General features: G+C 62.5%; 69 protein-coding genes (1 of these 69 cut by a window edge). 13 read left to right on the top strand and 56 right to left on the bottom strand.

Annotation, left to right across the window (positions count from 1 at the left end; all coding sequences use genetic code 11):
- Nucleotides 1–316 carry the 3' portion of a helix-turn-helix transcriptional regulator gene (locus G503_RS0104370; protein ID WP_028026619.1) on the top strand. 107 nt of this gene lie to the left of the window's left edge, so the window shows 316 of its 423 coding nt (coding positions 108–423); its start codon lies beyond the left edge, outside the window; the stop codon is at nt 314–316.
- Nucleotides 317–449: 133 nt separating this feature from the next.
- Here G503_RS0104370 and G503_RS13675 read toward each other — a convergent pair whose 3' ends face one another.
- From G503_RS13675 to G503_RS0104355, 3 genes are read right to left on the bottom strand one after another with little or no spacing between them, the layout of a single operon-like run.
- Nucleotides 450–1256, bottom strand: coding sequence for an N-acetylmuramoyl-L-alanine amidase (locus tag G503_RS13675; protein ID WP_051190912.1), 807 nt, complete (start codon nt 1254–1256; stop codon nt 450–452).
- Nucleotides 1253–1543 carry a phage holin gene (locus tag G503_RS0104360; protein ID WP_028026618.1) on the bottom strand — a complete coding sequence of 97 codons (291 nt, stop codon included), beginning with the start codon at nt 1541–1543 and terminating at the stop codon, nt 1253–1255. Before G503_RS0104360 ends, G503_RS13675 begins: the two co-directional genes overlap by 4 nt.
- A 23-nt stretch (nt 1544–1566) precedes the next feature.
- Nucleotides 1567–2058 carry a hypothetical protein gene (locus G503_RS0104355; protein ID WP_028026617.1) on the bottom strand — a complete coding sequence of 164 codons (492 nt, stop codon included), beginning with the start codon at nt 2056–2058 and terminating at the stop codon, nt 1567–1569.
- A gap of 130 nt (nt 2059–2188) precedes the next feature.
- Between G503_RS0104355 and G503_RS0104350 the strand changes: the two genes are divergently transcribed.
- Nucleotides 2189–3079: a tyrosine-type recombinase/integrase gene (locus G503_RS0104350; RefSeq protein WP_028026616.1), complete on the top strand. Its 891-nt coding sequence runs from the start codon at nt 2189–2191 to the stop codon at nt 3077–3079.
- Here G503_RS0104350 and G503_RS16295 read toward each other — a convergent pair.
- The 45 genes from G503_RS16295 to G503_RS0104115 form a co-directional block, all read right to left on the bottom strand.
- Entirely contained in the window at nt 3069–3239 is a 171-nt protein-coding gene (locus G503_RS16295) for a hypothetical protein (protein WP_156891921.1), read from the bottom strand. The genes G503_RS0104350 and G503_RS16295 overlap by 11 nt on opposite strands.
- A gap of 1296 nt (nt 3240–4535) precedes the next feature.
- Nucleotides 4536–6299, bottom strand: a complete 1764-nt coding sequence (locus G503_RS0104325; RefSeq protein WP_028026613.1) for a hypothetical protein — start codon at nt 6297–6299, stop codon at nt 4536–4538.
- Nucleotides 6283–6531, bottom strand: a complete 249-nt coding sequence (locus G503_RS0104320) for a hypothetical protein (protein WP_028026612.1) — start codon at nt 6529–6531, stop codon at nt 6283–6285. The genes G503_RS0104325 and G503_RS0104320 overlap by 17 nt, the downstream gene beginning before the upstream one ends.
- 2 nt (nt 6532–6533) lie before the next feature.
- The gene (locus tag G503_RS0104315) at nt 6534–6836 is read right to left on the bottom strand and encodes a hypothetical protein (RefSeq protein WP_028026611.1); all 303 of its coding nucleotides are present in this window, start codon (nt 6834–6836) and stop codon (nt 6534–6536) included.
- A gap of 13 nt (nt 6837–6849) precedes the next feature.
- Nucleotides 6850–9237, bottom strand: coding sequence for a phage tail spike protein (locus G503_RS0104310; protein ID WP_028026610.1), 2388 nt, complete (start codon nt 9235–9237; stop codon nt 6850–6852).
- The gene (locus G503_RS0104305) at nt 9238–9831 is read right to left on the bottom strand and encodes a phage tail family protein (protein WP_235715489.1); all 594 of its coding nucleotides are present in this window, start codon (nt 9829–9831) and stop codon (nt 9238–9240) included.
- A 44-nt stretch (nt 9832–9875) separates the two neighbouring features.
- Nucleotides 9876–12899 (bottom strand): phage tail tape measure protein, encoded by a 3024-nt coding sequence (locus G503_RS0104300; protein WP_028026608.1) that lies wholly within the window; start codon nt 12897–12899, stop codon nt 9876–9878.
- Nucleotides 12900–12904: 5 nt separating this feature from the next.
- Nucleotides 12905–13039, bottom strand: a complete 135-nt coding sequence (locus G503_RS16850; RefSeq protein ID WP_257482881.1) for a hypothetical protein — start codon at nt 13037–13039, stop codon at nt 12905–12907.
- 80 nt (nt 13040–13119) lie between these two features.
- Complete coding sequence (locus tag G503_RS0104290; protein WP_156891919.1) at nt 13120–13500, bottom strand: hypothetical protein; 381 nt, start codon at nt 13498–13500, stop codon at nt 13120–13122.
- A complete protein-coding gene (locus G503_RS0104285; RefSeq protein ID WP_028026606.1) occupies nt 13493–13807 on the bottom strand; it encodes a hypothetical protein in 315 nt (104 codons plus the stop codon). Before G503_RS0104285 ends, G503_RS0104290 begins: the two co-directional genes overlap by 8 nt.
- Nucleotides 13808–14407, bottom strand: coding sequence for a hypothetical protein (locus G503_RS0104280; protein WP_028026605.1), 600 nt, complete (start codon nt 14405–14407; stop codon nt 13808–13810).
- A complete protein-coding gene (locus G503_RS0104275) occupies nt 14408–14800 on the bottom strand; it encodes a hypothetical protein (protein ID WP_156891918.1) in 393 nt (130 codons plus the stop codon).
- 8 nt (nt 14801–14808) lie between these two features.
- Nucleotides 14809–15159, bottom strand: a complete 351-nt coding sequence (locus G503_RS0104270) for a hypothetical protein (protein WP_028026603.1) — start codon at nt 15157–15159, stop codon at nt 14809–14811.
- Nucleotides 15143–15544 carry a hypothetical protein gene (locus tag G503_RS0104265; RefSeq protein WP_156891917.1) on the bottom strand — a complete coding sequence of 134 codons (402 nt, stop codon included), beginning with the start codon at nt 15542–15544 and terminating at the stop codon, nt 15143–15145. Before G503_RS0104265 ends, G503_RS0104270 begins: the two co-directional genes overlap by 17 nt.
- Nucleotides 15504–15857, bottom strand: a complete 354-nt coding sequence (locus G503_RS0104260; protein WP_028026601.1) for a hypothetical protein — start codon at nt 15855–15857, stop codon at nt 15504–15506. Before G503_RS0104260 ends, G503_RS0104265 begins: the two co-directional genes overlap by 41 nt.
- A gap of 3 nt (nt 15858–15860) precedes the next feature.
- Nucleotides 15861–17063 carry a phage major capsid protein gene (locus G503_RS0104255; protein WP_028026600.1) on the bottom strand — a complete coding sequence of 401 codons (1203 nt, stop codon included), beginning with the start codon at nt 17061–17063 and terminating at the stop codon, nt 15861–15863.
- A 12-nt stretch (nt 17064–17075) separates the two neighbouring features.
- Nucleotides 17076–17849 (bottom strand): head maturation protease, ClpP-related, encoded by a 774-nt coding sequence (locus tag G503_RS13670; RefSeq protein WP_051190911.1) that lies wholly within the window; start codon nt 17847–17849, stop codon nt 17076–17078.
- Between the two features lie 3 nt (nt 17850–17852).
- Nucleotides 17853–19004, bottom strand: a complete 1152-nt coding sequence (locus tag G503_RS0104245) for a phage portal protein (protein WP_028026599.1) — start codon at nt 19002–19004, stop codon at nt 17853–17855.
- A 13-nt stretch (nt 19005–19017) separates the two neighbouring features.
- Nucleotides 19018–20697, bottom strand: coding sequence for a terminase TerL endonuclease subunit (locus G503_RS13665; protein ID WP_051190910.1), 1680 nt, complete (start codon nt 20695–20697; stop codon nt 19018–19020).
- Entirely contained in the window at nt 20675–21133 is a 459-nt protein-coding gene (locus G503_RS0104235; protein WP_035021735.1) for a P27 family phage terminase small subunit, read from the bottom strand. Before G503_RS0104235 ends, G503_RS13665 begins: the two co-directional genes overlap by 23 nt.
- Nucleotides 21134–21278: 145 nt before the next feature.
- Nucleotides 21279–21647: a hypothetical protein gene (locus G503_RS13660; RefSeq protein ID WP_156891915.1), complete on the bottom strand. Its 369-nt coding sequence runs from the start codon at nt 21645–21647 to the stop codon at nt 21279–21281.
- Nucleotides 21648–21802: 155 nt separating this feature from the next.
- Nucleotides 21803–22243, bottom strand: coding sequence for a hypothetical protein (locus G503_RS0104225; RefSeq protein ID WP_028026597.1), 441 nt, complete (start codon nt 22241–22243; stop codon nt 21803–21805).
- A 26-nt stretch (nt 22244–22269) separates the two neighbouring features.
- Nucleotides 22270–22572 carry a DNA cytosine methyltransferase gene (locus G503_RS0104220; RefSeq protein ID WP_028026596.1) on the bottom strand — a complete coding sequence of 101 codons (303 nt, stop codon included), beginning with the start codon at nt 22570–22572 and terminating at the stop codon, nt 22270–22272.
- Complete coding sequence (locus G503_RS15520) at nt 22563–22892, bottom strand: hypothetical protein (protein ID WP_028026595.1); 330 nt, start codon at nt 22890–22892, stop codon at nt 22563–22565. Before G503_RS15520 ends, G503_RS0104220 begins: the two co-directional genes overlap by 10 nt.
- 68 nt (nt 22893–22960) lie before the next feature.
- Entirely contained in the window at nt 22961–23617 is a 657-nt protein-coding gene (locus G503_RS13655; protein WP_156891914.1) for a DNA cytosine methyltransferase, read from the bottom strand.
- Between the two features lie 82 nt (nt 23618–23699).
- Nucleotides 23700–24041, bottom strand: coding sequence for a hypothetical protein (locus G503_RS0104205; protein ID WP_028026594.1), 342 nt, complete (start codon nt 24039–24041; stop codon nt 23700–23702).
- Complete coding sequence (locus G503_RS0104200; RefSeq protein ID WP_028026593.1) at nt 24042–24374, bottom strand: Lar family restriction alleviation protein; 333 nt, start codon at nt 24372–24374, stop codon at nt 24042–24044.
- Nucleotides 24371–24700: a hypothetical protein gene (locus G503_RS0104195; protein WP_028026592.1), complete on the bottom strand. Its 330-nt coding sequence runs from the start codon at nt 24698–24700 to the stop codon at nt 24371–24373. The genes G503_RS0104200 and G503_RS0104195 overlap by 4 nt, the downstream gene beginning before the upstream one ends.
- Nucleotides 24697–25101, bottom strand: coding sequence for a hypothetical protein (locus G503_RS0104190; protein WP_028026591.1), 405 nt, complete (start codon nt 25099–25101; stop codon nt 24697–24699). Before G503_RS0104190 ends, G503_RS0104195 begins: the two co-directional genes overlap by 4 nt.
- Entirely contained in the window at nt 25101–25427 is a 327-nt protein-coding gene (locus G503_RS16475) for a DUF4406 domain-containing protein (RefSeq protein ID WP_051190906.1), read from the bottom strand. The genes G503_RS0104190 and G503_RS16475 overlap by 1 nt, the downstream gene beginning before the upstream one ends.
- A 2-nt stretch (nt 25428–25429) precedes the next feature.
- A complete protein-coding gene (locus tag G503_RS16470; protein WP_028026590.1) occupies nt 25430–25708 on the bottom strand; it encodes a hypothetical protein in 279 nt (92 codons plus the stop codon).
- Nucleotides 25705–26622 (bottom strand): hypothetical protein, encoded by a 918-nt coding sequence (locus G503_RS0104175; RefSeq protein WP_028026589.1) that lies wholly within the window; start codon nt 26620–26622, stop codon nt 25705–25707. The genes G503_RS16470 and G503_RS0104175 overlap by 4 nt, the downstream gene beginning before the upstream one ends.
- 48 nt (nt 26623–26670) lie before the next feature.
- Nucleotides 26671–26922 (bottom strand): hypothetical protein, encoded by a 252-nt coding sequence (locus G503_RS0104170; RefSeq protein WP_028026588.1) that lies wholly within the window; start codon nt 26920–26922, stop codon nt 26671–26673.
- A gap of 366 nt (nt 26923–27288) precedes the next feature.
- The gene (locus G503_RS0104165) at nt 27289–27711 is read right to left on the bottom strand and encodes a hypothetical protein (RefSeq protein ID WP_028026587.1); all 423 of its coding nucleotides are present in this window, start codon (nt 27709–27711) and stop codon (nt 27289–27291) included.
- A 27-nt stretch (nt 27712–27738) separates the two neighbouring features.
- The gene (locus tag G503_RS16290; RefSeq protein WP_156891913.1) at nt 27739–27963 is read right to left on the bottom strand and encodes a hypothetical protein; all 225 of its coding nucleotides are present in this window, start codon (nt 27961–27963) and stop codon (nt 27739–27741) included.
- A 28-nt stretch (nt 27964–27991) separates the two neighbouring features.
- Nucleotides 27992–30487 (bottom strand): DNA methyltransferase, encoded by a 2496-nt coding sequence (locus G503_RS0104160; protein WP_202805162.1) that lies wholly within the window; start codon nt 30485–30487, stop codon nt 27992–27994.
- A 78-nt stretch (nt 30488–30565) separates the two neighbouring features.
- Nucleotides 30566–30784 carry a hypothetical protein gene (locus G503_RS0104155; protein WP_028026585.1) on the bottom strand — a complete coding sequence of 73 codons (219 nt, stop codon included), beginning with the start codon at nt 30782–30784 and terminating at the stop codon, nt 30566–30568.
- Nucleotides 30781–31047: a hypothetical protein gene (locus tag G503_RS0104150; RefSeq protein ID WP_028026584.1), complete on the bottom strand. Its 267-nt coding sequence runs from the start codon at nt 31045–31047 to the stop codon at nt 30781–30783. Before G503_RS0104150 ends, G503_RS0104155 begins: the two co-directional genes overlap by 4 nt.
- Before the next feature lie 10 nt (nt 31048–31057).
- On the bottom strand, nt 31058–32161 hold the full coding sequence (locus G503_RS0104145; protein ID WP_257482879.1) for a DNA polymerase III subunit beta: 1104 nt from the start codon (nt 32159–32161) through the stop codon (nt 31058–31060).
- Nucleotides 32158–32427, bottom strand: coding sequence for a hypothetical protein (locus tag G503_RS16285; protein WP_156891912.1), 270 nt, complete (start codon nt 32425–32427; stop codon nt 32158–32160). The genes G503_RS0104145 and G503_RS16285 overlap by 4 nt, the downstream gene beginning before the upstream one ends.
- Before the next feature lie 107 nt (nt 32428–32534).
- Nucleotides 32535–33317 (bottom strand): hypothetical protein, encoded by a 783-nt coding sequence (locus G503_RS15515; protein ID WP_051190904.1) that lies wholly within the window; start codon nt 33315–33317, stop codon nt 32535–32537.
- Between the two features lies 1 nt (nt 33318).
- Nucleotides 33319–34179, bottom strand: coding sequence for a DUF1351 domain-containing protein (locus G503_RS0104130; RefSeq protein WP_028026581.1), 861 nt, complete (start codon nt 34177–34179; stop codon nt 33319–33321).
- The gene (locus tag G503_RS16280) at nt 34176–34682 is read right to left on the bottom strand and encodes a hypothetical protein (protein WP_028026580.1); all 507 of its coding nucleotides are present in this window, start codon (nt 34680–34682) and stop codon (nt 34176–34178) included. The genes G503_RS0104130 and G503_RS16280 overlap by 4 nt, the downstream gene beginning before the upstream one ends.
- Before the next feature lie 26 nt (nt 34683–34708).
- On the bottom strand, nt 34709–35047 hold the full coding sequence (locus G503_RS0104120) for a hypothetical protein (RefSeq protein WP_028026579.1): 339 nt from the start codon (nt 35045–35047) through the stop codon (nt 34709–34711).
- Nucleotides 35048–35423: 376 nt separating this feature from the next.
- Nucleotides 35424–35804 carry a hypothetical protein gene (locus tag G503_RS0104115; protein ID WP_028026578.1) on the bottom strand — a complete coding sequence of 127 codons (381 nt, stop codon included), beginning with the start codon at nt 35802–35804 and terminating at the stop codon, nt 35424–35426.
- A 110-nt stretch (nt 35805–35914) separates the two neighbouring features.
- On the opposite strand from G503_RS0104115, the gene G503_RS0104110 reads away from it, so the two are divergent.
- Nucleotides 35915–36334, top strand: a complete 420-nt coding sequence (locus tag G503_RS0104110) for a hypothetical protein (protein ID WP_028026577.1) — start codon at nt 35915–35917, stop codon at nt 36332–36334.
- Between the two features lie 189 nt (nt 36335–36523).
- Here the strand turns inward: G503_RS0104110 and G503_RS0104100 are convergent, their stop codons facing one another.
- Nucleotides 36524–36775: a hypothetical protein gene (locus tag G503_RS0104100; RefSeq protein WP_028026576.1), complete on the bottom strand. Its 252-nt coding sequence runs from the start codon at nt 36773–36775 to the stop codon at nt 36524–36526.
- 182 nt (nt 36776–36957) lie between these two features.
- The gene (locus G503_RS0104095) at nt 36958–37245 is read right to left on the bottom strand and encodes a DUF7678 domain-containing protein (protein ID WP_028026575.1); all 288 of its coding nucleotides are present in this window, start codon (nt 37243–37245) and stop codon (nt 36958–36960) included.
- Between the two features lie 148 nt (nt 37246–37393).
- On the opposite strand from G503_RS0104095, the gene G503_RS13640 reads away from it, so the two are divergent.
- From G503_RS13640 to G503_RS0104080, 3 genes are all read left to right on the top strand, one after another.
- Entirely contained in the window at nt 37394–37783 is a 390-nt protein-coding gene (locus tag G503_RS13640) for a helix-turn-helix domain-containing protein (protein WP_035021732.1), read from the top strand.
- 15 nt (nt 37784–37798) lie between these two features.
- Nucleotides 37799–38119: a hypothetical protein gene (locus G503_RS0104085; RefSeq protein WP_028026574.1), complete on the top strand. Its 321-nt coding sequence runs from the start codon at nt 37799–37801 to the stop codon at nt 38117–38119.
- A 73-nt stretch (nt 38120–38192) separates the two neighbouring features.
- Nucleotides 38193–39734: a recombinase family protein gene (locus G503_RS0104080; RefSeq protein WP_028026573.1), complete on the top strand. Its 1542-nt coding sequence runs from the start codon at nt 38193–38195 to the stop codon at nt 39732–39734.
- A gap of 12 nt (nt 39735–39746) precedes the next feature.
- Here the strand turns inward: G503_RS0104080 and G503_RS15940 are convergent, their stop codons facing one another.
- The gene (locus tag G503_RS15940; protein WP_051190903.1) at nt 39747–39983 is read right to left on the bottom strand and encodes a PDDEXK family nuclease; all 237 of its coding nucleotides are present in this window, start codon (nt 39981–39983) and stop codon (nt 39747–39749) included.
- 285 nt (nt 39984–40268) lie between these two features.
- Here G503_RS15940 and G503_RS0104070 point away from each other — a divergent pair, with 285 nt between their 5' ends.
- From G503_RS0104070 to G503_RS0104050, 5 genes are all read left to right on the top strand, one after another.
- Nucleotides 40269–40994 carry a B3/B4 domain-containing protein gene (locus tag G503_RS0104070; RefSeq protein ID WP_028026572.1) on the top strand — a complete coding sequence of 242 codons (726 nt, stop codon included), beginning with the start codon at nt 40269–40271 and terminating at the stop codon, nt 40992–40994.
- A gap of 3 nt (nt 40995–40997) precedes the next feature.
- Nucleotides 40998–41324 (top strand): DMT family transporter, encoded by a 327-nt coding sequence (locus G503_RS0104065; protein ID WP_028026571.1) that lies wholly within the window; start codon nt 40998–41000, stop codon nt 41322–41324.
- 41 nt (nt 41325–41365) lie between these two features.
- Nucleotides 41366–41890, top strand: coding sequence for a pyridoxamine 5'-phosphate oxidase family protein (locus tag G503_RS0104060; protein ID WP_028026570.1), 525 nt, complete (start codon nt 41366–41368; stop codon nt 41888–41890).
- A gap of 363 nt (nt 41891–42253) precedes the next feature.
- Nucleotides 42254–43057: a M15 family metallopeptidase gene (locus tag G503_RS13630; RefSeq protein ID WP_084636269.1), complete on the top strand. Its 804-nt coding sequence runs from the start codon at nt 42254–42256 to the stop codon at nt 43055–43057.
- 85 nt (nt 43058–43142) lie between these two features.
- Entirely contained in the window at nt 43143–43322 is a 180-nt protein-coding gene (locus G503_RS0104050) for a hypothetical protein (RefSeq protein WP_028026569.1), read from the top strand.
- 209 nt (nt 43323–43531) lie between these two features.
- Here G503_RS0104050 and G503_RS0104045 read toward each other — a convergent pair whose 3' ends face one another.
- The 3 genes from G503_RS0104045 to G503_RS15510 all read right to left on the bottom strand — a co-directional run bounded on the left by G503_RS0104045 (nt 43532) and on the right by G503_RS15510 (nt 47807).
- Nucleotides 43532–44710, bottom strand: coding sequence for a pyridoxal phosphate-dependent aminotransferase (locus G503_RS0104045; RefSeq protein WP_028026568.1), 1179 nt, complete (start codon nt 44708–44710; stop codon nt 43532–43534).
- A gap of 54 nt (nt 44711–44764) precedes the next feature.
- Complete coding sequence (locus tag G503_RS0104040; RefSeq protein ID WP_028026567.1) at nt 44765–46078, bottom strand: hypothetical protein; 1314 nt, start codon at nt 46076–46078, stop codon at nt 44765–44767.
- A 655-nt stretch (nt 46079–46733) separates the two neighbouring features.
- Nucleotides 46734–47807, bottom strand: a complete 1074-nt coding sequence (locus G503_RS15510; RefSeq protein WP_028026566.1) for an RNA polymerase sigma factor — start codon at nt 47805–47807, stop codon at nt 46734–46736.
- A gap of 593 nt (nt 47808–48400) precedes the next feature.
- Here G503_RS15510 and G503_RS0104030 point away from each other — a divergent pair.
- Together G503_RS0104030 and G503_RS0104025 are read left to right on the top strand one after the other, a co-directional pair.
- On the top strand, nt 48401–49597 hold the full coding sequence (locus tag G503_RS0104030) for a hypothetical protein (RefSeq protein WP_156891911.1): 1197 nt from the start codon (nt 48401–48403) through the stop codon (nt 49595–49597).
- Between the two features lie 27 nt (nt 49598–49624).
- Complete coding sequence (locus tag G503_RS0104025) at nt 49625–51577, top strand: hypothetical protein (protein WP_028026564.1); 1953 nt, start codon at nt 49625–49627, stop codon at nt 51575–51577.
- 666 nt (nt 51578–52243) lie between these two features.
- On the opposite strand, the gene G503_RS0104020 is transcribed toward G503_RS0104025, so the two are convergent.
- Both G503_RS0104020 and G503_RS0104015 read right to left on the bottom strand, forming a co-directional pair.
- On the bottom strand, nt 52244–53596 hold the full coding sequence (locus G503_RS0104020) for an MFS transporter (RefSeq protein ID WP_051190901.1): 1353 nt from the start codon (nt 53594–53596) through the stop codon (nt 52244–52246).
- A 198-nt stretch (nt 53597–53794) separates the two neighbouring features.
- Nucleotides 53795–54940, bottom strand: a 1146-nt coding sequence (locus G503_RS0104015; RefSeq protein ID WP_028026562.1) for a serine/threonine protein kinase, incomplete at its 5' end; no start/stop codon positions are given.

Here is a 54940-nt window from a genome sequence, read left to right as displayed (position 1 = left end):
GGAAAACCCCTCGTTCCCCAGCATCGAGCCGCCAGACGACGTGTGGGCGTTCGTCCTCGCCGCGCGCGGGGCTATGCACGAGGACGCTCGATCCATCGCGGAGCAGGTCATCGAGAGCCTGCGCGGCGTCAACGGCCCGCGCGACCTCGCACTGGACTACTATCGAACTCAAGAGGATCTGGACGCGGTGCAGCTCGGCAGCGGGGCCGACGAACCAGTGGGATACGTCAACGCCCGCATGAGGCTCGTGGGCCAGCTGCTCGATAAAGCCGAGATACCATATACATACCGCTATGCCGGTGGAAGGGAAGAATGAGCAGAGAGAGGCGCACACCAGAGAATAGCGAACCTGGTGACGGATGATAATCACCCTTCAGGACACACAAAAGGCCCCAGTTCTGCGATATTGCAGAACTGGGGGCCTAATCTATTCGGTGGATTACTTTCGGCTACGTCCCGAGCAAGTGCGACCACGTATCAGGGCCGCACGAGAAGTCCTTCTTGATGCCGAGCCGCGATTGGGCGTCGCCGATGGCTTCATGGGTTGCAGGGCCGGCGCTCTTGTCGACGGCGAGCGATCCGCCGAATCGCTCATTGTACGCAGACTGGAAGAGCGACACGTGGTCGCCTTTCGATCCCTTCTTGACCGTCTTGAAATTGTACACGGCTTCTCCTTTCTGCGGGGTTTGCGGAGGCGATGGCGGTGCTGGCTCGGCAGGCGCGCCGCCGATACCGAACGCGGCGAGGATTTCGGCGGCGACCGCCGGGACGTTGGCGTTGAACTTGTCTCGGTCTACCTTGTCGTCGATCATGCCGACCTCGGCGAGACGGTAGTTGATGCCGTGCGATGCGGCGCGGTTGAGATTTGCGAGATTCGATCTTTGCGTGATTTTGTCAGCGCGACCAGGAAAGTAGCTGGCCAGAAAGTCGGCCAGGGCTGTGTCCCAGGCATCAGGGCTGAAGCCTGCGCGGATCGCGACGTGCGCCCCCTTGGCCGGGCCGTCTCCGTCTGCCGCGTCCATGTGCAGCTCGATGACGGGGTTACGGCCGACGGAGGCCTTTAGCGCCGCATTGACAAGCCCCGACTTGTACCAGTTTTTGGACGTGTCGAGCACTGATACCTTCGAGCCGCCCTGGCGCGCCATCTCGGACGCCAGGGTACGCACGCGCTCTGCCTCGTTGTATCCGCCGCCAGATGCGCCCGGATCTCCCGCTCCGTGGCCGCAGATGACATAGAGCTTCTCGGCCGCGCTCATCGCTGCCCCTTAATGGCCGCGATGACGAGCTGCGCGATCTGGGCCGCCCGTGTCCAGTTGTTGTTGCGCCACCATGCGTACGCTGTGGCTGTCAAAGCGAGAGCGCACAGCCCCAACTGCGTGACAATCTCCACATCGAGCTTCATACCGAGCAGCGCGAGCGCCTGGCCAGCAAAGGCGGCGAGCAAGCGGACGAGGGCGACGAGGCGCGCCGCATTGTCAATCTGGGATGCGTCAACAGACTCAACGTCTCCCGTCTCCGTACCGGTGATTACGATTTTGTTCATCTTGTTCCTTTCCTTCGAGCGTGTCACTTGAGCAGGGCATCGGCGAGATCTTGCACGTTGTTGTCGATAGCGTGCACCGTGGCGTGCACGTCCTGGATCTGCTCGCCCATGGCGCGGCTTCGATCCTGAGAAACCTCAAGCCGCGTGTTGTGCGTGTCCATGAGACGACTCATGGCCTCGATGGCCGCCGTGGAGCGGTTCGACGCCTCGATGGTCTGGCGCTGCAGCGCCATCATCTCGGCATCAGTCTTCGCCCGTTGCTGGCGATCTTCGATCTTGTGCTGCTCGCGGTCTCGGTCGATCTCAAGGCGCTGCATCTCAACTTCGCGCTGGAGCTTCAGCTTCTCGCGGTTGTTGTTCGATTCGACTTCGAGCTGCTTGTCCTTCGCCGCGCGAATCTCTCGCGACACCAGCACCGCCGCGACGATGAGCGCCACGGCGATCACGACAACCGCAAGCAGCATTGGCTCTGCAGCCAGCCCGTCCGCAGTGTGAACCGCTGCCTCTTCCAACAAAATCACCTCCTTTCTGCGTTGCTATGGCCAGGGAAATGAACCTCCTTTCTCTTGCGGAAATCACAGACGCCCATACGCTTTCCCAGGGCGCATGGGCGTCTGTGATTTCTGAACCGAAAGGAGAGACAAGGTGAAGATCGAGGACTACTACGAGGGCGTCTACACCACCTACTACGCCGACCTCGCGCCGGCGACGGTCGAGGGCTACGAGGGGGCCTGGCGCAACTGGGTGGAGCCGCAGTGGCGCGGCTGGGAGATGGAGGACATCCGCGTGCGCCACATCAACGCCTGGCTCGCCGCCGGCGCGGGCGAGGCGGGCTACAAGCTCTTGCGGCAGATCATCCGCAGCGCCATCGCCGACGAGTGCTACCGGGAGGACGTGACCGACCCCACCACGCGCGGCATCCGGCACCCGCGAAGGGCCAAGGCGCGCGGGGAGAAGCCGGCGCTCACCGAGCGCGAGGCCAAGGCGCTGCTGCTGGGCGTCGTGGGCTGGGAGTACGAGGCGACCGTCGTCCTGGGCCTGTGGCTTGGTCTGCGCCGCTCAGAGCAGTGCGGCATGCAGTGGGGCGATATCGACCTGCGCAGCGGGCTGGTGCACGTGCGGCGCGGGCTGCAGCGCGTCAAGGGCGAGGTAGTCGAGACAGACATCAAGACCCACCGCTCGGCGCGCCCGCTCATGCTGCCGTCGACCCCCAGGCAGCGCCTCGCCGAGATCAAGCGGCTGTACTTCCCGAGGGCGCGCAAGGCCGATTGGGTGATGGGGCCGAACGCCGACCCGACGCGCTACGCGAGGATGCTCAGGTCGCACTGCGGGCGCAACGGCCTGCCGTATGTGGCACCGAAGTACTTTCGCCATACGTTCCGCACGTTGGCCTCGAAGGCGGGGGTGCCAGAATCACACATCCAGAAGATGTTAGGCCACGTGAGCCTAGATACAACGTATCTGTACATGAGCCTCGATGAGACGATACTGCGCCAAGATCAGCGGCAGTACGAGCGGCATCTGCTCAAGGCGTAGGGCCTCCTAAGATCGACCTCAGGGCGGCAGCCTCCTCCATGAGCCACATAGCCAGCATATCTGCCAGCTGCGGCTTGTCGCCCAGGTCAGCCACCGCCTCGCTCGCCGCGTAGAGTGCCTTTGCGGCACGCTCCACAGCCTCGGTCGCTCTCAAGTCCATCGCCGCTCCTCCAATCGGGTTTGCAGCATATGGTAGCGCCGCGGGGCTGTGGAGCCATGCCGTATCGGGTATTGGCAATCCCTATCACAGATCAGTTTCGCGGGCGGCGCTACGAAGATCGTTATCGACAACGGGACAAGCTCACCTGACATCCAGCACCCTATGATCAGGATGGCGTACGGCGAGAAGCAATACGGACTCATGCTCAACTTTGTCACGAAAACCATCTACTGTATCGACTTCTCTGACCGTTCGCGGGACTTTACCATCAGGGCGTAAAATCCCTATCACAGTTCAGCTCGGATAACTCTGGCGGATGGACTGTCGCCACATTTCACGGCGGCATTCGGATGGCGTGGGCACCGACAAGGGTGGTTGTCCGCGCGGCGTCCACGGCGTGGGGCGGCGCGTATCACACCGAGTGCTATCCGCTCAGCCTGCCGGAGGCGCTAAGCTCGGTGGGGTTTGCGGCCATCGTCCCGCGCAGCTCGAACCTCGCCGTCCATTGCGGATACAAGCAGGTTTCGGCCGATTCGATCACGCCGTACCTGTTGACCCACACTCCCTTGACGGTCGGGAGCGAGTTCGGCGTGTTCTGCCTTGTAATTGGGGTGTCGTCGTAATCCCTATCACAGAGTTGCGTAAAGGCGGTCAATTGTAGCGATGTGACGCTGCGTGGGTACACAAGCGAGAGCGATTACATCGAGATTTACCTGACGCTACCGAATGGCAAGCGTCAAGTGGTCGGACTTCGAAACGGGGTTGTCCCCACTGTCAAGCTGCTGTAGCTGTAATCCCTATCACAGCCTCCGGTGCGCTCGTGCAGCCTCGGCAAGCTAGCATCGTTTCTGCGCGTGGGCAATACTGTCTTTTTGCACTTCGATAGCAAGGAGCCGTTGCAATCTGGAAGCAACACGATCTGCGACACACCAGAGGGCTTCAGGCCCATTTGGTCGGTGTACGCGCCGACGGACACTGGTGGCACTTCCATAAACGCGAGGCTCTACGTCAGCAGATCCGTGGTGTCGGTATACAACTACAGCAGCGGAGTGAACAGCAACGTCGCTGGGTACATTTCGTATCCCACTAATGACCCGATGCCAGAGCAGTAATCCCTATCACAGCGCGCATCGAAGGTTAACCTGCTCGGCGTCCGCAGTGTGCAGTTCGGACGGGCGTCGAGCGGATACCCTCAGATAAACATGATAATGGATGACGGCACGAGCCTGTTCTGGCTCATGGACGCCGGTGGCATCCGCTGCTGGGACGCCACGCACAGCGAGATGGTTATCTCAGTCAAATGATGTAGCTTACGACAAACAGAAAACCCGTGGCGGTGCCGCCGTGCGGTGCCGCCCACAGCTTGCCATCGGCAGCTATCTCGCACTTAATCGGCGTGGTGCCCGACTGCGGAATGGCGGGGAAATAGAGGTCGATTTTCGGCCGTATTTCTACGGGAAAAACTGCAATCTCGTTCCATTCCTGCGCCAGCGGCTTGGCGGTCATGGAGACCACCACGGTGACGAGACCGCCCAGGCGGCGATACTTTATAGAGTTGCCACCCTCGTTTAAGATCGAAATCCAGTCTGTAGTCTGTGATAGGGATTCCCAGCCCTCCCTCATTTCAGTGTCGAGATGGTCTTTCCCCACGCTTCCGTCGGCAAGTTTCGCCGATGTCACGGCATCGGCAGCGATATGATCCGAGCTAATCGCATTATGCTTGATGTGCGCCCCGTCGATCCTCCCGTTTGCGTCGAATCCGAACGTGGCCCGAATCTTCGCATCGAGCCAGTTCCATACGAGCGAACCTGCGGCCTTGAACACCGCGCCGGCGGTCGCGCTTGCCCCGTCCTCGCGGAAGAGGACGAAGGTGGGATCCTCGACTGAATCCGCCGCAGCCATGCCGCCGAGAATCTGGTACTGGGCACCGGCCGCAGACGATGCGCCCGTGCCACCGTGCGCAACGGAAAGCTCGCCAGTCTCGATGTCTGCGGCATCGTGCGCGTGCACCTTGGCTGCGAACCACGCCTTGATATTCGCCCACAGGTACGACAGCCCAGCTAGCGTCAGGTACCGCTCGGCCTTGGATACGTCGGAGCCGGAAACCACCGCATCGATGTCGGCGACGGTGATGGCATCTGGCAGCTTGTCACGGCCGCCGATCAGCTCCCACAGGTATGATCCGTCAGACAGCTTGAGGTAGCGCCATTCGAGGTAGAGGTCTCCGACGGTCTGACGCGGATTTGGCACGTAGTAGATGACGGAGGTATCACCCTCGACGGTGGGCTGGGAGGTATCTGGGTCGTACTGCCCTTCGGAGAGCAGGATGAACTGCATACCCTGGAAGTCCTGGCGCATCTGGTCGAACTCGACCACGCGCGCGGCCTCGGCGACCTCGCGCCCCGTCTCGGCAGAGATGCGCTTAAGCTCGGCTGCGGCGCGCGCTTCCTCGGCAGAGATGCGCGACGATTCCGACGATTCCCTGAGCGATTCGGCAGCGGCCCGCTTTGCCTCGCCCGCTACCCTGGCAGATTCTGCAGAATCGCGCGCTGTCTCTGCGGTGCGGCGGGAAGCCTCGGCGGTCTCGCGGGCAGACTCCCCCGCCACGGCCGCCTCCTGGGCGGCCTCGGCTCGGGCCGCCGCGCTGTTGGCGGCGTCGGTGGCGGTGCCAGCCTGGCTGAGAAGCACCTGCACGGCATCGGGGGTCGGATCGCTCGGCTTCTCGCCGGCGAGCGCGCCGTTCTCTCGAACCCTGTAGGGCCGCGCCATCTTCTCGGTGACGATGCGCTTCTCCTCGCCCACATAGCCGACGATGGAGAGGTACAGGTCGCCGGGCTTGTCGAGCGCCTCCCAGGGAATCTGCACGGTGTCGCCGTCGACAGCCGCCCGGAACTCGACGGATCCGTTCTTGAAAATAGCAACCTTCGAGGTGCACTCGGCCCATTCGGTGTCGAATGTCAGCTTCACCGTGTCAACGCTGACGTTCTTCGCGACGGCACGGTCGTTATGCGGGATATGGATCTCGCGGCCGATCACGTCTACATCATGCCGCATCAGCATCACCGCCCGCCTGCGCCAGTTCCTCGGCAGCCCTGCGCGCCGCGATGGCCGCGCGCTCGTTCTCGCGCGCCTGGGCGGCGAAATTGGCGAGCGCGAACCCGTCGATGCGCACCATGACCGAGGCCATGACGAGATGGACCATGGCCGCGTCGATGCCCAGATCGGCGAACCTGCCGATTGCGTACTCGTAGATGTCGAAGGCGGCCGCCTCCAGATCGATTGCGTTTGCCAAAGCTACTCTCCTTCCATGGCCGCGATGGCCGCGCGGGCGGCATCGGGGTCTACAAGCGACAGCGAGACGATCTCCTTCATTGTTTTTACATCGGCGATGGGCATCGAGAAGACCTCAATGCCGCACAGCTCCTCGTCGGTCGGCCTGTCGATAAGCCACCCATCGCCAGGTGTGTACACGATCTCGCACCCGTCGCCCGTCGCGCGGGCGATGGCGCATCGCTCCTCGTACAATGCGATCTTCGACGGCTTGTCGATGATCTCGCGCCAGCCATCGAACATCGCAAAATAGTATGTATCCTCCATTCTCACCCTTTCTCTAGTCGCTCTGCGGAAACGAGACGCACAACCCGTTGATGAACCGAGCATTGCCGTATGACCATCCGATACTGCCTCCGTTGTCCCACATATCGACGATCACCTTTCGCGTGCCAGTGAGGCAGTGGATGGTAGTGGTCGATTCGCTGGACGATGCCGCGACGGACATGAGCGGCGTAGTGATTCTGATGCACTGCTTGCCTGTGATCTGCAATCCGGCAGACCTGACCCCAGTATCGACATCGACCATGTGGGCGGAGAAGTCAACCTTGCCGAGGTTCGCACCGTTCTCGTAACCGAGGATAGATCCGTTCTGCATTTTGAGGAGGTTCGACACCGAACCGCACTCGAAAGTGCCCGACAGCACGGCCGACTGGGCGCGAAGAACGCCCGTCTTGCTCATACTCGAATACGTTGAGTTCCACGAGAACCGGTTCGACTGGATGGTGATGGCCCCGCTCTCCACAGAAAGCTGCGACGACACGTCGCCCTTGCTGACCTTGAGCGTGATGCTGTCGGACAGCTGCTTGATCGAGGATCGCGACCCACAGTCGGTCATGCGCCAATAGGTGCCGTCGTAGACGAACGAGAGCACGTCCTGGGCCTTCCACGAGAGCTCGGTGCTCATGTAGGAGTTGCCAACCATGATGTACTTCGCGCCAGTGCCGTTCACGTTGAGCGTCGGGTTTGCGACGGTATTTGCGTAGGTGAACTTCACCGAGATGGTGGCCCCCTTGTAGAGCGTGAAGTCGGGGGCGGTCACGACCTTGGCGGCGGTGCCGCCGGCGGTGGTGCAGTTGGCGTAGTTCGCCTGGATGCTCTTCACGGTTGACTCGATGCCAGCGGCAGTCTGCCGCACCTCGCTGATGGCCGTGTTCACGATCTTTATCTCGCCGTCAACGTAGCCCTCGTAGGCGGTTGTGACCGTGGAGATGATCTGACCGGGCATGATGTCGAGTTCTGCCTGCATGATCTTCTGCTCCTCGTCGAGCTGGGTCACGCTGGCCCTGATCGACTCGGCAGTCTGCTCAAGGGTGGACACTGACGACCGTATCACGGATATGTCTCCGTCGATGCGCTCCGCCGTCTCCACGATCTGCTCCCCCACCGTTGACACGATGCGATCTTCGGCGACCTCAAGGGCTGCCATGGTGTACACCACGGTGTTCTTGAGGTTCACTATGGTGGACTTGCTCTGAGACTTGATGACTTCGACCTCGCCGGCGAGGCCGGCGAGTGTTGATATCTTGACAGTTTGGAGGGTTGTCGTCTCCCCCAAGCTGATGGTCGATTTATGGCGCTCGGTGAGATCGATTGTCTGCTTGACGATCTCCAAGGTCTCATCGAGGCCGAGGTAGGGGTTGTAGCACGGGTACCAGTCGAGCAGCGCGAACGAATCGTAATCGAGGCCGATCAGTGACAGATCGTAGGCTGTAAGCGTAGTGGAGACGGGAAGGCGCTTGTTGTCCTCGAACCAGTTCTCTGCCTTGGTCTTGAGATTCAGAGCATCGGTAACGTCGTCCCAGTACATGACGCCCTCGATGACGCCGTACTCGCGGATACCGTCGGGATCGTCGATGTAGGGCACACCGGCGTTCGCCGAGGCGATGGACAGCCGCTCCTCGGTCTCCACCTCGCGCTTGTTGCCATGCTCGTCGGTCTCGGTCGCCTTGAGCTTCGCGCCGCGCGGGTAGAGTCGGGTGATAAGCCCGTCGAGGTTCACCTTGCGAGTTCCACGCCCCATATTGCGGCCGATCCTGATCTGGGTGGAGCGAACCGAGCCGATCTTCTGGCGGTAGTCGAGATAGAGCCGCCCGTCATCGCCGCGCCGAACGCGCATCTCGCCGCCGAAGACGGCGATGATCTTGGATTTGATGCAATCCCAGGTGGTCTCGAAGTTCGTGCCCTTGGTTACGTTGTCGGTCGTTTTCCATGTAACGACATCGACAATGCCTCGGTATACGCGCTTCTCGGCGCTCACCTTGGCATTGTGGTTGCCGAGCAGGTAATCGATGTACTCTTGGAGGCCGGTGCGCTGGGTATCACCCTCCCACAGCCGCTCCTCGGTGTAGGGCTGCCTCGAATCGCAGAGGTACCCAGCCACGCCCTCGCACACGACAGCCTTGCCCACCTTGCCGGAGTCATCAACGGACGGCACTGGCGACACGACGCGCCCCTCGAACTCGACCGCCCCAGTCTCGGCGTTAACCACCTCGACGGTGGTGGAGAACGGAACCAGGATGTCGTAGCCAGGATTGTCGTGGTAGATCGTGAACGACAGCGAATCGAAGCAGTTCTTCTCGCGGGCGATCTTGGCCGATGCAATCTTCGAGAACTGGTCGGATATGATCGTGGGAGCGCCACGGTTGTAGACGGTTACGATGTCCACCTAAAGGATTCCCTCCCTCCATGAGACGAGGGCCGACCCGCCAGAGACCTCCACCTCGTTCGTTCCCGGTGAAAGGTAGAGGTTCGTCGCGGTCGGCCCGTTGAATGTCTGTCGCAGTGTTCCTATGGTGATGGTCACGGTGCCGTCGGGCACGACAGACAGCCGCGCCCTCATGCCTCCCTTGTTGACGAGGGGGTTCACACCAACGGAGATCGATGCCCTCGACTCGTCATCGGCCATCGCGAAGGGGTAGGCAGAAAACGCCACCTCGACGGTGGCAGCAAGGCCCGACTCGTCGCGCGATACGCTTATGGACGGTGCAGACACGATCCAGTGATAACCTGGCACATCATCATCGCGCAGCTCGTCACCGCACACCGGCGCGAGCCACGCCGTAACATCGGATACCATCGACTCAAGCTCGCGCGGGCTGCCGGCGATCATGTCGAAGCTGTACGACAGATCGCGATCTTCATAGTAAACCTCACCATTGATCGACGAGAAGTCGAGCGTTCCGTGCGAGAAAGGGATCGACACCCGGGCGGTCTTCTGTGCCGGAGCCGAAAGCGAGCGGCTGGCCAGACACAGCCCCATGTCCTCGCACAGGTGACGGCCCCTCACGGAGAATCCTTCGCACATCACAGCGCCAACCCCCTTTCGCTCAGTTCCTGACGGCCGCCCTGCACGCGGTCGTTCGGCTCCGCAGTCGCCTCGGCGATCTTGTTTCCATCGATTTCAAGAACCGTGACCCGATCCGCAAGCCTATCGATGGCAGAGCAGATGCGGTCAGCATCGCCGTGCTTCGACGCGATAACAGCATCGGACACGTAATTCTGCAGAACACGGATGGGAGCGATGGCCTCGGGGCCAGCTTCGCCAACGCCACGGTATTTACCATCGAGGCCCTGAAGCACGGTCGGACGGCTGAACACAGCGCCCTTCGCGTACCACTTAAGTTCGAAGTTGGGAACCGAGGGCGGGCTTATCGAAAAGCCGCCTGTGATCTCGATATGAGGCAGCTTCAGATCGGGTAGCTTCCAGTTGAAGTTGAACACGTTCTTGATCTTGTCAACAATGCCGCGCACAGCATCGAACGCGCCTTGGACAGGATCGATGATGGCGTGCCTGATGGCACCCCAGACGATCTCGGCCGCACCCTTAGCCCTCTGGAATTGCTCGTCGATGAAGGATACGCCAGCAGAGACAATAGACTGGATACCGCCCCAGATCTCGCTCGCCTTCGATGACACAGCGCCCCAGACGATGCTCCACACGTCCTGGATGAAGCGGATTCGCTCATCGATCCAGGCCGCGCACGAGTCGATGCCAGCGGAGACGACAGACGTAATAACTGACCACACCTCGGACGCCTTGGACGACACCGCGCCCCAGGCGATGTCCCACACCGCCCTGAGGAGGGATAGCTTCTCGTCGATCCACGCGAAGCAGGCATCGATCCCGGCACCGACGACAGACGTGATGAAGTCCCAAGCCATCGTGATGACGCCGCCGAAGTTCTCCCAGATGAAGTTCCACGGAACGAGGAGTATATCGACGGCAAGGCCGAGGATTTCCTGGACGAGCATGACGCCGACCTGAAAGATATTGCAGACTGTATCCCATGCGATCTGGGCCTTTTCGCTCACGAACCCCCACGCGGAGGCACCAGCCTCGCCGATCATGCCGAAGAATCCGCAGATAGGTGCCACGACGTTCGCCATGAACCACTCCGCAGCGGCAGATGCCCCCTGGCAGATGCCGTCCCACAGGCCGATCCAGAAATTTCGGAACCACTCGCAGTTGTTCCAGAGCAGCACGAATGCTGCGACAAGACCGGCGATGGCGGCAACGACGATGACAACGGGGTTCGCGCTCATGACTATGTTGAGCGACGCCATGGCACCGGTCACCGCCTGGATGGTGCCCGATATGGCCATGGCGGTGCCGAGAATCCCGAACGCCACGGCGACGCCGACGACAACCGGCGCGAGCCACTCGAAGTTGTCGTTCGCGAACGCGAAGAACCACGACAGTGCGGGCTGTATCTTCTCGACGAGCGGCATGAACATCTCGTCCTCGAAGCGGCGCTTGAGACCCTCTGCCTGATCTGACACGTTGTCGTAGCGGATCGAGTCGATCTCCTCCATGGTGCCTGCGGTGTCGGTGGCCGCACCGAGAAGACCCAACATGGCCTGCATACCGTCGCGGCCCATGTCCTCCCACATCGTGCCGAACAGAGCCACGCCGTCGGCGTTCTGCAGAAGCTGGCTTTCCTCAGCAAGCAGAGCCTCGATAGTCTCGATAGTCGCCTGACGGGCCGTCTCACCGCCTTCGGAGATCCTGGACTGCATCTCATCGGCGCACAGGCCGATGTTCGCGTAGGCCTCGGCGGTGGACTTGCTCATATCAACGGAGCGAATCGAGAACTCCTTGATGGCATCGCCCGCCTTGTCGGTACCGTTCAGAAATACCTGGGAGCCGGCGGCCATGGTGTTGAACATATCGTCAACGGATAGCCCGAGCTGCTGGTAGTAGACCGAGTACTCGGACACAGCGTCGAACCACTCGCCGTTGGCGTTCAGTCCCTCCTGGCAGCCGGCGGCGAGCATATCGTAGGCCCGCTTCCCGTCCAGCCCGAACTGGTTCATGAGTTGGTTGGCGGCCTTAATAGACTCGTTCACATCGACATCGAACGCGTCTCGGAGAATGATCGCCTGGACGGTAAGCTCCTCGAACGACTCGGTGCTCAGATCGTTCCCGAGGACGTTGACGATCTCGCGGCCGGCATCGGCGATATCCTCGAAGCTATCGCCGTAGTTGCCGGCGTAGATGCGGTGAAGAGCCTCTTCAAGCTCCCCGAACTGATCGGCGGCATAGCCGCCGAACGATGTCTTGATCTTGGCGGCCGCAACGTCCGACTCCGCAACGAGGCGCTTCACGGCCTCTGTCGCCGAGTCGATGGCCGCCTCGCCGAAATCGGCGAGCATGGTGCCAGCCGCCAGCTCTTCCAGGGAGTTCTTCCCGTCGAGGGCAGCCCCACCCATATCGTCGAACGCGCCGGCGCAACCTCTGGCGGCGTCCTCGGCCTCGGCCATCGATCTCTTGCTCTTATCCAAAGAGTCGTTCGCGTTGCGCAGGGCTGTCTCAAGCGACTTGGCCTCGTCGGATGTGCGGCCGTACTGGATGACGGCGTTTTTGTACTCATCGGCAAGGCGCGACACCTCGGCCTGCTGGGCCTCGATGGCCGCGCCCAGCTTGCCAAGCGCACTCTCCGCGCGGGCCTCGGCCTCGCGCTGGGATTCGAGGGCGGCGCTCACCGACTCGATCTGGCCGCGAACCCGCTCCTGGGCGGCCTGGGCGCTCGTGATCATGTTGGTGTAGCGCTGCACTTCCTGGGAGTTGTCGCCCCACACCTCGCGGGCCTTCTCCATCTTGCCGTTCAGGGCTTCGATCTTGCGCGACAGGGCCTCGTCGTGCTCGGCCAACAGCTCGTGCTTCTTGGCCAGGCCCTCGACGCTCTGGCCCGTATTCGCCATCTGGGCATCGGCCAGCTTCAACTCGCCGCGAAGACGGGTCATGGTGTCGCCTGCTTGCTTGATGGCGTCGCTGAACTCCTTGGTGTCAGCGCTAAACTTGATTTTGGCCTCGTCTTTCTTGGCCATGGGTGTCACCTCCTTTCGGTCATCAGGTCTCGCTCAGCCGCCATCCACTCATCGAAGGCGCGCTTGTTGTCGGTGACGGAGAGCACGAACGACAGGTCGGCGTGCCAGAAGAGCTCTTCCGACACACCAGATATGATCACGACGCTGGTGTACAGGTCTTCGATATCCTCAATGGATGTCTTGGGAAGGGAAGATGCCCTCCCCTTCCCCAGCTTGCGCCTTATTTGCCCTGTCCGCTTTTCGAGGGGGCCACGGAATCCCTCATCTTTTTTGGGGAGATGAGCCACTGGGCCTCTTCGGATACGACGATAGGGTCTTCAGGCATCGCGAGCATGAAGCCGATGTCGTCCATGGCCTCATCGAGGTTTCCGTGCTCCGAAAGGAAACCGCAGAGGTAGGCCACGTAGAGGACATCGACGAGCTGGAAATAGTCCTTACCGCCCTTGAACAGAACATCGTTGAACTTGTCGTAGTCGGACTTTCGCTCGGAGCGGATCTGGTAGAGCAGGGCGTTGTTCAGCGTGAGCGGCACGACCGTACCGTCTGCCAACTCGAACTTGCGGGTCGAGTTGAGGGCGGGCATCTTCATGTTCTTACTCATGAGCATCACCGACGATGCAGATCAGGGCGGGGTTATGGGTGTCCAAAATCTCGGCTGCGCGCTCGTCGGTGATGCTGATGCGGTCTCCGACATGGCGGCGCGCCCCCTCGGCCAGATCGTTGAACTCGTGCAGGACGATAACATCGACCATATGCGGGGAAGCGGCCGCCGTATGGTCGCCGGCGTCGGGCGCGGGGTCGGTCTGACTATCAGCATCAGGCACGGGGTCGGGAGAGGTCTTGACCTGATCGGCGGCGTCGGGCGCAACCTGCGCGGCCTTAGAGGGGGCCTTCTTGGGAGCTACCATTTACTCCACCTCCTTGGCGTGCACCATGTCGGGGGTGAAGCCCTGGAGCCACCCTGTTTTCACCGTATCGTCCTTGAGGTTCGCCGAAAGCGCCTCGTACACGCCGTTGTCGTAGTCGTCTGGCATGAAGGACAGCTCAAGATCGATCTCAGCCACCTCCTCGGCCCCGTTCTCGACCTTTCGCGACGGGCCGTTGGTGACGACGCAGCGCGGCCATGCCTTGTACTTCTCGATGCCATCCTCGTCCTTGACGTGGGCGGTCATCGCGAACTCGGGATGAATCGACTTACGGCCGTAGGCGACCACGCCCTCGATGAGATCTTTGTCGGCGTCCATGGCGAGCGCCTTGACGTAGAGCGCCCAAGGCATGTGGAGCGTGAGCTTGAGCGTGCCCGTGCCCGCGCCGATGGTGACCACCTTGGCATCGACGCCACGGCACTTCTTCACGACTTTTCGAACGTCGCTCGTCTCCTCAAGGGTGCCGATGCACTTGATGGTGCCGACTTCGGGCTGCTCGGACTCGGCGAGCGCAGGGAAGATCATGTTGAGGCGGTACACCTCGTATTCGGAGAACACCGTCTCCAGGATTGCTTTTGCCATTTAATGATCCAATTCTCTTGTAAGCGCAGCGATGCAGCGCTCCATGACGGATCGGGATGCGTCCCGCGCGCCCCTGAACATGAAGTGCTGCTCGCCTGCGTGTCTTTTCGTGTTGACCCCGTCGTTGGGGAAATAAAGATACGAGAATCTACGCGCTGTGCCGACAGTCACAGCCAGATTCTCGTTAGTCCTGTAAACGGGCCACTTGGAGGACTTCGCAGACGCAGGGTGGCCCTTGAACCGGCGTCCCGACGGGTGGATGAGCGGGTTGATGCGCTCGTAGATGAGCGGGCCGGCCTCGGCGTGCAGGACGCCATTGACGACATCCTCAGCGCCCTGGCCGAAGGCGCGGACGCGTTCCTCAAGTTCTTTTGCCGAGTCAGCGTCGAGCATAAAGCCACTCATCGCTTCTCTGCCTTTGCGAGTGTGATGATAGCCTGCTCCACAGGGTTTCCCGTACCTGGGTTGACCGCGTATTCGTAGCCGATGCTGCCAGAGATGCGCACCCCGGGGATGGAGCCGAGTGCTTCCACCACGCGCTCAAGCACCTCGTCGGGCAGGTAGTTCTCGCGCGTGACGGCCACGGTGTAGTGGCGCGTCTTTCCCGTCTTGTTCACGGTAGGGTCAATGCTGTCGCGAGAGTACACGGTGTAGTTCCACGGATCCGATCTCTTCATGTCGAAACCGGTGGCTACGCCGTAGAAAACCGACTTCTCGTCGGCATCCTCAAGCGCCTTACTGATCGCCTGCAAAATCGGTTCCAATGTCGCTCACCTCCCCAGGCGGGAATGGAGAGCCGCCTTCGAGGTAGACGAACATGAATGGGCCGTCATCGTCGATGTGGGCGATGCCGTAGAGCGCCCCGTCGATGACCGCGCGGCACGAGCTGTCGATCCCGGAGACGCGGTGGCACTTGACCTTTTGAGCGAGGGTGAACCCGCGCTGCTCAGCGAAGTCGAAATCCCTCTCGCGCTTCGACTCGCGCGAGAAGTGGAGCCGCGCGATGAAGTCCATATCATCGGCACTCTTGGGCGCAATGGCCGCACCGAACGGAGTCCTGCGGTCTGGACGGTCTCGGTAGAAGTCGGCCACGCCGTCAGAGAGGGTCTGCGCCTTCCGCTTTCTTTTCAGCGGCATATTGCATCACCTCCCATCTGCGCCGGCACTCCTCGATGAGATCGAAGTAGTTCTCGTGGAACTCCTCCAATGCGTCGTACCAGTCGTACCAGCAGTGGTTCTCAAGAAGGATGTTCTCTGGCCCGGGGTTAGCGAAGGGGAAGTCCGCGCTATCAGGGATGCCGAGGCGGCGTCTCAGGGCCGCCTCGGCGTTCGGAATGATCTCGTCGCGCACGCGGTGCGCGGTCTCCTCATCCTCCCAGGTGATCTTCAGCTTGCGCATAACCTGCTGGAACAGCGCGCACTCCACCGCCGGGATGTTGTCGGCAGCCATGGCCTACACGCTCGGCACGCCAGCGCCAGCAGCCACATTGCGAACCGTGATGTAGGCAGGCTCAAGCTCGGAGATGTCGATCACAATGAAGCTCATGTTGTCGTAGGGGCGGCCGGCTGCGTGCTGGATCGCCTTGAAGGTGCGGCAGTCATCGAGGAACTTGAACGAGTCGTCGTACTCGATGCCGTTTCGCGAGCCGCCGATGCCGAGCTTGTAGAGTTTCGGGATGCCGATGATAGCCTTACCCTCGGGCACCGTGGCGGCAGGGATGGGCTCGGTAGGGAACGGGAACACGTTGGAGACATAGCCGCCCATGGTGGACTGCACGGTGATGGCGGGCATGACCTTGTTGAGATAGTCAGTCATACTGCACACAAGGATAACGTCACTGAACACGCGCTGGCGGCCCGTAGGGGTCTTGGCAAGATTGGAGAGCAGCGGGCCGTACTCCTCGGGAGCGAAGGATGTGACCTTGATGGCCTCTTTCTCGGGATACCCGTTCGTCTGGTCGAATGCGCCGTCAGGATTGCGCATCATACCGATGGGCTTATTGACGCCAGAGCCGTTGACGATGGCCTCTTCGAGGCCGTAGATCATAGACTCGGCCATGAGGGCGCGGATGAACGCGTCAAGGAACTGCGGCCCCATGTCCAGCACGTCGAGCGGGATGATACAGAAGGCGGTGTAGCGGCTCTGTTCCATGGAAATGACCTTGATAGCGCCCTCGATCTCCTTGGTGATCTCGGCGGTGACCTTGTTCCACGTTCCCATCTGGACGGACGCGTCATTCATGATGAACTTTGTCGCGTAGCCGACGTACTGCGATCCGATCTTCGCGAGCAGCTTGCTCTCCTTCTGGATGTCGGAGAACACATCCTGGATGATGGTCGGCGGCATGAGGGTGTCCTGGTCGTCGGTGCCGATGATGTTGATGAACGCCTGCTCGGTCTTAGACTCGCGCAGGGCCTGGGCCACATTCTCGTACCACGTCGTCTCCTTTGCGGTCAGCACGCGGTAGCCGCGAGACTCCATGGCGGCGGCGTCGATATTGGGGCCGTGCTGCTCGAACTCGACGCGCAGCTCATCTGCGATAGACTCGGCGTAGGCGGCCCAGGCGAGCGCCAGCGCGCTCGGATCTGCCTCTTTAGCGAGCATGGCTTCGGACAGCTGCTCGCAGGCCTCCATGTTGGCGAACTTGATGGTCATTTAACTTCCCTTCTATTGGTTGATGGCATTAAAAAAGCGCCCCAGTCGTTGGAGCGCCTCGCTTGGCTCTTCGTTCTCATCGGCCCCATCTTCGGGGTCATCGGGTTCCTCATCGCCGCCCGCGTCATCGGGGTCATCAGCATCGCCGGGGTCGTCGCCATCTTCGTCGGCATCCTCGGCCGACTTGGCGGCGGCCAGTGCCACGAGGGCGCGGAGCGCGCACTGGGAGGGATTGGCGTCCCCTTCCAACGTGTCGATGGATGTGGCGAAACCCATGTCAACGGCGGCCTCGGGGGTAATCCACGTCTCGGCATCCATAAGCGCCGTCAGCTCTTCGGCACCGATTGATACCCGCGAGAGATAGGCCGCCTTGGAGGCGTCGGTGATGACGTCCAGATCGTCTGCCTGCTTGCGCAGTTCTGCGGCGTTGCCGGAGCCAGAAGCCCACGCGTTGTGAATCATGAGCAGAGATGCCTCGTACATCACGCGCTCGTCGCCAGCCATGAAGATGACCGACGCGATGGAGCACGCCATGCCATCGCAGACGGTCTTGACGCGCGCCTTGTGCGAGCGCAGGGCGTTGTAGATAGCGATGCCCTCCTTGACCTCACCCCCGTAGCTATTGATATGCACGGCGATCTCGTCAACGTCGCCGATCTCCTCTAGCTGCTTGGAGAGAGTGGCGGCGCTCATGTCTGACTCGTCGCACGGCCACGAGGTGATTTTGCCGTAGATGTCGAGCTGGGCGGATCGACCCTCCTTCTTCAGGGAGAAGTATCTTTTCATTTCTCACCCCCTTTCCTGGATGACTTGGCGCAGCACCTCGTCGATAGGCCCGAAGTTGCGGGTGATGAGGTGCTGCTGGGACTCTTCCGTTCCGATGGTCGGCTGGTTGAGGTATTCACGCAGCTCGTCCATGGAGTAGCCAGCCCCGAGCAGTTGCTGGACGGACGGGGCGCTATCGAAGATATCGATGTACTTGATACGCGACGTATCGACCACGATCTCGCAGCCTTGTAACCACGAGATGGGGTCGAACAACTTTGCGGTCAGCTCCTCGGATATCTGCTTGGCGAGCGGCTTGACCGTGAACGTGAGGAACACGCGCGTGATCTCGTCCAAGTTCGTCATGTTTCCGAAGAGCATCGACTGAGGGATTTTGTAGATGCTTGCCACAAGCTCGAAGGCGTCTTTGCGGATCTTGATGAGATCGTCGGAGGGGCACCCCTTCACGTCGATCTCCTTAAGTTCCTGACCGCGCGTCTCGAAGTAGACCGAGTTCGCGCCCCTGATGAACTTCTGCAGCATCTCGCGAGGGTCGTTTCGCTGCTCGTCGGCGGCCTTGTTGAACTGGCGGTCGCCAGTGCCGCCCTGATTGACGGTGAGCTTCCATTTCGTGCCAGCACCTGCCTGGTATCCGTCCACAGCAGCGCTCATCATCTTGGCGTAGGCCTCATACATCCCGTCAACTAGGCGCTTGACACGCTGGTTGCCGAAGGTGAGATAGATGGCCTCGCCCGAGTTATAGCGGCGTCTGATCTGGTATCCGTTGACGGTTACGTTCTCAAACATCGCGATTCCATAGTCGGTGTCGTTCTTGTTAAATCCGTCGGCGAGGTACAAACCGCTCCCGATAGGCACCACCAGGGCCTCGCCCACGGTCATCAGTTTGTAGATCATGCCGATTTTGAGCTGATAGGCGCTCATGACAGGGTTGGGCCTTAAGTTGAGCATCCTATAGAGGTGACCCCGCTTCGGCTCGCCGCGATCCATCACGCGCATCTCGCAGCTCGCAATGGAGTCTGCTACATACCCGATGGCGGTATCGGTCGCCGCCGCCTTGAAGTAGAGCATGGCGGCATTATCCCCAAGGCTCGCGCCGGCGGCAGGATCGATCTCGTCCGTCGTGATGCGAAGATTGAGGAAGTCGATGACATTCACTAGGCACCACCTCCTACACGACCAAAGGCTCGATGAACTCGATCTCGTTGCATTCGGGCAGTTCTCCTTCCTGGGTCATGGCCGCCACGAAGGCCATGAAGCCGTCTGTTTTGCGTGACTTCTCCTCGATCTTGCCATAGGTGAAATTGCCGTGCGCCGCTGGCACCAGCTTCGTGTTGTTCGTGTACCACCGCATGAGCGGGTTTTCGCCCCAGGCGATGGACTGATTAACGAGAAGCGAGTTGATCTTGACCTGCACGAGCATGACGTCGCTCGGCCGAACCAGCTTCACGGTCTTGTCGCCGTCAGAAAACCCGATTGACTCAAGCTCACGCTTGAGCAGCGAATATCGGTAGCTGTCGATAGCGACTTTGAGCACGTCGTAGAGCCGCATCTGGGCGTGCAGCCAGTCGGTCACGAGCCAGGGCGACACCTCCACATCGTCAACGAATTCGAGGAGGCCCGCAGCCTCCCACTCCTCAAGGGGCGCTTTGATGCGCCCGAGGTCTGCCGACTGTCTGCATACCCATGTGTGACACAGGACGTAGTAGCTGTTTCCGTCGCGGAACAGGAGTACTGCGGCCACGAAGTCGTTTGTCTTGGCGAAGTCGATTCCGCAGATGCACGGCCAGCCGTAAAGCTCGGGGACTTCGCGGCGCGTGGCCAAGATGTCGTCCCATTTCGCGACCGCGCCCTCCTGCGCCTGGGTCGGGCAGTTCATGCGCTTGACCATGAAGTCGAAGTTGACGACAGGATTCTCTACGTAGTCGGCGTACTCCTTCTCGATCTCGGCGCGAAGGATGGGCAGGTACGGCAGGGAGGGGTTCGCCTTCTCCCACTTGCTGGGGTCGTTGACCTCCTCGGGGCGGTCGAGCTTGCACATGAAGGGCAGAAACCCGTTGTCGTGCTTCTCGCCGGCGAGGATCTTTTTCGACTTGCTCTTCAGCGAGTCGAGAACGCCGTCGCGAACATCGCCGTCGGTGGTAGTGTACAGTCGGCGCGGGTGCGGTTTCTTGCCGAGACCCGTGGTGAATACGTTGATGTTCTTCCAGTTCTCGTAAGCGTGCACCTCGTCGAAGATGACCATGCCGGATCGTAGGCCGTCCTTGCTCTTCGGGTTGTCGGTGCGGTACTTGATGCGAGATTTGGTTGACTTGCTCGTGATGACGATCTGGTTCCACGTGAACGACCGCTTGAACTTCTTGAAGTTGTCTGGCTCTTCGAAAATGTTGTACACATCATCGAATGATGTTTTGGCCTGCTCCTCGGAGTTCGCGCAGATGTCCACGTCGTAGGATCTGATACCGTTGACGCCAGTGATGGCGCAGAATGCAACGAAGCCGTCAAAGCCGTTCTTGCCCGCGCCGCGACCGACGTAGATGAACATCTCGTCCCAGCGGGGGGTGCCGTCAGCCTTGAACACACACATGAACAGCGTAAAGCAGAACTTCTCCCACGGCAGCAGGTCGAACGGGAAGTACTTCTGATATCCCATGTAGCGCTCGATGCGCTCGTAGTCGATGATCAGTTCCTCGGTCGCGAAGACGTTCCGAACGTGGGCCACGAGCTGGTGCTGCTCCTCGCAGGCCTCGATGCCGCCGGTCTCAACAAGCCTCATCCATTCGATGATCTCGGGGCAGTCGATGCGCCGCCTCTTGCGGGGGCGTAGGTCAGAACTCCTCTTCGCCGCCATCGTCCTCATCGACCGGAACGACGAGCTTGCATCGCGATGTCACGGTGAGGCCCAGGGATGAGGCGCAGGTGTGGGCCTGCTTGAACGCGCGGTCTTGGGCGATCTGCATCATCTTGATGTCCGACGGATCCGACAGGCCGACGAGTTGGGCGGTGAACGATTCGTAGAGCGATTCGGAAACCACGTAGCGCGCCAAGAGGTCGGCGTCAGGCTGGCCGAAGTTGTCGGGCATCAGTCGCGCGAGCATCTTGGCGTACCGGTCGAAGTCGGCCACGCGGTCGGGCCACTGGAAAAGGTACTCGGGCGGCTCGATGTCGCGCAAGTCGATGGGCATTTCGACCTCCGAGGCCTTGCGCTCCTCGTAATCGGCCCGCGTCAGATGGGTCTTTCCGCGAGCCGCCAGAACGTCCACGGGTTGTCTGTGTCGTCCGGCCACGGCATCACCTCCTCTCAAAAGTTGGCCAAAAAAGGAAAATTTTCTAACTTGTCGGGTATCTCCCCCCGTTGCCAGAGGTTCTTTAGAAGACCCCCAAGGGGGGCTGGGGGGCCGATCTCGCATCAGGTGGACTCAGATACCGCATTCACCACATCTCGGGCGTCAGCGGCTTCTCATCGCCCCGCTTCTTACGCGCTCCCTGGAATCTGCCGTGCGCCCTGTTGTGGCAGGCGTCGCAGATGGCCCAGAGGTTTCTTCTCTCCGTGCCGTCGGCAGCGGTGTAGGTGCGGGACAGCGCGAGTTCGGGATGGTCTCTCACTTCCATCTCGTGGTGGACGCACGTGGCGCGCACAGGCTTGCCTGGATTGTCGCGGCACCACTCGCACTCGCGGCGCGCGGCATCCATGACGCTGCCGGCAAGCTCTATCCACTCGTCCGTCTTGTAGAATCGGTACAGCCTTCCCATGGCGATGAGTTCGCGTATCCACGAGGCGAGCGGCCTGTCGGTCGGCACGCGCATATCCTCGCTCCGTTTCTGGGCAAAAGAAAAGGGACGCTCTCGCGTCCCTTATGCTGATTTCGTTATTGTCGGTTCTGAAGCTTTCGCCCCTTCCCCGTTTCTGACTGGCTACACCATATCACAGGTTTAGCGGACATTTGCGGACAACTTTACCGTGCGGCTTCGTGATTGATGATTTCCTGCGCGAGTTGCAGTGCGCGGATGTGCACGCGCCGGTAGTTACGATCAGAGTATCCCATGCGGTAGGCGGCGATTGTCGGCCTGTCCCTGTCGATGTAGCGGTAGTGGAGGCACTGGCCGAGTTGGATGTTCTCGCGCATGACGGCCCGTACGAGCGAGCGCGCCTCGTCCCTGGCTGCGATGTATCGCTTGATCTCGCCGTCGATCTTCTTGCAGAGGTCTACGAGCCTCGCGACACCGCCGCCCAGCTTGTCGGCCGACGATCCTCCACCCGATGAGGACGGGTCGGAAGTGATCGAGTAGAGCGCGCTGATGATGCGGTCGTGCTCCTCGGTCAGGCTCGCCAGCTCGTCGCAGGCTATGCCGTAGCCGTCGAGGATCTCTTGCGCGCGTTCGGTTCCGTCGGCCATGTGCCAGTCCTTCCACTATTCGGTTTTCAAGGTTCCGTCATTATACCGTTACTTTCCCGTTGGTATCTGGCGTTTCCGCTTTCCGAGATATCGTCGCACAATACGGCGTCTACCATCTGGATTCGCTCCCCTATCCACCTCATGCACGGCACACACATCGAGTTGCCGAGGGCTTTGTACCGCGGCCCATCTGGGCACTCGTCTGGCAGCCTGCCTCGGTACGGGATGCGAGTCCACCCGTCGGGGAAGCCTTGCAATCGCTCGCACTCGGTGGGCGTGAGCCGGCGAACAAGGAACCTTGCTGAAGCGATCGCGTCTGTCACATCCATTGCAGGATCACCTTGCCCTGCGAGATGTCCTGGTCGCACACGCCCTTGTAGTCCCTGGCGGCGAGGGTACCGACGAGCTGCGATCCGTTGCTGCCGAAACCGCGACGATTGGAGACCCCCCCCCCGCACTTAAGCGTGCCGCACAGGTCGTCATCGACCGACGACTTAGCCTCGTCGCCAGCCATGCACAGCAGCGGAGGATGACCGCTAGAGGAGAGCACGTGGCACGGATCGCCGTCGGCAGGGTTGCTTCCATTATCGGATGACGTGATCTGTGTGGTGTCGTAGGCGATGGCTATGGCGGGGTTGTGATCGGTCATGAGCGTTGGCGATAGGTCGGCCGACGCACCGACAGATCCCGCACCTGCGCCAGGACTCGGCTTAAATGCTAGAAGGTGCCCCCCCCCGCAGACGGTCTGCGTTCTCGACCCACCACGTCAGCGCCTCCCTCAAAAACGCCGGCAAGGCTCGCCCTCTTCGCCTTGCTCGTTCCAGAATTCCCAGGGCAGATGCCCTCGTCAAACAGTACGGCAGCAGCTGGGCCGACATCGGCTCCAATATGTCCGACAACGAACACACGGCGGCGTCGCTGGGCCACTCCGAAGAACTGAGCGTCGAGAACTCGCCACGACAGAGCGTACCCGCAGTCTTCCAGCGCGGCGAGGAGCGATCCGAAGGCGCTGCCGCCGTCCTGCGATAGAACGCCGGGGACGTTCTCCCACAGAACCCAGCGAGGGCCAACCTCCCGAACAGCTCTAACGTACTCGAACATGAGGCGACCTCGCGCATCCAGAAGCCCTTTTCTGGCACCTGATATGCTGAAGGCCTGGCAGGGGCTTCCCCCGACCACAATGTCAACTGATCCTGCATAGGGACTCCAATCCACCTCGGTCACATCGCCGAGGTTGGGCACATTCGGAAAGCGGTGCGACAACACCGCACATGGAAACGGCTCTATCTCGGCGAACGCCGCCGGCTCCCATCCGAGCTGCTCCCAAGCGACGCTCGCGGCCTCTATGCCGCTAAATAAGCTCACGTATCTCACCGACAGCACCTCCGTATCTCGGCAGCGCTCATAAAACACACGAGTGCCAATGGAACAATAATCGCCGCTAGGGCGGCTCGGGCTAGCACGGGGCCTCCTCTTCCACGGGCGCGAGCGGGCACCAATCGGGCTTGAACTCGCGGTCGTCGCGGTCGATCACCGACACGATGCCGTTGCGCGCGATGGTGCAGTAGATGCCGCAGGTGTTCGCTTTTGCGTGCCCGTCCCACATGACGATCTTCCCGCCCCACGGCGGGCAGCTCCACCGAGCGGTGTGAAACACGCAGCAGAGGCATCCCCTCGGCTCGTCTATGACCGCCGTGCACTTCCTGCCCGTGCGGTTCTCGGCGAACCACCGCTCCTTTTCGCGCTCGCGCCATGGCGTGACCTCCAACGGGTCGGGTATCTCGTACGGGCGCTCCATCTACCGCACCACCTTGGCGTCGCAGTTCGGGCAGTACCGGGGCGCGATCCAACGCTGCGCGTCAGCTATGCAGTCGTTGTTGACGAACACGCCGCACTCCGAGCAGAACCATCCGCCGACTCCGCCCTTTGGACGGCACGTGCGCTCGGCGCGGGTGTTCCAGGCCCTCACGGCCTCTCTCCTCCCGCCCTCGCCGTGCGTGTAGTTGACGAACACGCCGCAGGGAACACAGCCGACCCAGCCTATGTCGCCGCTCGGCATCCTGGTCACGAACACTGGGCCTTCTGTCGCATCGCCCCCGCAGAACGGGCACGGCTTCAGCTCATCGCTCATCGCTCCTCCTTTCGCTCTCCCAGATGGCAGTACCCGTCCCAGGGCACCCTGCGCGACCAGTGCGCGCAGTACGGGCCGCTCCCGTCGGCTGCAACGGCGCAGTTCCAACAGTCGCGGCAGCGCACCAGCTGCTCGCCGCTCTGCTCCGGCACCCACATCTCGCAGGCATCGTCATCCGGGTACAGCCCGTCGAACAGGGGGCGCGACTCCGCAAGGTCGACCAGCCACGCGCACGGGCACACCCCGATGCGGTCTCCGGGGTCGCCGTCCTCGACGGGCAGGTCTACGTACCGGCCGCACGTCCCGCAGCTTCTCGACTCGCTCATCGCGCCTCCTCCCCGGGCAGCATCCTGCCCGCCATGGTCTCGTAGAGCGTATACCCCTTGTTGTCCAGCATGTAGGGCATCATCACCTCGGCCAGATCGGCCTGCCCCGTCTCCACCATGGCCATCTGGGCGTCGATCCAGTCCTTGACGTTGCGCCAGGCGACGTTGGACGCCTGACCACCGTTGCAGGGCTTGCCCTGCTCCTTGAGGATTCGCGACACGGCCTCGGGGCGTGCCGGGAGGCGGTAGACGCTTCCCGAGTGCCTGAACGCCACGCCCAGCGGGCCGTCTTCGCCGTACTCGATGTTGATAGAGTCGGCCCCGTGGGACGCCAGCATTTCCATCACCTCTCCGACGGTCTTGCTCGCCGCCACCTTCGTAGAGTAGTTCTTGATCGCCATCAGATCGCCTCCTCTATCCACTCGTCCACGGTCATGCACAGGATGCCGCACGCCTCGGCCACCGCCTTCTCAAGCCTCGCGCCCTCCGACTGCTCCCAGCCTTCGAGGAGGGCCACGCCGTCGTAAGAGAAGCCGCCGAAACGCCACGTCAGCTCGTTGATGCACGCGCGCATGGCCTGCTCGTGAGTCGCAGACGGAACGACGAACTGGTGCGGGATGATGGCCACGTGGCCGGCATCGACCAGCGTCCTCTGCGCCTCGCGGAACGCGTCGAAGTTGCGGTTCTCGCAGCCCGTCACGGAGCCGCTTATGTAGATGTACGCCATGGCTACTCGCCTCCCTTCTCCGGGCAGTACGCCGCGCAGCACCCAGGGTCGTAGTCGGGGCACTCGTCGTCGAAGCGGTGGTAGCCGAACCCTACCTGCCCCATCCATGCGCGTGGCTCGACCCTTCTGAGGTGCGCGGGGTCGCACGCCGAGGCCGTGCAGCCGCTTGTGAAGCATACGAACACCCTGCCGCCATCGACCACGGATGCGACGCGCCCGTAGTCTCCATCGCCGAACTCGTTGATGTGCACTACGTAGTCGCCCTTGGTGAACTCGCTCATTTCACACCTCCCTTGCGGGCGTCCAGCTCGCGCTGGCGGCGGAGCAGGTCGAGCAGCTGGGCCTGCTCGCAGCTGCTGGCGCCACATCGCTCCCAGGGTCTCTTATCGTCGATCTCTGCAGGGCAATCTACGCAGCTCCTGCCGAGACAATCCCAGTAGGAGGCGGTGCTTTTCAGCGCATCGGCGTCGATGCGCTGCTGGGTGTCGGGCGGGGTGTGGGTCAGGTGCCGTGCGTCGTAGTCCTCGCAGTAGCCATCGTCGTCGGAGCACTGGATCATTCCGGCGTCGGCGTTGGCTATCGCGCAGACGCTGAGCTCCTTTCCGCTCTCCGTGTCCCACACTGTCTCGCCCTCCTCGATGGGCAGCCCGTCGGCTCCCGGCACCTCGGGAACGCGGCGCTTCACGCGGCCGTACTCGTCCGTTTTGGCAACGGCGACGATTTTGTCATATGCCGTGGCGAGGATCCTGCCGTTGCAATCTACCGCAGTCGCCACCCACTGCACACCCGGGGCTCGGCACTCATCTGTGTCGTCCCAGTCGATGTCACGGTCGCCGAACTGCACGGTCTCGCCGTCCTCGTAGCGGTGGCGAGGGATGAAGCAGCGATCGATCCATTCGTCAAACACTTCCTCGCCTTTTCGGCGGATGGGATAGCCACACAGACTGATGAGCGAATCGACGTGCGACAAGAATGACTCGTCGCGGGCCGCCTCGATCTCGGCGTCGATCTTGTCGGCGAGGGCGCGGATGCTGCGCGCATCCTCGTCATAGGATGTGTTGCAGTACGGCTTGCCGCAGAGAGCCGTAAACAGCTTGTGAGGGGTAGTGGTGTTTCCGTACTCGTTGGGCTCGCCGTTGGCAGCCCAACGCAGCAGCTCGCTGGCGGTCATGTCCTTGGGATCTTTCCGCTCCATGTCTTTCCTCGATTCTGGGGCGATTTGAGGCCCCATTTCTTTGGTTTGCTAGTCAGTGGTCGAATCTTCGCCAGATCGCGCCTTAGCGCTGACGAGATGCTGCTCTTCATCGATGTCGGCGAGTGTGACGAGACCGGGAGGATCTGAGAACAGCAGCGGGATGGAGAGGACATGATTCTCCGCACCGCAGGCAGACAGCCCGTAGGCGCACTGGGCCGCAGTCACGGCATCCTCATGGCTCAAGAACGCCAGTGACGGACGCTGCTGGTAGGTGTCATCGGTGACGATGAAGACGTGCATTCGTATTCCTTTCCGAAATGCGTGCGAAAGTGCCACGAGCGAGACTCCCTCGCTTTCACAGGTCGCGACCCATTCTTCACTGCATCTCTTCCTCTATAGCTCTGGATAAATCTGGATATCGGAAAAGTTCCCAGCAAAACCTTGGCTAACTGTTAGGGAATTGCCCCTCAACTGTTAGGGAATCCGCTCCAACTGTTAGGGAATTTTCACCCGAAAATTCCCTACGCTTCCTTTAAGTAACTGTTAGGGAATTCTGTCCTGCAACAGCAGCGTTTCCCTAACTGAAAGCCCGTTGATCTGTTAGTGAATCTGCAACCGCAGAGCACCAAAATTCCCTTGTGTTTTCTCGTGGCAACTGTTAGGGAATCAGTCGGATTGAAGCGGCGGCAGGGGCATCACCGCATAGAGCGACGAGTGGCCCTTGATGCCCTTGTGGACGAGGCGTAGAACACCGATCTCACGAAGGGCGCGGATGGCGCGCACAGCCACCACGTCGGCCACAGGCGCGCTGCCGTAGCCGAGCGCCAGCGCGGCATCGGCAATGGACATCTGAACCGTCTGCACATCCTGCGGACACAGATCCCCCCTGCCAGCCTCGTATAGCAGCCACTGGTCAAGCCATTCCGTCTCTAGCTCGCCGAGCTTGCCCGAGCCTCGCACCATCGAGCACATAGGTGCGAGCAGGCGCGGCCACACGGCGTCCCTGCGCTCGGCCGAGAGCGCGGAAACAATGAGGCCCATGGTCTCGGGCCTCATCCTCCAAAAGGCGCTATCCTGCGCCAGGTTCATGGGCACCTCCTCTCTCAATGGCCTCTCTCACCAATACACCCCGATGGGGTCTGGCTGCTTGGGCGGCACTCCGCAGAACAGATAGCACTCCTCGCGGTCATCGGGCTTACAGAACTCGCCGCCAGCGCTGCACCACCCGTAGCAACAGCCGCAGGGGCACTCGATCCAGTGGGAGCAGCGGTCGCACCACGCCATGTGAGCGGTCGCATCGGGCGGCTCTGGCGGGCAGGTTGGAACGTCGTACACGGTCATAACAACCGCCCCCTAGAAGAGCCGCGCATCATGCCGAACCGCCAAGATCGAACAGGGTAGGAGCGTCTGCCTCGGCGTCGAGGGCGCGCAGGTACGCCACACCGTCGTCGAAGTAGGCGGGGTTGAGTTCCGTGCCCACGCCGCGCCTTCCAGCGCGCACGGCGCGCAGCGGCACCGTCATGAGGCCGCCGAAGGGATCGAACACCACCTCGCCCGGGTTGCTGTAGCGCTCGATGAGCCTGTCTACGATGTCGAACTGCAGCGGGCAGACGTGGTTCTGGCGGCGCTTGCGCGACTGCTCGGTGTTAAGCGTTCGCATACGAGCCACGTCAGTCCACACGTCGGGGTGCCACGATGCCGGCGCGAGCGCCATGAACGTGGTCGGCAGCTGCCCTGCGGCCGCCATAGCGTCGGCCAGGGACACGTGCCACTCGTGGTCGTAAACATGGGACAGCGTGAAGTCGCGGAACAGGCGGCAGCGCTCGCTCATCTCCATATCGGCGAAGTCTGCTGCTTCGAGGAGCCTGTCTCCCGACGAGCGCCAGAAGGCGTGAGCGTCGGTCTGCCAGCGCCCCAGGGTGTAGCAGTCCTTGTCCTTCGACACGGGAACATCGGCGTAGCCGCGCGTGCGGTCGCTCTGAGGCTTGTGGAAAAGCAGGACGTACTCGGGGCAGCCGACGCCCATCTTCGTGCCGTCCTTGCACTGCTCAGTCCACCCGAGGCGGTACGTCTGGTTGTTCTCGCGCACCACGTCGGTGACCACCGTGATCATGCCGATGTAATCGAAGCCGTGGGCCGTGCAGTGTGTGATCACCTGCGCGTGGAACGGGTCTACCGTCGGCAGCCCCGCGCCGGTGACGCCGCCGAAGAGGATCCTGTCCTTGACGTGACAGGCATAGATGCGCCCAGGGCGCAGCACCCGCAGAAGCTCGGGGGTGAGGAAGTCCATCTGCTCGAAGAACTCCCCGTTTCCCGAGGTGTGCCCGAAGTCGTTGTAGCTTGGCGTGTACTCATAGTGGTTCGAGAATGGGATACTCGTCACGATCAGATCTACCGAGTCGGATGCCATAGAGGCTGTCTCGTCAACCGTGTCGTTGTTCACCGCGCGCCACTTCTCGCCCGACTCTTCGCGGCGCTCGCAGCCCATGGAGCGGCGCATGGCAGAGGCCGCGTCGGCCTCTGCAAGCCCGAACTCCTGGATGATGGCCGCCATGCGCTGGCACAGCTCGTCGTGGGCGCGCCACTTCTCGCGCAGCACCTCGACAACATGGCCCTCGCCTTCCGAGTAGATGATATCGATGCGCACTGGGTGCGATTGTTGGAATCGCTGCACCCGGTGGATGGCCTGGATGAAATCGTTGAACTTGAAGCCGACGCCGCAGAACACCTCGCGGTGGCAGTGCCGTTGGAAGTTGCACCCGGAGCCAGACAGTACGGGCTTGGTTGCCAGGATGCGGAACTCACCGTCGGAGAACCCGACGATCCTGTCCTCGCGCTCGTCGAGCGGCTGCGATCCGTACACTTCCACCGCCTCGGGTATCTGGCGGGCGATCTCGCGTCGCTCGTCCTCAAGATCGTGCCACAGGATGAAGTGGTCATCGGGAGAATCCGCGACGATCTCTGCGGCTTTGGCGATGCGCGCGCCCATGGTGGCCCGCTTGATGGCGGCAGCCTCGGAGAGGGACGCCGACGAGTCGCGGATGAGCCGCAGCTGGCCGTCTCGGCCCTCGGATGCGGCGGCACCCTCGGGCATGGCCACCTCGTGCCACACCACCTCGATGGGCGGAAGTTCGTAGCCCTCATCGGAATACCCAAGATCGCTCGGGCGCTGCACGAACACGGCCCAGGTGGCGAGCCACAGCCAAAACTCGCGCTCCTTATGGGGATAGAGGGTGAGGTTTCCCGCCTTGGTCGAGTCGCGCTGGAAGAACCGCGTGAGCGCCTGGCCCGTGTCCATCACGCCGAGGTAGCCAGCGTAGTGGATAAGCTCCTTGTAGCGGTTCGGAGAGGGCGTGGCGGTCGCCACGAACCGGTAGGGCACCGACTCGAACAGGGTGAGGAACGACTGGTATGTCTTCGACCCGTAGGAGCGAAGGACGCTCGCCTCGTCGAGGCTGACGGCGGTAAACGCCGACACGTCCAGCTTGCCGTCGCGCACGGACTCGTAGTTGGTCAGGTACAATCCGTCGCCGACCACCTCATCGGTGCGGCGCACGAACTGCGGGCACAGGCCCAGAAGCTCGGCGTCGCGCTTGAACTCCTGCCGAACGCCGAGCGGGCACACGATGAGGCACTTGCAGCCGCCCTCGTGCTCAAGGATAAGACGCATGATCTCGAGCTGCATGAGCGACTTTCCGAGGCCGAAAGCCGCGAAGATGGCGCGCCTGCCACCCCTGAGGCACCATCGAACGATGTCGCGCTGGTGCGGGAATAGCACCGGCGACACAGCGTCGCCGGGGTCGAAACCGCTTCGCGGAGCGGTGACCGCCTTGCGCGCTAGAAACTCATAGTAGTCAGCCGTCACGGCTCGACCACCTCCAATCTGTACCAGGCACCGCCGATGAAGGCGAGCCATCCGATCTGCGGTATGTAGGCCGCGAAGTTATTCCGCACCACGGCCGCCCCCCATGGATCGGTACAGCACAACCGACACAACGGCGACGGCGGCGGCATCTGCAGCCAGAAGCGCGGCCATGACGAGAAGGCCGACCCATGCGCCAGCAGCGATGGACACCGCGCCGGCGAGGCACGCTTCGGACAAAACCACCAGGACAGCCACGACCACGGCCATAGCCTGCCCGATGTTTTTCAAATCGATCACAGGTATCTCGCCCCCTTATCTATCTCCTCGCAGCAGGCGCGACAGAAAAGCCCAAAAGCCCTGGGGCATGGGTCGCCCGCGTCATCGGGGCAGTCGCCCTGCGCCTCGCGCAGGGCGCAGGCGGCTTCAAGGGCGCGGGCGCGGTAGTAGTCGCGCTGACGCAGGGCCTCGTTCGCGCGGCGCACGGCCTCGATGAACGAGTAGTGAACCCCTCGGGTGTACTCGGCCAGAAGGGCAAGGCGTCCGTCTCCTATAGCATCCATAACCCCTCCCTTACCGCATCCTGACGGGCATGAGCAAGGCTTCGACGCATCCGGCCCGCATCACGAACGGCTTGAGCGGGTCGGTCATCGATATTTCGACGTTTCCGGCAGAGAGACACCCGAGAGCGGCTGCGAGGCACTTGGCGTTAAGCCCGATCTCGCAGGGCGATGACACATTGGCATCGACCGACTCGCTCATGGACTCGCGGTCGGAGGATCGCGAGAACGTCATGCCCGCGTCGTCGAACCCGATCCTGACGGGATTAGACCCAGGGATGACGGCCGCGCGGCGCGCGGCTTCGAGGGCTACGGAGCGGCCGACGCTCACCGTGCAGGACGGCTCGAAGGAGAAGAACCTGTCGCACTCGGGGTAGTCGCCAGAGTAGGCGCGCGCCGTCATGACGAACCCCTCGCCGCGCAGCCGCAACTGGCTGCCAGACGATGTGAGGATCACATCGCCGCCAGAGCACGCAGCGGCCGCCGTCTGCAGGATCGCAGCGGGAAACGACTCGCGCATACGGCCCGTGCTCTCGACTTCGCATTTTGCGCGAACCATGGCAAGGCCGTCGGTACCAGTGAGACGGAGGGAGCCGTCCCCCGCCTCGACCAGAACGCCCTCCACACTTCGGCCGGCACCAGAGCCAGCGCCCTTGCCCTCCTCGGCGCAGGCCCACGAGCAGGCCTTGACGAGCGCGGCCAGGGAGTCGGCCGGAACGGTGACCGTATCGCCCGACTCAGGGGCGGGAAACGACGGGAAGTCGGCGGGATCGAGCGACGGCACCCCGAACTCGGCGCGCCCGCAGGAAACGGAGACACCAGAGGGGCTAAGTGCGATGGTGACCGCTCCCTCCGACATTGACTTAACGATTGCTTCGAGCGATTTTCCGCTCACGAGCGCGCTTCCCGGCTCCTCCACGATGGCCGGGGCGGTCACCGAGCACGACTCGTAGAGGTCGTTTGCCTCCACCGAAAGCTCGTCTCCGCGCGCTTCGATCAGGACGCAGGCCAGGTGGCTCTCGCTCTGGCCCTTGGCTATCTTGCAGGGCCTAGACATCGCCCTTAGCAGTTCGTCTCTGCTTATAGTGACGATCAATTCGTCACCTCCTTTTATCATGGGAAGGGACGCCAGCCGGAAAGGCGCAGGGCGTCCCATGGATCGGTTGGTTCATCGGTGAGCAAATAGGCCCAGAACGCGCTCTGCCAGCCGCGAACGGCCGGCGCGATGTCAGCATCCTCGCCGTCTACCCACCACAGATGCAGGCAGTGCATCTCTGCGGCACCGTGGTGCAAAATGCGCATATCGGCGTCGTAGAGTGCGTTTCCTCTGCCGCACAGGTGCACCATGGGGCCGAGCGCACCGCCGAGTGAGCGGGCAACCACATGGTGCCGCTCGGGGTATGGCCGTCCGCATACGGCGCACCAACCTGGCAGGTGGTCTGCACCCCTCATGTTGTGCGCCGATATGCGGCTGGTGAGCAGCGGCCCCGTCACAGACGGATGACGTCCACCTCGCCTGCGCGAAGCGGCGTCTGATCGTCGCAGGTCGGCGCGTCAATCGGGAACGACTCGCCCAAAAAGGCGATGGCGTCGTCTACCTCGCGCTCGTTCATCTTGTAATAGGGCTTGCCGAACTCGACAAGGATGCCGTCGGCCACGTCGTTGCCGTCGTAGACACAGGACTCATGGATAACGCCTATGGCCTTGGCAAGCCTTCGCTGAGCCTTGGTGGCCCGAGCGCCGAGGCGGGCGCTGAAGGGCGGCCGCCCATCCCCGCCCGGGTGCGGCGTCACCTCATCGTCATCGTCCATCCACATGGCAAGCCCGCACCCGAAACGCATGGCGGCGTTGCGGATGGCGTCGCCTATCATCTCCTTGATAGCGTCGGGGCCGGTTTTGCCGCCGGCGTCGCCGAAGCCGATCTTCTCGACGCCACACACGCGCAGGCGTATCCACAGGCCGCCCGTGGTGATAGGCTCGCCTGAGTCGCGGACGGCCATGGGGTGCATCGACCACGATGGGTCGACCTCGTTGAGTCGCTCGGTCACAAGGGCGTGGCCGATGTACCGGAAGTGCTTCGCGGGAAGGGCGTGCATCTTGCCGCAACGCGGGCACAGCTGTACCGCGCTCGGCGGCACGAACCTCTTGCCCTCGTCGTTCACGTCGTACTCGCCGACGTAGACGGGCTTGAGCTGCACCACATCGTCAGGAAACGGCTCGCGCAGCCTCGCCAGTTGCTGCTCCTGCCAAATGGAGAGATCTCCCGCGCCCATGCTACGCCACCCCCTTTATGCCGTCGCTCACCACGCCGATGGACTTGGCATATTCAGCGATCATCGTCGCCTGGGCCTTCGTGGCTCGGAAGCGAAAGTCCCATTCGCGCACCTCGGGAGCGGACGCCTTAGCGCGGCGCGGGACGCGGGCGGTCTCGGCCGCCTTGGCCTGGGCCATGGCGCGGGCCACGCGATCCTCGGCCTCCCGCTGCATCTGCTCGGCGTGGCGCTCGCGGGCCTCGGCCTCGTCGGAGAGCCGCTTCGCCTTGGCAAGGGCGGCCGACAGGTCGAGGTGCTCGCAGTAGTGCTTGTCGGCGGCCGTTGCGAACTTCGGGGCGGCGGCGCGGATGGCCTCGCGGTCGCGCACCGCCGTGGCGATCATTTCGCCGAGCCTTGAGACGGCCTTCGTCTCGGCCCAGCTGCGGCCCATGAGCGCGGATTCGCGCTCGATGAACCGCTCAATCGGTATGACAGCCATGAGATCGGGGGCCTGGGCCTCGTACTCAGCGAGGAGCGCCGCCTTGCGGGCGGCGGCGAACTCGTCATCGAGTTCCTTCAGCCGGCCGTCGATGATGGCGATCTGCTCCTTGATAACCGCCTTCACCTCCTCGCACTTGGCCTTGAAGGCCTCCTTGGGAGCGTCGTAGGCGCGGAAGGCGTCCTTGCGCGCCTTCTCGATGGCCTCCACCTTGGAGTTGAGGTCGGCGCGGATATTGCGGGCCGCCTTGCGGTCTTCGTCGGTCACAATGGACATGCCCACGACATCTCTGACGTAGGCGCGGGCGGCGGCCTTCATGGCCTCGAAGTCGGCGGACAGGCCGCCGGAGGTTGCGCCCATCTCGATGATGGAAAGGGCGCTCACGCCCCCATCTGGAACAGGCTCTGCTGCGCCGCCCGGCACAGCTCGCCCTTCGTCATTTTTTTGCATACTCGATCCTTTCGGGTCTTTCTCGGGAAAACCTGCGCGAGGGGATCGCCCTCCTCGCACATGCGCTTCGCCTCCGCGTAGCTGCGCGCGAGGAACACCGTGCCGTCACCAACTCGCTCGTGCCACTTGGCCTCGAAGTCGAAATCGTCTATCGGGGATCGGTTGCACGAGATTGCGCGCGCCAGCACGGGGCGCATCATGGCCATGTAGCGCGCGATCACGCTCCACAGCTCATGAGAGAATCGGAACTCCTTGTCGTTCGTTATGCGCAGCCGGCTCTTCTTGGCGAGCCGGTAGATGTAGTCGCGCCCAACCCACTCCTCGCCAGATTCGACCTCGGAGAGGCACAGGTGCATGACGCGGTTATATGTGTCGCGGTGGCCGGCTATCCAATCCAAGCCGTAGTCGAGCAGCTGTTCGGGCGTCTTTCGGCGCATACCGGCACCGCGACCAGCGTCACGGCTCACAGCTGCGGGGCCGAGCGCGGCATCGACGCGCCAGCCGAGTAGCCCTCCGACCAGCCCTCCCCGTGGCCCGCATCGTACCCGAGGCGGTGCACGGATGTGAGCGCCCACATAAACAGGATGATGAGGGCGACGCCTCCAACGATGATCACCACGTCGGACACGCGGATGCGCGGCTCTTTGGGGATGTGGTAGTATGGGGACGTCTTGGGGCTGTTCTTCCAAACAGACTCCTTGAGACCGCGCGCCCCCGCCTTGGACAGCTGATGGGGCGCGCTTTTCTTTGCGCCGTCACGCGGCGGCTTTCGCCGCGTCGGTCGCTTCGCTTTGTTCTTCAAAATCGCTACTCCTCTCAACGAATCGCCGAACCGCAGGTGTGATGTCTGCTGCGGTAACGGGTTTCGGAACGTGCACTGTCGCAGTTCCCAGGCTGTTCGAATAGTCAAACGTCCCAGCAGGGAACGCGATCTGATCAGGCGATGAAATACTTTCACCTCCTTTTCGCTCACAGTTGCATTTTTCGGGGTCGCTTTTCCGGCCAGCGTTCCCGAGTCGGCCATTCAGTTGTCAAGGTTCGGATGCCATTCGGCATCCACGGGGCGGCACAGCTGATCCGCTGCTATTCCTGCAAGACGCGCGTCCGAGTGCCTGTCGTTGCGCGCTCGGTGCCGCCCCGTGGATGCCGGCCCCCGCAGGGGCCGGACGGGAAGCCGATCAGGACTCTGACGGCTCCTTGGCTTCGAAGTCGGGGCAGTCGCCGCATTCCCACTCGATGCCGTCGAGGATTTTGTCGATGCGTCCGATGGCTCGCTCGGCTCTCGACTCGACCATCTGCTTGGCGATGCAGTCGCAGCACACGGCTTTGACCGCATCCGCGCCGATTCCGGCCTTGTCGGCAATCGCCCCGATCTGGAGTGCCGCAGAGTGGATCGCCGCGTAGGCGTCCCGCACGTTGACGGCCCCGTAGGCGTAGCTTTCCGTGCCGTCGTCGCCCACGGCCACCACGAGACACAGCGTACCCTTGCTTGCATTGAGCCAGTCCCCGTTCGACTCGACGATAACGCTCAGTTCTGGCAGGTTCTTCTCTTCGGACATTTCTCTTCTTCCTTTCGCTTGGTTGCAGGTAACTTTTGCTTGGCCTTCGAGAGCCGAATGCGGAGAGCGGCGCGTATAATCTAATTGAGTTGCAGAGACGGGAGGTTAGGATGGATTTCGACAAGCTGCCAAAAGAGGCAGAGAATTACCTGAGGTGCCTGGTGGACGTCGAGGAGTCGGGTGGCGAGGACGCCGTGGCAGACCTCATCGAGGAGCACCACGGAGACTACTTCACTGGAACTGGCGACGCGCGGGCGGGAGAGTCTCACAACAGGTCGATCAGACACCTCGCCGAGATCGGTATGATAGACTGCCAGATCGAGCCTGGATGCTGCGCCTACGGCGGCCTGACGGCCAGGGGGCGCAGCTACTTCGACGACAAAGCAGAGGCCGAGAGGTCTTGGAAATCGGAGCACCGCCACGACTACAAGGTCGCTGCGTTCGGTGCAGTAACTGGCGGCATCCTCGGCCTCTTCGGCGGCGCTTTCAGCTCGCAGATCATCGCATGGGTCACGGCCATACTGCCCTGATGGCGCAGCCCAGGACGAGGCCGATGATGTAGGACGGGATAAGAAACGCGAGGAAAATCTTCATCTGCCTCTTTTCGCGGTCGGCGATCTTCAAAGCTCACCCCCTTTCCCGCGCCTGCTCTCCGTATTCGGTTCTCAAAGTGCATTGTTTATGGGTCGGTAACTTTTGCTTGGCCATTTGCTTTGCGACTAGGCCGCGCCGCCATCGCCGAGGCACACGGCCTCGTCGAGTGAGAAGCCAGTGATGCGGGCCAGCTTCGCGGTCTCGCCAAGGCTGAACTCGCGCAGCCCCCGACGCTTGGCCGAGAACGTGCCCGGGGCCATGCCCATCACGTCGCGGGCGAAGTCGTCCATGTTGATGCGGTGAACAGCCGTGTAGGCGAGAACCGCATCGTCGATGACGGGGCGATAGAACTCCCCCGTCTCACCAATTCTTGGCATCTTTGTCACCTCCCTTCAAAGAGACCATTCCCAACATCGCCGCGCCGAATCCGACCATGGAGCATCCGACGAGAATCCTTGACACACCGGAGACCGCATCGCCGGCGATGAGACAGAAGGAGCCGACCAGGGCGGTTCCTATGCCGACGCCCAGCGATGCGCATCCCGCTGACTTCATCGCCCTACTCCCCAGCCCTGCAGAACGTCGCCTCTAGCTCGGCCACGATCTCGGCGGCCGCCTCGGCGCAGTGCAGCACCATCCCGCTGTAGCAGCCACGGTCGAACAGGAATACCTCGCGGCCATCCTCGTCGCGGACGAAGAGTTTGGAGACGTTGCCGCCGTCCTCGAATCGCGGCGTGGGGATGCCGTAGACGCTCGGCTCGTCGAAGACCTTCGCCTCGAACGTGTAGCCGTCAAGGCTCCCGCTCACCCAGTTGGCCGCATCGCGCTCGTTGATTTTGATCTCCATTGCGCGCTCCTTCGATTCGATCTTTCTACTTGTTTAGTCGATCTTTCGACTTAACAACACGTACTATAGTCGATCTTTCGACTTTGTCAACTTAAATATTGATTTTTTTGGTCGAAAAATTTACTATAAGGTTAGAAGGAGGTTCGTGATGATATTTACCGAGCGACTTAACCTCATAATGAACGCGCGCGGATGGCGGCAAATTGACCTATGCAAAGCATCTGGATTGACATCTAGTCAGGTCGCCTACATCGTGAAAGGCAAAACAAAAGACCCCACGATAACCACCGCAGCGAGAATCGCTAAAGCGCTTAACGTATCCCTCGACTACCTCGCAGGACTCAAAGACGACCCGGCCATAGAGCGACACACCGCGCCGGTCATGGAGATAGAGACCGTCCGACTCGTGGAGGACTTCGAGTCGCTTCCCGAGGAGGGAAGGGGCGCGATCCTTGATCAGGTTGAGTTCCAGAAGATGAAAAGCCTCCGCGCGTCCGAGGCCGCCGTGCAGGATAATTCCCTTCCCGGGATCGCGTAGTTAGGAGGTACAACTGTGGGAATCTTCAGCAGACGATGGCTCGTGCGCGGGAACCGGGGCGAGCCCATGGTGCTCATAGTATCGCGCGGGCAGCTCGAACTGAGGCACGCTGGCTTCGGCGGGGGCGTCGAGTTCTCCTACGAGGATCCGCGCGCCGAGTTCGCCGAAGCCTGGGCCAACAAGGACTTCTACGTCCGTGGCGGCCAGCGCAAGCGCGTGACTCGTGCGAGGATCTACGATCTTCAGAAGGCTGGCGGTACACGGGTGCTCGAGTTTCGCAACACGGCCGACGGCGACAGCTTCAGGCGGTGGCTGGAACGGCGAGAGCAAAAGTAAGGCCCCGCGCATAAGGGCGGCAACCCCGCGCGAGGCCAAAGCAAAAGTTACCATCCAAGCGAAAGGACGGTGGATGTATTCTACCATGCCGAGCGATTGGCTCTGCTGCGGATACCTGCGAAAATCGCGGGAAGATGAGCTACGGGATCGCGAAATCGAGACAGATACCCTCAAAAGGCATCAGTCGATAATCGAAGATTTGGCCGAAGAGAACGGTCACGCCATACGCCAGTGGTACCGCGAAGTTGTGAGCGGCGAAACGATAGCTGGCCGACCAGAAATGACGGCACTTATCAATGATGTGGCCAAGGGCCTGTGGAATGCCGTGTACGTCGTTGAAGCATCGCGCCTCGGCCGTGGTGGAGGATCCGACCAAGAGAAGATCGTCAACGCGTTTCGCTACACCGGCACATGGCTCATAACCGAATCAGATGGCGTCTACGATCCTGACAGCAAGGCAGACATGAAGCGCCTGCGCAACGATCTTAGAAAATCTGAAGATGAGCTAGATGACATAACAACTCGATTGATTCGCGGCAAGGCGAAGGCAGTAAAAGAGGGAATATGGCTCGCAACAGGCCGCGCCCCATACGGATGGAGGGCCGTCAGAGTAAAGGGATTGTGGCAGCTTGAGCCAGACGAGAACCACAGCAATATGCTGCGCATCTACGATATGCTAGAGGCGGGGGACGGCTTCGCTACGATAGCCGCGACATTCAACAGGGAGGGGATACCGACACTGCGGGGTGGCGAGCACTGGACGCCATCATCGATACAGAATATCGCGCGAAACCCTGCGAACTGCGGATATGTCGTTTACGGCGTTCATAAGACGCGGCGCATTTTCGACCCTGATACATTTGAGGTGCGGAAAATCAAGGAGAAGAACAACAAGCCTTTGATCTACAAGGGACTTCATTTCGAAAAAGGCGGGATAACCCCAGAAAGATTCGAGAGGATCATAGGCCGCAAGGCTCATGATGCGCGCATACACAAGGACAGGCAACTGCGAAACCCTCTCGCAACGCTTCTGCGCTGCGGAAAGTGCGGGAAGTGCATGACTGTCCATCTTCTCAACGCGCACAAGCCATCGAAGGCATACTACTTTATGCACAAGCCAGACAAGCGGTACACAGGAACGTGTACCGGCGTCAAAGGCGTTAAAGTGGACATGATTATGGAACTGCTCGCCGATGCGCTAGAGGATATGTGCAACAACATCGAGATACAGCTGTCAGATGACAGGGAAGATGATTACGAGGAAAGGCGCGCCCAGATTATCAGGGAGCAGGAAAAGGCGATCAAGGCGAGAGACAGGGCCATGGAGGCATTCGAGGCGGGGATATACACGCTAGACGATTTCGCGGAGAGAAAGCGATCCATTGAAGAGCGCATCGCAAGGCTCGATGAAGCACTGGCACAGTGCAAGCCAAGAGAGCCGAAGGAAGATACAATTGTAAATCTCAAAGAGTGTATACGGGCGATCAAAGACGACTCGCTTTCGATCAAGGCCAAGAACGACCTGTTAAAGAGCTTTATCGATCATATCGACTACTACAATGGAGAAACCAGGCCACGGCATCACGACATCAGGATCGAGGTATTTCTGCGCTAAAAACATCTATCATTATGAAAAGCACCCCATAACGAAAATGGCCTTCTTACGGCCCACAAAGGCCACGTCGGGACGGCCCGGAGCCTTCTTCCAATCGCAGCGGTAGCCGGTGAAGCCCATGGCGCGCAGCATCTGGCGCACCTTGATCTCGGGCTTTGTGTCCCGTCGCTTGTTTCCCTGCATCGATTTGCGCGTAGCCAGACTCACCACGCCGAAATCATAGCGGCCCTTCTCGGGCGAAATTGTCATCGTCGGTTCCATTCGCGCCATTATACCCTTCCCCCGCGCCACGGCTTGCGGTATAGTGCCAACTGACATAGCCTGCCGCCGGGTAGGCCCCAGCACCCATGTGATGCGCATCGTTAGGCCTTTGAAGATGCTCATCAGGTGGGTGCTTTTTTATTGGCTGGCGAAAGGGTGGCGCGACCCAAGTCGTGAGATGGCTCGACACGCGTTCCGGGCACACCGAGGCGCTGCGGCCCCACTCGCGCACCGCACGGGCGCGCCCGCCCCTTCCACCACGAGAGGAGCATCATGAAATCGTTCGTGACTGAGGAATCTTTCTGGAACCTGTTCCCCGAGGCCCGTATCGGCATCGTCGTGGCCCACGGCATGCAGCCGACCGACGCGGTGTCGCCCGAGCACGCCCAGGCCATCACCTGGGCCCTGGCCGCAGCCAACGAGGCGGCCGATAGGCACCTGGAGAGCAACACCATCTCCCAGAACGAGGTGGTGGCCGTATGGCGCGAAGCCTACCAGCAGTTCAAGACGAAGAAGGGCGCCCGCTGCTCCATCGAGAACCTGCTGAAGCGCGTGCTGAAGGGCAACCCCGTGGGTTCCATCACACCGTCGGTGGACATCTACAACACTGTGTCGCTGAAATACGCCCTGCCCGTGGGCGGCGAGGACATCGACAGCTTCGACGGCGACATCCGGCTGGGCATCACCGAGGGCGGCGATGCCTTCCAGCCCCTGGGCGATGAGGAGGATGCGCCCACCCTGGAAGGCGAGCTGTGCTACCGCGACAACGCCGGCGCCATCTGCCGCTGTTGGAACTGGCGCGACGGCCAGCGCACAGCCCTCACTGACGAGTCGGCGAAGGCCTTCCTCATCATCGAGTCGGTGGACCCGACCCGCGCCGACGACCTGCGCGCCGCCACCGACGAGCTGGCCGCCCTCGTGCAAGAGCACCTCGGCGCCACTATCTTCGCTAAGCAGATCGTCACGCGCGACAACCCCACCATGGTCATCGACGAGTAGACCATGAGCTGGATCGTCCTCATCGCCTCGGGCGTTATGGAATCGGTTTGGGCCATCGCCCTCGGCAAGTCCGAGAGCTTCACCCAGATCGGCCCTACCGTGGTGTTCGTCATCGCCCTGGCCCTTTCCATGCTGGGACTCTCGTTCGCCGTAAAGACGCTGCCCACCGGCACCGCCTACGCTGTCTGGGTGGGCATCGGCGCGGCGCTGACCGTCATCTACGGCATGGTCACTGGCAGCGAGCCGGCCAACCTCGCCCGCGTGCTGCTGATCGCGGGGCTCATCGGCTGCGTCATCGGGCTCAAGCTTGTCAGCGGAAACGAGGCGTAACGTGCTACTATGACCGCAGCAGACCACGAGAGGAGTCTTTCATGTTTCCTGATATGCGCCGCAAAAAACAGATGCTGTCCGACCAGGACAGTGTGGATATCCTGACCAGCGGCATCTACGGTGTCTTAGGCACCGCCGGCACCGACGCGTGGCCCTATGCCGTGCCGATCAGCTACGCTTTCGACCCCACGCCCGACGCCGAGGCCGGCGCGCCGGCCGGTCGCATCTACCTGCACTCGGCAGTAACAGGCCACAAGCTGGAGGCCATCGAGGAAAACCCGCACGTGAGCTTTGCCGTGGTGGGCCACAACGAGGTAGCACCCGAGCAGCTGACGAATATCTTCCGCAGCGTCATCGCCTTCGGTTGCGCCCGGCGCGCCCGCGACGTAGACGAGAAGTGCACGGGGCTGGTGGCCTTGGGCGCGAAGTACTGCCCTGGCCTGGACGATTTCGTCACCGAGGAAATCGTGAAGAGCCTCGATCGCACCGAGGTAATCGTCATCGATCTGGAGCACATCACCGGCAAGGAAGCCATCGAGCTCGTCCGCGAACGCCAGCGCCCGTAGGGAGTGCGAGGCGGAGACGGGGTGCCCCGACCGCGGGCGGGCTTCAGCCCGCCCCTACGGGGATCTTCGGATCCGTGCCATCACCCCATCCGATCGCAACGCATATCCCCTTCGTCTGCGCCCCTCTTGCCGCGTACGGGCGGCTTTCGACCCCGCACCCGCCGCGCCCTCGAGCGGGCGGTCTTGAGGCCGCCCGCGCCCGCGACCACCTCCCATACTTTAAGAAACCGTAAGGTGCGCCGCTGCCGGCTTAAGAAGGCGTAAGGTGTGCGCTTTTGGGCTGGAAGCACCGCCGGGCTCCGCACGGGCGCGGTATCATATCCCGGTAATCCCGCCGGCCACCGCTACGGAAGGAGCGCCCCGATGGCAAGCCCGTCTCCCCTCATGACCCGCCGCGCCTTCGCGGGCGTCCTGGGCGGGGCGGCCCTGCTCGCCCTCGGCGAGGGCATCCTGGCCAGCGATCAGGCCCACAGCCAGGGCTCCGACCTCGCCGACACCGGGGTCACCCCCACCCAGATCGAGGCCGCGCCCCAGCGCGCCGCGGCCTCACCGGCGGCAACGCCCCGCAGCCTGGATGACCTTCCTTGGAACCTGCGCCTCATCAACGGCGCCCATCCCCTGCCCGACTCCTTCGCGCCGGCCGAGCTGCGCGAGATCCCCGATTGCGGTCTGGCCTTCGACGCCCGCGCCTTCGACGATCTCATGGCGCTGCTGGATGCCGCCAACGCCGCCGGCGTGCGCCCGGTGGTCGTTTCCGCTTACCGCAGCGCCGATTACCAGGCCGATCTGTTCCGCCGCCGCGTGCAGCGCGTGGAAGCCGAGGAGGGCCTGACCGGCGCCGAGGCCGAAGTATCCGCCGCCTTCTGGGTCGCCCGCCCGCGCACCAGCGAGCACGAGGCTGCCATCGCCGTGGATCTGGCCGATGCCGCCTACCAGGAACTGGACGAGGCCCAAGAGGCCACGGCCACTCAGCGCTGGCTCATCGACCACTGCGCTGACTACGGCTTTATCCTGCGCTACCCCACCGACAAGAGCGCCGTCACCGGCATCGGGTACGAACCCTGGCACTACCGCTACGTCGGCAAAGAGGCCGCCGGCGAAATCACCGCCAGCGGCCTCTGCTTAGAAGAATGGATCGAAAGCTGCGGCTGGGACACCGCCGCATAATTTCAGGCCCGTTTCACGTTGCCAAGGCAACCGCCCCGTGAACTATAATGGACGCGCACCGTTTCTTCCGCGTGAAAGGTCACCCTTGAAAGGCACCCCCCTCTACCTGCGTTGGCTCGGGCTGCTGTGCGCCGTCATGGCCGTGTTCTGCCTCGGCGTGTTCCTTATCGGCTACAAGGACCTCAGCTTCGGCCGCGTCGCCACCTTCCTCGCGCTGTGCGTCGCCAGCCCGGTGTGCTTCTGGCTGTCGAAGCGCCTGAAGTAGCAAACGGCTCGCTCTTCGCACTAAATTGACGATTTTCAGAATGCGAGACCACACCTAAGCTCAAAAACAAGCCGAAAAGGTGAGAAGAGGGGCGCTTTTTTGCGTTTTTCATACTCAAGCGTCCGCACTGCTTCTGAAAATCGCACTTTTGCGCAAAAGCGCCGCCGACCGCACTCCGAGGCAACGGGGCAGCCCCAGACCCGCCACTCTTACTCGTAGCTCTGCTTCAGGGCGGCGAAAACCGGCATCGAGCGCTCGATGGTATCGCGGGCGATGCAGTAGGACAGGCGCACCCAGCCCCCCACGCCGAAACTGTCCGAGGGCACGATCAGCAGCTCGAAGTCCTTCGCGCGCTCCGAGAAAGCAGCCGCGTCCTCCTCTAGCGCCCGCACCCACAGGTAGAAGGCGCCGTCGGGCTCCACGTACTCGTAGCCCAAAGCGGCAAGCCCCTCGGTCAGGATGCGGCGGTTCGCGGCGTAGGCGGCCACGTCCGACGGCTCGTTCACGCAGCGGGCGGCCACGCGCTGCAGCATCACCGGCGCGCACACGTAGCCGAGCGCCCGGCCCGCACCGGCCACGGCCACGGCCACCTCATCGCCATCGTCGGACAGGTCGGACACGTACACGTACCCGATGCGCTCTCCCGGTAGCGACAGCGACTTGGAATAGGAGTAGCACACGATGGTGCGCGGGTACACGGCGGGCACGTAGGGCACCTCGGCACCGTAGGTAATCTCGCGATAGGGCTCGTCGCTGATCAGGTACAGCGGACGACCCAGCTCTTCCTCCTTCGCTGTCAGCGCCCCGGCCAGGGCTTCCAGGCTCGCGGGCGTGTACACGGCACCCACCGGGTTGTTCGGCGAGTTGATGATCACCGCGCTCGTGCGCTCGCCGATGGCGGCGGCGATGGCCTCCACGTCGGGCTGGAAGCTAGGCTCGCACGCCGGCACCTCCACTACGGTGCAGCCCGCGGCCTCAATCCAGGTACGGTACTCGGGGAAGTAGGGCGCCACCACGATCACTTCGTCGCTGGGCTGGGTCACCGCGGCAATAGAGCAGGCCAGAGCCGCCGCGGCCCCGGCCGTCAGGTACACGTGGGCTGCCGTCGCGGGCACACCGTAGCGCGCGCGGATGCTCCCGGCGATGGCCTCACGCACCTCGGGCAAGCCGGCCGCCGGAGAATAGGCGTGCAGGGCCACCGGATCGCCCTCCAGCAGTTCCAGCAGCGTATCGCGCACCAGGGCCGGCGCCGGCACCGAGGGGTTGCCGATAGAGAAGTCGAACACGTTCTCCGCCCCGATCTCGGCCTTGCGGGCCAAGCCGTAGGCGAACAGCTCGCGAATGGCGCTCGGCTCGTCGCCCAGACCGTACATCTGCTCGTTGATCATGATGCGTCCCTTCCCCACGGGCCGCCGCCGCGGCCGCTTCCTGCTGTCTTGTCGCTAGGATACTACAACGGCCGTTCCTGCCAGGGTGGCTTCCGCCGAGTCGACCACAGCGGCCCCCAGCTGGACGATCTTCTCCTGCAGCTTGGGGTGGGCGCGGAAGGCGAAGGCACGGCCCTCCTGCTCGCGAACCAGGTAGCCCTCCCGTTCCAGCCCCAGGAAATCGGCGCGGGCCGTGCCGTAGGCGATGCGGAAGGTACGCTGGTGCGGGGCGATGCGCAGAATAGCCCCGGGCTCGCGGCACAGCGCCGCCAGAATGGACTTCTGCCGCGGATTGATGTGGGACTCGAAGATGCGCTCGATCTGCTCGTTCAGCTGCTCAAGATAGGCGATCGACACGGCCAGCCGCTCCAATTCGCGCAGGTACAACCGCACATTCAGCTCGAAGTAGGGCGTGAAGTCGAATCCGAAACCGTAGTCGGTCGACCAGTGCTCGAACACCGCCTCGTGGCGGGCCGCGTCCACCGGCGCGTCTTCCAAGCGGGGGTCGAACCCCTCGGGCAGCCAGCACAGCACCGGAAGGCCCCACTTCAGCGCCAAAATGTTGCGCAAAAGCAGGCCCACCAGCACATTCAGGCAGGGCAGCACGTTGAAATAGCGGAAGAACCAAGTGATGTTGATGATGCGCAACACCGGCCCGAAGCGCATGTCGTCCACGCTTTCCTGGGCGCGCTGGCACACCAGATCCATCAGCACCTGGGATTGGGGCGGCGGCAAGTGCGGGTCAAGGGGCGCTAAGGTGCGCTCGGGCAGCTCGGTGGTGTCCACGCCCTCGATCAGCCCGTAGTAGAGGTTCTCGATCAGCCCATGGGTCACCTCACGCCGCGCCAGGTTGTCGCACTCGTTGGACAGGCGGAAGTAGTTGGTCACCAGCTGGTCGAGGGAACTGACGGGCGCCTCGCCAATGAACAGCTCGTGCACGCGGTCCTCGTCGGCCACGATGCCTTCGGCGAACAGGCCGCCGATCAGCGTGCGCTCGATAAACCGCGTCACGAAAGGCGAGCCGCGCATCTCGCGCAGCGATCGCTCAAGGGACGACTCCACCTTCGAGCGCACCTCCAGCATCTCGGAGTTGAATGACAGCGAGCTAGTAGTCACCATCCACATATCCGTCTCGCGCTCCGGGTCCTCGGGGATGAACACCGCCGCCTGCTTGCGAATGGAGATGAGGATGCGCCAGATGTCCTCTTTGGAATAGCCCTCGGGCAAGGCGAACTGGTCCAGGTCGTCAAAAAGCAGAATGCCCACGTCCACGGCAGTGCGCAGCTCGTAGAACACAGGATGGCACATGAAGTCCACGATATCGTCCACGGCCAGGTGACGTGTTTTCCGCGACGGAGCGGCCTGTCGCGGTGCTTTTGCCTGAGCTGCACGAATTGCCTGAGTTGATCGGGCTGCACGAGCGACCTGGGATTTCGGGGGCGTTTTCGCCATAGTTCCTCTTCTCGCGATCGCGAACTATCACTATTCGCCAATTCTATTATCATTTTTTATTTGAGTAAATATTAAAATTTGCCCTATTTATTATTAATTTGTATCCTACTTATTATCAGATATTTAGATATTGATAATACCTGACAGGCCCCGTATAGTAAGGCCATCGAAAGCAACCCCCGTGAGGAGGCTCGCCATGAGTGACTGGCCCGTTATCATCCGCTAAGCGCAGCGTCATCGCGCACCCATCGCCTGTGCCATTCCCACAGGGAATCTGAAGTGAGAACCCCGCCGCAGCCCTTAACCACGCGACGGGGTTTCTTGCATCAAACAGCGCAAAGCAGCCCCGATTCTCCCATGCTCGTAGGGCGGGCTAAACCCCCAACGAAGACCTGATGGCCTCTCACCTCACTGCGGCCTGGCGGCTCCCCGCCCGCTCGTAGGGCCGTCTTTCCCCACTCGTAGGGGCGGTCTTCAGGCCGTCCGGTATCCGCCCCGAGCCTCCCCGCTTCCCAGTCACAACAGGCTTGGGCTAGAACGCGTCGGGGGTTACAGCCGCCGTGAGGGTTCCCACCGATTGGTTGCCGACCGCATCGCGAGCGTGCAGCTCGTAGGTGCCGGTGGGAAGTTCCAGATGCCAAAGGGTTTCGGTGGCAGAGGGAGCGCTCTCGGAGGCCGCCCGCTCCGGAGCAGCTTCGAAGCGCTGGCCGTCAGCGGCGAGGCAGTACACTTCGACCACGGCAGATTCGTCGGCAAGTCGCAAGACGGTCACGCCATCGCGAACGTCGCTCTCCACCAGCACGGGACCTTGGGTGTCGGCAACGGCGGGCTGGGCCAAGGGAGCAGGCTGCTCGAAGATCACTTCGGGACGCGGCGCCCCTACGGCGAACAGCACGGCGCCCACGGCCAGCAGCACGGCCGCGACACCCACCAGCTTCGTCGCCCCCTCCCGGCCCCGCCGCGACGGCACGCGCGCGCAGCGCAGCCATCCGTCGGGAGCCCGATTGACCTCCACCGCCTGCTCCAGCAGCGCCGAGAACGCCGGCGCCAGCGGCAGCAGGCCCATCTTGCGCCGCAGCGTAGCCAGCGCCCGGTTCAAGATGCGCTTTACCGTGGCCCGCGACACTGCGAGCGAGGCCGCGATCTCGTCCAGCTTCATATCCTGGTAGTAGCGCATCAGAACCGCATCGCGCTCCTGATCGGTCAGATGCTCGCGCAGAGCCCGCGCCAGCCGCTCCGCCTCATCGCGCTCGTCGGCCCGCCGGGCCGGGTCGGCCGCCGCCGGCGCCACCACCGCACGCTCGGCACCAGCCGCTTCCAGCATCTCGTCCTCGGTAGGCAGCGGCGCCTTGCTGGTACCCTGCCGCTTGAAATGGCGCTTGCACAAGTTCCGCGCCGTGGCATTCAGATAGCCCACGAAGGCAGCGGGCTCAATGGCATCCAGGTTGCTCCACGCCACCAGGTACAGCTCCTGCAGGATGTCCGGCGCCGCTTCCCGCCCCACCCGGCCCACGATAGCGAAATACTGCATCTGGGCCGTGCGCAGGTACAACTCGTGGAACGCGCGCCGATCGCCAGCCTGGGCCGCGCGCACCAGTGTCGCCACATCCCGCCGTCGCCCCGCCTCGCGCACTGTCGCCCCCCTTTCACCACACCATCTTCGCCACATCCATCACGGGCTCCCGCCGAAACGGAGTCGCCCCGCCCAACTCGCCGCGCATTATAGCGCATCGCCGAGCGTCCGATGCAATCCGGGAACCAAACCGCCCTTTTGCGACAGCGCAGCCGGCAAAAGGGGCTCAAATGGCGGGTTTGGTTCCCCTTCGGATACCAAAGGAGCGTTTTGAGCCAAACGCGACCTGGGCTTTTGTCGCCAACGATACCAAACCGGCGTTTTTCGGGGAACCAAACCCCTTGTTTCTGACACCAGAAGCGAATACCCTGGCGCAAACGAGGGATTTGGTTCCCAAGTCTCTTGCGGGCCCTCTCGCTGGAAGCAGCACGACTCCGATACCGCAAGAGAGCATGCGTCACGGTCGGGCACTCCCCGATCCCGCGCCGCGAAGAAGTCACGGACGATGAAAAATACCGGACTTTTTGAGCCATTTCCGCCAACAGGTTGATTAACCCTCAGGATTTTTGTCTATTCACCCGTTCCGCCCATCAGGGGAAGCGCGGAACCTGCACAAGGAGGCATTCATGACCTGGGGAAAGAGAAGGGAAGATGCTGCCGCAACACTGGGCGGCGCATGTGCAACCACCGCTGTCGCACGCCTTGGCCACCGAGCACTGGCCGCCACCTTGGCAGCACTGCTTACGGTGACCCTCCTGCCGGCCCTGCCCGCAACCGAAGGCACAGCGCCCCACACCGCCGAGGCCCTCACCGGCACCACGGACTACACGAAAACGTTCGACACCACCAACATGTACGGCACCCCCGGCAAAATCGATGGTTCTACCTTGCGCGTCGCCTCAACCGCCAACCGCTCGTATTACTCCCGCTATCCTGGCAGCAATATATGGGGAAGCGTCGCGGGGTTTGTGTCCAAGCAGAAGGTTTCCCTCAAGCACAATTGGCGCATTTCCTTCACTGGCAAAGTGCCCTCGATCCCCTCTTCGTCCTCTACCCTCAACTACACCGCCGCCTTCTTTGGCGCCGGCTTCATTCGAACGCGCGCTTTCACCAGCACCACGGGATACATCTGGCGCTATCTGCGTGAGTGGCGACCCGAGACGGGGCTTTCGCAGGCGAAGCTAGACTTGGGCGAGCTGGTTAACGGGCAGGTCCCCGGCACGCCCACCAACACCACCACAGCCCCGTGGGGCAATCAGCGCATGTCGTTCAGCTACGATGCCCGAACAGATAAGACCGCGCTCACTGTTGGAACCGCCACCGTGAACGTTCCCGGCGCACGGACCACTTTCGGCGACAGCGCTTACCTGTTCTTCCTCGGAGGCATTGAATGGCAGCCGATCAGCGACCCCTCTCAGCCCTCGGCCCCCAGTAACATGCAAGTCGAGGCCACCTTCGACTCCATGACGCTGCCCAACCTCGATCCCGAGATCTCGGACATCACGCTGTACCGCTACAACGACGCCACCGACGCCTACGACATCCTCGTCGGCGAGGACGACGTGCTCGAGCGCGACGAGGTGGTCCAGGCGCGCTGCACCATCCGCAATCGCAACACGGCGGCGTCGGCCGGCGGTTACAGCGAGCAGTTCGGCATGCACCTGAAGCTGGCCGACACCGAGGCTAACCCCACCCGGGGCATCGAGCCCTTCGCCGACAGCACCCACCCCCTTCAAGTGAACGGCTCCACCGTGGCCACGGCGGCGGGCCCCAACACGCTTTCCGGTGCCAACGGCGTGCCCATCACCCTCACCGGCAGCTAGGCGGTCAACGTCACCTACTACGCCCGCGTGAACCAAGCCGGCGGCCAAGCCGTCACCGTCAGCCACGAACTGGTGGAGGACTCGTTCCAAGGCAGCCAATTCAAGACCGTGGAGCTTTTGGCCGAGCAGCCCCTGAAGCCGGCGCCCGACGACGTGGACCCCGACGATCCCGCCTCCGGCGCAGGCAAGGACTTCCACTACACGCGCCTGCCCCGGGCAAACGAGAACGGGTGGAACAACAGCGCCACCTCGCCCGTGCGCGTGACGTTCTACGCCGGCGACTTCGACCGCTTCACCGTAGCGGCAGCCGACGGAACCGCCCTCGGCGAGCTGGGCGACCGCGAGGCGTGGGTGCGCGCCGACGACACCGACGGGCTGCCGATCACCCTGCAAGCACGCAGCGCGTCAGGCGCCGTGTCCAGCAAGGGCGCCGATACCATCCGCATCGACACCCAGGCACCGATGCTTTCCTGGGACGCGGACGCGAACGCGCTGACCGCCAGCGACGAGGCCGCGGCCGGCTCGGACAAGGCCACCTCGGGCGTGTGGAAGGTACGCCAGGTGAAGGCCGACGGCCGGCCCCTGACTGCCGAGAACGTGACACCCGCAAGCGCCGGCGCTACTGCATTCGGAGCCGAGGGCGACAACACTGCGGCATCTCCGGCGACCGAGGGAACCGAATGGGCCTTCACGCTCACTGACGGAAAGGGCAATGCCCGGGAGACTCTTCCCGCCGTGCAGCCCGGCTTCTACGTGGCAGAAGACGCCGCCGGCAACGTGAGCGCCCCCTTCGAAGTGAGAGACCCCAGTATCGACCCGGGCCCCGACGGCCCCGATGGCCCCGACAACCCCGACAATCCCGGCACGGGAGACCCCGACGATCCCATCAAACCCGACCCCGACAAGCCAAGTTCGGGCGATACCGATCCCAATCCCGGCCCGAACCCCGGCCCCGCGGCGCCCGTCTTCCCCACAATTACCCCGAAGCCCGACGGCACTGGCGCCACAGCGCCTGAGCCGCTCACGCCCACCGAGGTGGTCACCGACTCTTCATCGGGCCTCACCCACGCGATGATCCACGACGAGCTGGCGCTGCCCACTTCGTCGAAACCCGTCACACCCGACATGATGGCCCAGCTCATTGACGAGCGCTACGTGGTGGGCACGGGTCTCACCGACCGCACCATCAGCCGCAGCCCCGTACGCCTCTTCGACAGCGCGGGCAATCCCGCAGAGGCCATCGATCGCAGCCGGCCCGGCACCTGGATCGCCGAGCAGACCTTCACCGACGCCGCCGGCAACACCACCACCCTGCGCCTGACCATCACCGTGCGCAACGACACGGCCGACGGCGCGCTGAGGGCCGGAACGGCCGACGGCGGGGGCACGAGCGGCAAGGGCAGCACTGCCAATGGCCATCGCACCGCCCTGGCGAACCACATCAGCCAGCTGCCCCAGACCGGCGGCATCCTGGGGGCGTGTCCTCTGCATATCCTGTTCGTCCTGATGGCGCTGATAGCCTCGGCCTACAGTCTCGGTCGCCTGCGCCAGCGCCGCCAAGCTGAACGCGAGAGCGAACGCGCGCAGCAGGGGCGCGCCGACGAAGACGGAAGCGGCAACTGGCCGGACGCCCCCTGGCTGCAAGTCGGTGACGGCGGCAGCGATGCCGCAGCGCAGGGCGGTACCGATGCTGCAGGATCGGCCCGCGACGGCGGTATCACCAGCCCGCAGGGCGATGCTGGCAACCGTGCTGCTCGCTTTACCCTTTTCGATGGCACAGTGCTGGGAGCCATCATGTTGTGCGCCATCGCCCTGGGCACGCTCGGTTTCTGCCCCGTCGATCCGTTCTTCGCCGGAGCTACGGCGCTCGTCGCCCTCTTCTGGGCCTGGCGCCTCGCCCGCACTCCGCGCCGCCCGAAGGCCAGCGTCACGGCACTGCCGCAGCGCCATCTCGAGTGGGACAACGCCCTCAGGGGGTAGAACACCGCCGGCCGGGACAGGCCCTCTGTGGGTCTGTTCCGGTCGATCCCCCCCTCCTCCGGCCCCTCATCCTCCGAAGCCTCTCCCTCCTCCGCGGGTGAGCACCGCGAGCATACGCCCGCCGCCGAGGGACGCCCTACGTGCGTTTTTTTGCGTTATCGCGATGTGCCCAAGCACAAGCATGCAGAAAATCACGTTATCGCGAGTTCTGAAAGCGCAGACATGCGAAAAATTACGTTATCGCGAGCTTTGCGATGGAACGGTAGCCCTCGAAACTCGCGATAACGCAAAAACCGCACAAGGCCGAGAAGCCCCCGTCGATTCCCGTCCCCTCCCGAGGCGGCCCGAAGCCCGCCTCTGCGAAGCCTCCGGCCCTCGTCCAACCCGCTCGACGATCGGTCCGCAGTCTTCGCCGCCCCACAGGAGCGGCCTTTAGGCGGCCCGACCCCCAACCGACCCCGACCCGTTGCCCCTCGACGAACGGGCTTCAGCCCGCTCCTGCGGACATCGCGCCCCGTTCCCGAGGGATGCACACGATGCACTCCTCACTCCTGCGGGCACGCGCCAACCCTTCGCTCCGGGAGGGGCGGCACGTCAGCCCCCGGGCGCACGAAAGGAGCCCCACAATGCGAGGCTCCTTGGGCAAACCAGCTAGGTCGGCGAAACCTACTTCACGTCTTCCAGCTTCTTGCCGGAGTGATCGTGGGTGAAGCACATAGCCACCAGGGCGATCACCGCGATGACCACCATGTACCAGGCGGGCGCGATGTCGTTGCCAGTAATGCTGATCAACCAGAACGAGATGAACGACGCCGAGCCGCCGAAGATGGCGTTGGCCAGGTTGAAGCTGAGGGCGAAGCCCGAGTAACGCACATCGGTGGGGAACGTCTCGGTCAGGTAGCTGGCCAGCGTGCCGTCGTTGATAGTCAGGATAAGGCACATCACCAGCTCGACCAGCAGAATCACCCAGAAGTTCATCGAGCCGAGCAGCACGAACGCCGGCACCGTGAACACAATGAAGCCCACGCAAGCGCCGATGAGCATCTTCTTGCGGCCGAAGCGATCGGAGATGCGGCCCGACAGGAAGATGAAACCGATGTACACCACCAGCACGATGGTGGTGATGGTGGAGGCATCGCCCGGATTGTAGTTCAGCACCGTTTCCAGATAGTTCGGCAAGTAGGTAAGCACCGCGTAGAAGCCCACCGCGTTCAGCACGCAGGCACCGAACGAGATGACCAGCACCTTGAAGTGCTTCTTGAACAGCGTGCGGATGGGATGCTCCACCTTCTGGCCCGAGGCCTTCAGGTTATCCTGCATCTGGGCGTACACCGGGGAATCCTCCAAATGAGTGCGGATGTAGTGAGTGATATAGCCCAGCGGCAACGCCAGCCAGAACGGAATGCGCCAGCCCCAGTCCACCACGAAGGACGACTCGGCGCCCCAGGTGTTGAACATGAACGTGGCCAGAAGAGAGCCCACCAAAAGGCCCGTGGCCGTGGAGGCCGGTACCATGGAGCAGTAGAAGCCGCGGTGGTTCTTCGGCGCGTACTCGGCGATGAACGTGGCCGCGCCGGCGTATTCGCCCGCCGCCGAGAACGACTGCACCATGCGCAGCACTAGCAGCAGCAACGGCGCGCCAACGCCGATCATGGCATAGCCGGGCAGGCAGCCGATGAGGAAGGTGGCGCCGCTCATCAGGAGGATGGACACCGACAGCGCCCACTTGCGCCCCTTCTTGTCGCCCATGTTGCCCCAAAAGATTGCGCCGATGGGGCGCACGAGAAACGAGAGCGCGAATACCGCGAAGGCGCTCATCACGCCCACGAAACGATCCTCAGCCGGGAAGAACACCAGCGCGATGACCGTAGCCAGATACGAATAGCTGGCGTAATCGAACCACTCGATGAAGTTACCGAGGAAGGAAGATCCGGTCACCTTGCGCAAAACCGCCTGTTTCTCTGCTTCGGTAGCCTCGGCGTAGGTGGAGGTCTTCGCCGGAACCGTCGTGCTACTCATGGGAATCACCCGCCCCTTCGGGTGCAAGAAAGATGGTAGTCATGGCTTCTCCTTTCAATATGGCCTTGACTTAGCTTTATACCTTACCACACCAGGCCTTTTGAGCAACGTAGATTTAACAATTAGTCATGTGCACAAAAAAGGAACCCGCCGAAGCGGGTTCCTTGCAAACGCTCTCGCGTAGAGGTGATGCGAAGCTTACTTCCACATCTCGGGGCGCACGAGGGTGGGATCCTCGACGCGGTTCGGGAAGTAGTCGAGGCACTCGCCCTCGCGGTAGACGTCGGCGGTGGAGCAGTGCAGGCCGCCGCCGAACGGGTAGGCGTCGCGCAGGTCGCAGGGGATGACGTTCATGCCCAGCTTGTCCATCTGCTCCTGCTGGTGCACCTCGGAGGCCTCCACGATGACGGTCTTCGGGTCGAGGACCAGGCAGTTCATGGACAGCCACACGGAGGAGTAGCACAGCGCCGGCGGCTCGGTGTGGGCCGGGTCGGCGGCCTCGACGATCTGCCAGTCGTTGGCCTCGAAGATGGCGCGCTGCGGCTCGGGCAGCGGGCGGTGCGGGTTGTTGATGATCAGGCCGGGGCGCAGCGGCACGAAGGTCGCGTCGATGTGGATCGGGTAGGGGTCGCCCGGGAAGTTCACGGCGTGCACGCGGAACTCGGGGTAGTAGCGCTGGAACCAGTCCATGGCGGCGCGGTTGGTGGTCAGGCCGTGCTGGATGAACAGGTCCTTGCCCATGCGCATCACGTCGGCGGCGTCCCACATGGGCTCCACCTCGGTGGTCACGAAGTCCTTGGCGGCGGTGCGCTCGAGGCGCTCCTCCAGGGTGATCTTCTCGTCGTAGTAGTTGTGCTTGTAGGACTTGTCGGTCAGGCGCGGGCGGGGGGCCTGGGTCCACTTGAAGTCGGGGTCCTGCTCGAAGTACATCTCCATGAGGGGCCAGTAGGCCAGGTACTCGAAGTAGCGGCAGCGGAAGGAGTTGGCGGCGGCCATGATCTCGTTGCCGATGGTCAGCAGGATGTCGCGCGGGGGCATGCAGGTCATCATGGAGTCGTTGCGGAAGTCCGGGGTGCCGATGGCCTGGTTCCACTGCAGCGGGGTCGGGCGGTCGACGACGACGCCGCGGTCCTCGAGGATCTTCACGAGGTTCTCGAGGCACTCGTTGCCGCGCTCGACGGTCTCGAGCGGGCGCAGGCCCCACATGCCGCGCATCTCGGAGTCAACGGGCACCTTCTCGGAGGTGGCGGGCTCCTCCGGCGGGATGACGGAGTTGTCGCAGCGGCCGACGATGACGCGCTTCAGCGGGTCCCAGTCGTTCCAAGAGCTGACGATCTTTGCCAT

This window comes from Adlercreutzia mucosicola DSM 19490, assembly GCF_000422625.1.
In the GTDB taxonomy this organism is placed as follows: domain Bacteria; phylum Actinomycetota; class Coriobacteriia; order Coriobacteriales; family Eggerthellaceae; genus Adlercreutzia; species Adlercreutzia mucosicola.
The sequence above is the reverse complement of the archived record's forward strand: the minus strand, read 5'-3'. Positions and strand labels throughout refer to the sequence as shown.

Bases quoted from the DNA above. Each gene is read 5' to 3' on its own strand.
- G503_RS13675 (WP_051190912.1), bottom strand. From the start codon at position 1,256: ATGAGCGCGGCCGAGAAGCTCTATGTCATCTGCGGCCACGGAGCGGGA.
- G503_RS0104360 (WP_028026618.1), bottom strand. From the start codon at position 1,543: ATGAACAAAATCGTAATCACCGGTACGGAGACGGGAGACGTTGAGTCT.
- G503_RS16295 (WP_156891921.1), bottom strand. From the start codon at position 3,239: ATGGACTTGAGAGCGACCGAGGCTGTGGAGCGTGCCGCAAAGGCACTC.
- G503_RS0104325 (WP_028026613.1), bottom strand. From the start codon at position 6,299: ATGCTGATGCGGCATGATGTAGACGTGATCGGCCGCGAGATCCATATC.
- G503_RS0104315 (WP_028026611.1), bottom strand. From the start codon at position 6,836: ATGGAGGATACATACTATTTTGCGATGTTCGATGGCTGGCGCGAGATC.
- G503_RS0104305 (WP_235715489.1), bottom strand. From the start codon at position 9,831: ATGGGGCTGTGTCTGGCCAGCCGCTCGCTTTCGGCTCCGGCACAGAAG.
- G503_RS0104300 (WP_028026608.1), bottom strand. From the start codon at position 12,899: ATGGCCAAGAAAGACGAGGCCAAAATCAAGTTTAGCGCTGACACCAAG.
- G503_RS0104290 (WP_156891919.1), bottom strand. From the start codon at position 13,500: ATGAGTAAGAACATGAAGATGCCCGCCCTCAACTCGACCCGCAAGTTC.
- G503_RS0104285 (WP_028026606.1), bottom strand. From the start codon at position 13,807: ATGGTAGCTCCCAAGAAGGCCCCCTCTAAGGCCGCGCAGGTTGCGCCC.
- G503_RS0104280 (WP_028026605.1), bottom strand. From the start codon at position 14,407: ATGGCAAAAGCAATCCTGGAGACGGTGTTCTCCGAATACGAGGTGTAC.
- G503_RS0104275 (WP_156891918.1), bottom strand. From the start codon at position 14,800: ATGCTCGACGCTGACTCGGCAAAAGAACTTGAGGAACGCGTCCGCGCC.
- G503_RS0104265 (WP_156891917.1), bottom strand. From the start codon at position 15,544: ATGCCGCTGAAAAGAAAGCGGAAGGCGCAGACCCTCTCTGACGGCGTG.
- G503_RS0104260 (WP_028026601.1), bottom strand. From the start codon at position 15,857: ATGGCTGCCGACAACATCCCGGCGGTGGAGTGCGCGCTGTTCCAGCAG.
- G503_RS0104255 (WP_028026600.1), bottom strand. From the start codon at position 17,063: ATGACCATCAAGTTCGCCAACATGGAGGCCTGCGAGCAGCTGTCCGAA.
- G503_RS13670 (WP_051190911.1), bottom strand. From the start codon at position 17,849: ATGAAAAGATACTTCTCCCTGAAGAAGGAGGGTCGATCCGCCCAGCTC.
- G503_RS13665 (WP_051190910.1), bottom strand. From the start codon at position 20,697: ATGGCGGCGAAGAGGAGTTCTGACCTACGCCCCCGCAAGAGGCGGCGC.
- G503_RS0104225 (WP_028026597.1), bottom strand. From the start codon at position 22,243: ATGGCCGACGGAACCGAACGCGCGCAAGAGATCCTCGACGGCTACGGC.
- G503_RS0104220 (WP_028026596.1), bottom strand. From the start codon at position 22,572: ATGGATGTGACAGACGCGATCGCTTCAGCAAGGTTCCTTGTTCGCCGG.
- G503_RS15520 (WP_028026595.1), bottom strand. From the start codon at position 22,892: ATGACCGATCACAACCCCGCCATAGCCATCGCCTACGACACCACACAG.
- G503_RS0104205 (WP_028026594.1), bottom strand. From the start codon at position 24,041: ATGGAGCGCCCGTACGAGATACCCGACCCGTTGGAGGTCACGCCATGG.
- G503_RS0104200 (WP_028026593.1), bottom strand. From the start codon at position 24,374: ATGAGCGATGAGCTGAAGCCGTGCCCGTTCTGCGGGGGCGATGCGACA.
- G503_RS0104195 (WP_028026592.1), bottom strand. From the start codon at position 24,700: ATGAGCGAGTCGAGAAGCTGCGGGACGTGCGGCCGGTACGTAGACCTG.
- G503_RS0104190 (WP_028026591.1), bottom strand. From the start codon at position 25,101: ATGGCGATCAAGAACTACTCTACGAAGGTGGCGGCGAGCAAGACCGTC.
- G503_RS16475 (WP_051190906.1), bottom strand. From the start codon at position 25,427: ATGGCGTACATCTACATAAGCGGCTCCGTGACGGGCTGCGAGAACCGC.
- G503_RS16470 (WP_028026590.1), bottom strand. From the start codon at position 25,708: ATGAGCGAGTTCACCAAGGGCGACTACGTAGTGCACATCAACGAGTTC.
- G503_RS0104175 (WP_028026589.1), bottom strand. From the start codon at position 26,622: ATGGAGCGGAAAGATCCCAAGGACATGACCGCCAGCGAGCTGCTGCGT.
- G503_RS0104170 (WP_028026588.1), bottom strand. From the start codon at position 26,922: ATGCACGTCTTCATCGTCACCGATGACACCTACCAGCAGCGTCCGTCA.
- G503_RS0104165 (WP_028026587.1), bottom strand. From the start codon at position 27,711: ATGAACCTGGCGCAGGATAGCGCCTTTTGGAGGATGAGGCCCGAGACC.
- G503_RS16290 (WP_156891913.1), bottom strand. From the start codon at position 27,963: ATGACCGTGTACGACGTTCCAACCTGCCCGCCAGAGCCGCCCGATGCG.
- G503_RS0104150 (WP_028026584.1), bottom strand. From the start codon at position 31,047: ATGGATGCTATAGGAGACGGACGCCTTGCCCTTCTGGCCGAGTACACC.
- G503_RS0104145 (WP_257482879.1), bottom strand. From the start codon at position 32,161: ATGATAAAAGGAGGTGACGAATTGATCGTCACTATAAGCAGAGACGAA.
- G503_RS15515 (WP_051190904.1), bottom strand. From the start codon at position 33,317: ATGGGCGCGGGAGATCTCTCCATTTGGCAGGAGCAGCAACTGGCGAGG.
- G503_RS16280 (WP_028026580.1), bottom strand. From the start codon at position 34,682: ATGCGCCGAAAGACGCCCGAACAGCTGCTCGACTACGGCTTGGATTGG.
- G503_RS0104115 (WP_028026578.1), bottom strand. From the start codon at position 35,804: ATGTCCGAAGAGAAGAACCTGCCAGAACTGAGCGTTATCGTCGAGTCG.
- G503_RS0104110 (WP_028026577.1), top strand. From the start codon at position 35,915: ATGGATTTCGACAAGCTGCCAAAAGAGGCAGAGAATTACCTGAGGTGC.
- G503_RS0104100 (WP_028026576.1), bottom strand. From the start codon at position 36,775: ATGCCAAGAATTGGTGAGACGGGGGAGTTCTATCGCCCCGTCATCGAC.
- G503_RS0104095 (WP_028026575.1), bottom strand. From the start codon at position 37,245: ATGGAGATCAAAATCAACGAGCGCGATGCGGCCAACTGGGTGAGCGGG.
- G503_RS13640 (WP_035021732.1), top strand. From the start codon at position 37,394: ATGATATTTACCGAGCGACTTAACCTCATAATGAACGCGCGCGGATGG.
- G503_RS0104080 (WP_028026573.1), top strand. From the start codon at position 38,193: ATGTATTCTACCATGCCGAGCGATTGGCTCTGCTGCGGATACCTGCGA.
- G503_RS15940 (WP_051190903.1), bottom strand. From the start codon at position 39,983: ATGACAATTTCGCCCGAGAAGGGCCGCTATGATTTCGGCGTGGTGAGT.
- G503_RS0104070 (WP_028026572.1), top strand. From the start codon at position 40,269: ATGAAATCGTTCGTGACTGAGGAATCTTTCTGGAACCTGTTCCCCGAG.
- G503_RS0104065 (WP_028026571.1), top strand. From the start codon at position 40,998: ATGAGCTGGATCGTCCTCATCGCCTCGGGCGTTATGGAATCGGTTTGG.
- G503_RS0104060 (WP_028026570.1), top strand. From the start codon at position 41,366: ATGTTTCCTGATATGCGCCGCAAAAAACAGATGCTGTCCGACCAGGAC.
- G503_RS13630 (WP_084636269.1), top strand. From the start codon at position 42,254: ATGGCAAGCCCGTCTCCCCTCATGACCCGCCGCGCCTTCGCGGGCGTC.
- G503_RS0104045 (WP_028026568.1), bottom strand. From the start codon at position 44,710: ATGATCAACGAGCAGATGTACGGTCTGGGCGACGAGCCGAGCGCCATT.
- G503_RS0104030 (WP_156891911.1), top strand. From the start codon at position 48,401: ATGACCTGGGGAAAGAGAAGGGAAGATGCTGCCGCAACACTGGGCGGC.
- G503_RS0104020 (WP_051190901.1), bottom strand. From the start codon at position 53,596: ATGAGTAGCACGACGGTTCCGGCGAAGACCTCCACCTACGCCGAGGCT.